51 protein-coding genes, 1 other RNA gene and 1 pseudogene (2 of these 53 running past the window's edge) are annotated in these 57,671 nt (G+C 38.0%); 34 read left to right on the top strand and 19 right to left on the bottom strand.

Annotation, left to right across the window (positions count from 1 at the left end; translation table 11 throughout):
• A pseudogene (locus ACFIKB_RS01765) lies at positions 1-233 on the top strand (integrase) (its annotated part extends 213 nt beyond the left edge of the window); the annotation flags it as partial.
• 249 nt (positions 234-482) lie between these two features.
• On the opposite strand, the gene ACFIKB_RS01760 reads toward ACFIKB_RS01765, so the two are convergent.
• The 12 genes from ACFIKB_RS01760 to gshB form a co-directional block, all read right to left on the bottom strand.
• Positions 483-1,103: a ribonuclease D gene (locus tag ACFIKB_RS01760; RefSeq protein WP_375644623.1), complete on the bottom strand. Its 621-nt coding sequence runs from the start codon at positions 1,101-1,103 to the stop codon at positions 483-485.
• On the bottom strand, positions 1,096-2,490 hold the full coding sequence (locus ACFIKB_RS01755) for a M20/M25/M40 family metallo-hydrolase (protein WP_375652649.1): 1,395 nt from the start codon (positions 2,488-2,490) through the stop codon (positions 1,096-1,098). Before ACFIKB_RS01755 ends, ACFIKB_RS01760 begins: the two co-directional genes overlap by 8 nt.
• An 83-nt stretch (positions 2,491-2,573) precedes the next feature.
• Positions 2,574-3,449, bottom strand: coding sequence for a bifunctional DNA-formamidopyrimidine glycosylase/DNA-(apurinic or apyrimidinic site) lyase (gene mutM / locus ACFIKB_RS01750; protein ID WP_375652647.1), 876 nt, complete (start codon positions 3,447-3,449; stop codon positions 2,574-2,576).
• A 271-nt stretch (positions 3,450-3,720) separates the two neighbouring features.
• Positions 3,721-4,968 (bottom strand): aminopeptidase, encoded by a 1,248-nt coding sequence (locus ACFIKB_RS01745; RefSeq protein WP_375652645.1) that lies wholly within the window; start codon positions 4,966-4,968, stop codon positions 3,721-3,723.
• Between the two features lie 174 nt (positions 4,969-5,142).
• The gene (locus ACFIKB_RS01740; protein ID WP_375652643.1) at positions 5,143-5,979 is read right to left on the bottom strand and encodes a cell wall hydrolase; all 837 of its coding nucleotides are present in this window, start codon (positions 5,977-5,979) and stop codon (positions 5,143-5,145) included.
• A 229-nt stretch (positions 5,980-6,208) separates the two neighbouring features.
• Positions 6,209-6,475, bottom strand: coding sequence for a hypothetical protein (locus tag ACFIKB_RS01735; RefSeq protein WP_375635968.1), 267 nt, complete (start codon positions 6,473-6,475; stop codon positions 6,209-6,211).
• A gap of 88 nt (positions 6,476-6,563) precedes the next feature.
• Positions 6,564-7,286 carry a phosphate signaling complex protein PhoU gene (phoU, locus tag ACFIKB_RS01730; protein WP_375635969.1) on the bottom strand — a complete coding sequence of 241 codons (723 nt, stop codon included), beginning with the start codon at positions 7,284-7,286 and terminating at the stop codon, positions 6,564-6,566.
• Positions 7,287-7,307: 21 nt separating this feature from the next.
• Positions 7,308-8,066: a phosphate ABC transporter ATP-binding protein PstB gene (gene pstB, locus ACFIKB_RS01725; protein WP_273787813.1), complete on the bottom strand. Its 759-nt coding sequence runs from the start codon at positions 8,064-8,066 to the stop codon at positions 7,308-7,310.
• A gap of 51 nt (positions 8,067-8,117) precedes the next feature.
• Positions 8,118-9,407, bottom strand: coding sequence for a phosphate ABC transporter permease PstA (pstA, locus tag ACFIKB_RS01720; RefSeq protein ID WP_375635970.1), 1,290 nt, complete (start codon positions 9,405-9,407; stop codon positions 8,118-8,120).
• Positions 9,404-10,864: a phosphate ABC transporter permease subunit PstC gene (gene pstC / locus ACFIKB_RS01715; protein ID WP_375635971.1), complete on the bottom strand. Its 1,461-nt coding sequence runs from the start codon at positions 10,862-10,864 to the stop codon at positions 9,404-9,406. The genes pstA and pstC overlap by 4 nt, the downstream gene beginning before the upstream one ends.
• A 75-nt stretch (positions 10,865-10,939) precedes the next feature.
• Positions 10,940-11,986, bottom strand: a complete 1,047-nt coding sequence (locus tag ACFIKB_RS01710) for a PstS family phosphate ABC transporter substrate-binding protein (protein WP_375635972.1) — start codon at positions 11,984-11,986, stop codon at positions 10,940-10,942.
• Positions 11,987-12,128: 142 nt separating this feature from the next.
• The gene (gene gshB / locus ACFIKB_RS01705) at positions 12,129-13,067 is read right to left on the bottom strand and encodes a glutathione synthase (protein ID WP_375644628.1); all 939 of its coding nucleotides are present in this window, start codon (positions 13,065-13,067) and stop codon (positions 12,129-12,131) included.
• Between the two features lie 87 nt (positions 13,068-13,154).
• On the opposite strand from gshB, the gene ACFIKB_RS01700 reads away from it, so the two are divergent.
• Entirely contained in the window at positions 13,155-13,949 is a 795-nt protein-coding gene (locus tag ACFIKB_RS01700; RefSeq protein ID WP_012754649.1) for a molybdopterin-synthase adenylyltransferase MoeB, read from the top strand.
• Positions 13,950-14,841: 892 nt separating this feature from the next.
• On the opposite strand, the gene ACFIKB_RS01695 is transcribed toward ACFIKB_RS01700, so the two are convergent.
• Complete coding sequence (locus tag ACFIKB_RS01695; RefSeq protein ID WP_375652642.1) at positions 14,842-15,405, bottom strand: c-type cytochrome; 564 nt, start codon at positions 15,403-15,405, stop codon at positions 14,842-14,844.
• 104 nt (positions 15,406-15,509) lie between these two features.
• Between ACFIKB_RS01695 and ACFIKB_RS01690 the strand changes: the two genes are divergently transcribed.
• The 24 genes from ACFIKB_RS01690 to truB all read left to right on the top strand — a co-directional run bounded on the left by ACFIKB_RS01690 (position 15,510) and on the right by truB (position 41,299).
• Positions 15,510-16,241, top strand: coding sequence for a 3-deoxy-manno-octulosonate cytidylyltransferase (locus tag ACFIKB_RS01690; protein ID WP_375635976.1), 732 nt, complete (start codon positions 15,510-15,512; stop codon positions 16,239-16,241).
• Positions 16,238-17,101, top strand: coding sequence for a prephenate dehydratase (locus ACFIKB_RS01685; RefSeq protein ID WP_375652640.1), 864 nt, complete (start codon positions 16,238-16,240; stop codon positions 17,099-17,101). Before ACFIKB_RS01690 ends, ACFIKB_RS01685 begins: the two co-directional genes overlap by 4 nt.
• 315 nt (positions 17,102-17,416) lie before the next feature.
• Positions 17,417-17,824, top strand: coding sequence for a hypothetical protein (locus tag ACFIKB_RS01680; RefSeq protein WP_375652639.1), 408 nt, complete (start codon positions 17,417-17,419; stop codon positions 17,822-17,824).
• Between the two features lie 1,594 nt (positions 17,825-19,418).
• Positions 19,419-19,516: signal recognition particle sRNA small type (gene ffs / locus ACFIKB_RS01675), an RNA gene on the top strand.
• Between the two features lie 223 nt (positions 19,517-19,739).
• The gene (locus tag ACFIKB_RS01670) at positions 19,740-21,680 is read left to right on the top strand and encodes a DNA polymerase III subunit gamma/tau (protein WP_375647131.1); all 1,941 of its coding nucleotides are present in this window, start codon (positions 19,740-19,742) and stop codon (positions 21,678-21,680) included.
• 14 nt (positions 21,681-21,694) lie between these two features.
• Entirely contained in the window at positions 21,695-22,018 is a 324-nt protein-coding gene (locus tag ACFIKB_RS01665; protein WP_012754643.1) for a YbaB/EbfC family nucleoid-associated protein, read from the top strand.
• 29 nt (positions 22,019-22,047) lie between these two features.
• Positions 22,048-22,653, top strand: coding sequence for a recombination mediator RecR (gene recR / locus ACFIKB_RS01660; RefSeq protein ID WP_012754642.1), 606 nt, complete (start codon positions 22,048-22,050; stop codon positions 22,651-22,653).
• Positions 22,654-22,702: 49 nt separating this feature from the next.
• Entirely contained in the window at positions 22,703-23,731 is a 1,029-nt protein-coding gene (locus tag ACFIKB_RS01655) for a YeiH family protein (RefSeq protein ID WP_375644631.1), read from the top strand.
• A 738-nt stretch (positions 23,732-24,469) separates the two neighbouring features.
• Positions 24,470-25,156, top strand: coding sequence for a tRNA (adenosine(37)-N6)-threonylcarbamoyltransferase complex dimerization subunit type 1 TsaB (gene tsaB / locus ACFIKB_RS01650; RefSeq protein ID WP_375652637.1), 687 nt, complete (start codon positions 24,470-24,472; stop codon positions 25,154-25,156).
• Positions 25,156-25,638, top strand: a complete 483-nt coding sequence (gene rimI / locus ACFIKB_RS01645) for a ribosomal protein S18-alanine N-acetyltransferase (protein ID WP_375652636.1) — start codon at positions 25,156-25,158, stop codon at positions 25,636-25,638. The genes tsaB and rimI overlap by 1 nt, the downstream gene beginning before the upstream one ends.
• A 40-nt stretch (positions 25,639-25,678) precedes the next feature.
• The gene (gene miaB / locus ACFIKB_RS01640; RefSeq protein WP_375652634.1) at positions 25,679-27,055 is read left to right on the top strand and encodes a tRNA (N6-isopentenyl adenosine(37)-C2)-methylthiotransferase MiaB; all 1,377 of its coding nucleotides are present in this window, start codon (positions 25,679-25,681) and stop codon (positions 27,053-27,055) included.
• A 158-nt stretch (positions 27,056-27,213) separates the two neighbouring features.
• Positions 27,214-28,338: a PhoH family protein gene (locus ACFIKB_RS01635; protein WP_015857122.1), complete on the top strand. Its 1,125-nt coding sequence runs from the start codon at positions 27,214-27,216 to the stop codon at positions 28,336-28,338.
• A complete protein-coding gene (gene ybeY, locus ACFIKB_RS01630; RefSeq protein ID WP_375635984.1) occupies positions 28,335-28,826 on the top strand; it encodes an rRNA maturation RNase YbeY in 492 nt (163 codons plus the stop codon). Before ACFIKB_RS01635 ends, ybeY begins: the two co-directional genes overlap by 4 nt.
• Before the next feature lie 85 nt (positions 28,827-28,911).
• Entirely contained in the window at positions 28,912-29,937 is a 1,026-nt protein-coding gene (locus tag ACFIKB_RS01625) for a hemolysin family protein (protein ID WP_375628544.1), read from the top strand.
• Entirely contained in the window at positions 29,900-31,534 is a 1,635-nt protein-coding gene (gene lnt, locus ACFIKB_RS01620) for an apolipoprotein N-acyltransferase (protein ID WP_375652633.1), read from the top strand. Before ACFIKB_RS01625 ends, lnt begins: the two co-directional genes overlap by 38 nt.
• 148 nt (positions 31,535-31,682) lie before the next feature.
• On the top strand, positions 31,683-32,096 hold the full coding sequence (locus tag ACFIKB_RS01615) for a helix-turn-helix domain-containing protein (RefSeq protein WP_012754634.1): 414 nt from the start codon (positions 31,683-31,685) through the stop codon (positions 32,094-32,096).
• A 130-nt stretch (positions 32,097-32,226) separates the two neighbouring features.
• Positions 32,227-33,495, top strand: coding sequence for a methionine adenosyltransferase (gene metK, locus ACFIKB_RS01610; RefSeq protein WP_273787797.1), 1,269 nt, complete (start codon positions 32,227-32,229; stop codon positions 33,493-33,495).
• Complete coding sequence (locus ACFIKB_RS01605) at positions 33,492-34,193, top strand: tRNA (guanine(46)-N(7))-methyltransferase TrmB (RefSeq protein WP_375652632.1); 702 nt, start codon at positions 33,492-33,494, stop codon at positions 34,191-34,193. The genes metK and ACFIKB_RS01605 overlap by 4 nt, the downstream gene beginning before the upstream one ends.
• Before the next feature lie 127 nt (positions 34,194-34,320).
• Positions 34,321-34,971, top strand: coding sequence for a ribosome maturation factor RimP (gene rimP / locus ACFIKB_RS01600; RefSeq protein WP_375652677.1), 651 nt, complete (start codon positions 34,321-34,323; stop codon positions 34,969-34,971).
• 47 nt (positions 34,972-35,018) lie between these two features.
• Positions 35,019-36,650 (top strand): transcription termination factor NusA, encoded by a 1,632-nt coding sequence (gene nusA / locus ACFIKB_RS01595; protein ID WP_375625637.1) that lies wholly within the window; start codon positions 35,019-35,021, stop codon positions 36,648-36,650.
• Positions 36,651-37,286 carry an RNA-binding protein gene (locus tag ACFIKB_RS01590; RefSeq protein WP_012754629.1) on the top strand — a complete coding sequence of 212 codons (636 nt, stop codon included), beginning with the start codon at positions 36,651-36,653 and terminating at the stop codon, positions 37,284-37,286.
• Positions 37,283-39,802 (top strand): translation initiation factor IF-2, encoded by a 2,520-nt coding sequence (gene infB, locus ACFIKB_RS01585; RefSeq protein ID WP_375635990.1) that lies wholly within the window; start codon positions 37,283-37,285, stop codon positions 39,800-39,802. Before ACFIKB_RS01590 ends, infB begins: the two co-directional genes overlap by 4 nt.
• Before the next feature lie 122 nt (positions 39,803-39,924).
• Positions 39,925-40,332, top strand: coding sequence for a 30S ribosome-binding factor RbfA (gene rbfA / locus ACFIKB_RS01580; RefSeq protein WP_375635991.1), 408 nt, complete (start codon positions 39,925-39,927; stop codon positions 40,330-40,332).
• A gap of 4 nt (positions 40,333-40,336) precedes the next feature.
• Positions 40,337-41,299 (top strand): tRNA pseudouridine(55) synthase TruB, encoded by a 963-nt coding sequence (gene truB / locus ACFIKB_RS01575; protein ID WP_375635992.1) that lies wholly within the window; start codon positions 40,337-40,339, stop codon positions 41,297-41,299.
• Positions 41,300-41,767: 468 nt separating this feature from the next.
• On the opposite strand, the gene ACFIKB_RS01570 is transcribed toward truB, so the two are convergent.
• Positions 41,768-43,396: an MFS transporter gene (locus tag ACFIKB_RS01570; protein ID WP_375652630.1), complete on the bottom strand. Its 1,629-nt coding sequence runs from the start codon at positions 43,394-43,396 to the stop codon at positions 41,768-41,770.
• Positions 43,397-43,710: 314 nt separating this feature from the next.
• On the opposite strand from ACFIKB_RS01570, the gene rpsO reads away from it, so the two are divergent.
• The 3 genes from rpsO (at position 43,711) to ACFIKB_RS01555 (ending at position 47,495) form a co-directional block, all read left to right on the top strand.
• A complete protein-coding gene (gene rpsO / locus ACFIKB_RS01565; RefSeq protein WP_005774142.1) occupies positions 43,711-43,980 on the top strand; it encodes a 30S ribosomal protein S15 in 270 nt (89 codons plus the stop codon).
• A gap of 251 nt (positions 43,981-44,231) precedes the next feature.
• The gene (gene pnp, locus ACFIKB_RS01560; RefSeq protein ID WP_375652629.1) at positions 44,232-46,427 is read left to right on the top strand and encodes a polyribonucleotide nucleotidyltransferase; all 2,196 of its coding nucleotides are present in this window, start codon (positions 44,232-44,234) and stop codon (positions 46,425-46,427) included.
• 72 nt (positions 46,428-46,499) lie between these two features.
• Entirely contained in the window at positions 46,500-47,495 is a 996-nt protein-coding gene (locus ACFIKB_RS01555; RefSeq protein WP_375652627.1) for a class I SAM-dependent methyltransferase, read from the top strand.
• An 18-nt stretch (positions 47,496-47,513) separates the two neighbouring features.
• On the opposite strand, the gene hslU is transcribed toward ACFIKB_RS01555, so the two are convergent.
• Together hslU and hslV are read right to left on the bottom strand one after the other, a co-directional pair.
• Entirely contained in the window at positions 47,514-48,824 is a 1,311-nt protein-coding gene (gene hslU / locus ACFIKB_RS01550) for an ATP-dependent protease ATPase subunit HslU (protein ID WP_012754622.1), read from the bottom strand.
• Complete coding sequence (gene hslV / locus ACFIKB_RS01545) at positions 48,825-49,406, bottom strand: ATP-dependent protease subunit HslV (RefSeq protein WP_012754621.1); 582 nt, start codon at positions 49,404-49,406, stop codon at positions 48,825-48,827. It lies immediately after the preceding gene.
• Positions 49,407-49,626: 220 nt separating this feature from the next.
• Between hslV and ACFIKB_RS01540 the strand changes: the two genes are divergently transcribed.
• The 4 genes from ACFIKB_RS01540 (at position 49,627) to ACFIKB_RS01525 (ending at position 54,144) form a co-directional block, all read left to right on the top strand.
• On the top strand, positions 49,627-50,616 hold the full coding sequence (locus ACFIKB_RS01540; RefSeq protein WP_375652626.1) for an asparaginase: 990 nt from the start codon (positions 49,627-49,629) through the stop codon (positions 50,614-50,616).
• Between the two features lie 121 nt (positions 50,617-50,737).
• Complete coding sequence (coaA, locus tag ACFIKB_RS01535; protein WP_012754619.1) at positions 50,738-51,736, top strand: type I pantothenate kinase; 999 nt, start codon at positions 50,738-50,740, stop codon at positions 51,734-51,736.
• A gap of 13 nt (positions 51,737-51,749) precedes the next feature.
• The gene (locus ACFIKB_RS01530; RefSeq protein ID WP_375652625.1) at positions 51,750-53,123 is read left to right on the top strand and encodes a M17 family metallopeptidase; all 1,374 of its coding nucleotides are present in this window, start codon (positions 51,750-51,752) and stop codon (positions 53,121-53,123) included.
• A gap of 157 nt (positions 53,124-53,280) precedes the next feature.
• Entirely contained in the window at positions 53,281-54,144 is an 864-nt protein-coding gene (locus tag ACFIKB_RS01525) for an NlpC/P60 family protein (protein WP_375639199.1), read from the top strand.
• 212 nt (positions 54,145-54,356) lie between these two features.
• Here ACFIKB_RS01525 and mutT read toward each other — a convergent pair whose 3' ends face one another.
• The 3 genes from mutT to ACFIKB_RS01510 all read right to left on the bottom strand — a co-directional run bounded on the left by mutT (position 54,357) and on the right by ACFIKB_RS01510 (position 57,218).
• Positions 54,357-54,770: an 8-oxo-dGTP diphosphatase MutT gene (gene mutT / locus ACFIKB_RS01520; protein ID WP_375635999.1), complete on the bottom strand. Its 414-nt coding sequence runs from the start codon at positions 54,768-54,770 to the stop codon at positions 54,357-54,359.
• Positions 54,771-54,900: 130 nt separating this feature from the next.
• On the bottom strand, positions 54,901-56,133 hold the full coding sequence (argJ, locus tag ACFIKB_RS01515; RefSeq protein ID WP_375636000.1) for a bifunctional glutamate N-acetyltransferase/amino-acid acetyltransferase ArgJ: 1,233 nt from the start codon (positions 56,131-56,133) through the stop codon (positions 54,901-54,903).
• A 131-nt stretch (positions 56,134-56,264) separates the two neighbouring features.
• Positions 56,265-57,218, bottom strand: coding sequence for a peptidylprolyl isomerase (locus ACFIKB_RS01510; protein WP_273787784.1), 954 nt, complete (start codon positions 57,216-57,218; stop codon positions 56,265-56,267).
• A 434-nt stretch (positions 57,219-57,652) separates the two neighbouring features.
• Between ACFIKB_RS01510 and secA the strand changes: the two genes are divergently transcribed.
• Positions 57,653-57,671, top strand: partial view of a preprotein translocase subunit SecA gene (secA, locus tag ACFIKB_RS01505; RefSeq protein ID WP_375652623.1) — the start only. The gene runs 2,699 nt beyond the window's last position; the window shows 19 of its 2,718 coding nt (coding positions 1-19); its start codon is at positions 57,653-57,655; the stop codon falls past the right edge of the window.

Below are 57,671 nucleotides of genomic sequence, written 5' to 3'. Positions count from 1 at the left end.
AAATATATTCCGTTTAAGGCGTTCTGTTTTACATGAAGAACGTAAATCCATTAAAAACGTGAGAAACAAAAGCGTGAGGCAATGCGTAATCTCTATTATTTAACAGACATTGCTTTAGATACTTTTGAAAGTCGTAAAGCAGAATTAAAAATGATGGTAAAAATGAGATTTGGTTTTTATATTTACGCCTTCATATTCTCCCCCAATTAGGCTGTATACCGGTTTCAGAGATTTAAGTCTTCCAACCTACCATATGTTTCCAGACTCTCCTCAAAATTTCTTTTTTCAAATAAAACCTGTTACAAAAATAAAAAATATGAATTCGCAAAAATACTTTGATTACCTAAACTTCAAATGAAATAGTACTTAAGAATTTATTATAACTCTTATCAGAAAAGAGGAGAGGATAAAATGCCCATAATGTACAAGCATTTTGTCCTCTCACATCAATAATTAACTCCTTTTAAAAACCAATTTTAAAGTTAGCTATGCGCAAAAATATCCACTTCCGCCCATCCTAAAAGGTCAAGCTTAGCTCTCATAGGCAAAAATTGAAAACACGCCTTGGCAACACTTTCTCGCTCTTCACGTCTTAAACGTTCTTCAAATATAACTTTTAAACGATGCAAATATAACACATCCGACGCAGCATATTCAATTTGTGCCTGTGATAACGTTTCTGCCGCCCAATCCGAAGATTGTTGCTGTTTAGAAATATTCACATTTAGCAATTCATTACAAATTTCTTTCAAGCCATGACGATCCGTATAAGTACGCGTGAGTTTAGAAGCGATCTTTGTACAAAAAATAGCTTCTGGCATAACACCAAATGTATGCGCTAAAATCGCAAGATCAAAACGCCCAAAATGGAATATTTTGATAACTGCGTTATCTCCAAGAAGCTTGACCAAATTAGGTGCACTCTTTTGTCCTTTAGCAATCTGTATAACGTCAGCAGTACCATCTCCAGAAGAAAGCTGAACAACACATAAACGATCACGATGTGGTTGTAACCCTAAAGTTTCGGTATCAATCGCAATGGCATCAGTTTTATAATTGTCTAAGTTTGGTAAATCACCTTGATGAACACGAATCTCAGCCATTTACCCTCCTACTTGCTAAAGCTGCAAGAATACGCGCCCAAGACCGCTGCCCCTTATGAAACGATTTTAAATTATACTTTTCATTAGGAGAATGAATACGGTCATCAGCCAGTCCAAAACCAACCAAAAGAGTCTCCATACCAAGAATTGACCGAAAATCTGCTACAATTGGGATCGAGCCCCCCATGGCTGTCAAGACAGCAGGCACTTCCCACTCTTGTGATAAGGCATCCTTCGCCTCCTTGATAAAAGATGAATCATCAGAAATCTGAAGTGCAGGAGAAGAACCGTGATTCTTAAATTCAACCTTACAATCAGCAGGAATTGAGCTACGTACATAATCACGCAACGCTTGGCGTATTTTCTCTGGATCTTGCTTATGCACCAAACGACACGATACTTTTGCACTCGCTTGAGAAGCAATAACCGTTTTCATCCCTTCCCCTTCATAGCCGCCACTAATACCATTAATTTCCATGGTAGGACGTGCCCATACAAGCTCTAAAATGCTCCGCCCTTTTTCACCAACAGGAATAGAAAGCCCTATAGGACCAAGAAAATTTTCAGCAGTACAATTAAGTTCATTCCATAACTGCAAAATCTGTGGAGGTGTTTCTTCTACGCCATCATAAAAACTAGGAAGTGTTACCCTATTATTTTCATCGTGAAGTCCTGCTAAGATTTTCGTTAAAATACGAATGGGATTAGCTGCTACTCCTCCAAAATAACCAGAATGCAAATCACGATTCGCTGCTGTAATAATAATCTCTTCTGCCATAATTCCCCGAAGAGAAAGAGCAATAGATGGTGTATCCGCATCCCACATTGACGTGTCACAAACCAATGCATAATCTGCCTTAAGTTCATCTTTATTTTCTTTTAAAAAAGGAATAAGGGAAGGAGAAGCACATTCTTCCTCACCTTCACATAAAATAGTAACTTTAACAGGAAGCTGCCCTGTTTCTTTCTTAAATGCACGACATGCTTCAATAAAAGTCATCAACTGACCTTTGTCATCTGAAGCTCCACGAGCACAAATAACTTTCTCTCCATCTCTCTCTTTTAAAGAAGGTGTAAATGGATCATCCTCCCATAAACTCAAAGGATCAACAGGTTGAACATCATAATGTCCGTAAAACAACACATGCAAACAATCATCCGAAGGTCCTGGATGATGCCCAACAACCATTGGATGACCCAGTGTATCACGGCGTGAAGCCTCAAAACCGATGCTTTTTAAATCCTCTACTAACCAATCAGCTGCTTTACGACATGCATCCTTGTAAGCCGAGTCTGTAGAAATCGATTGAAAACGTAAAAGAGAAAAAAGGCGTTCAAGGCTCTTTTCTATATTTCCATCAAGATGTGTTAGTACTTTATTCAGCATAAAAAAACCTCTCAAGCCTTGTGTAATTATATTATAGATACGACGACTTTAAGCCTCTTGTAAGATTTTGCAAGACACCTTATTCATTTTTGGCATTGTGAGCAGTAAAAACTTGAACGTCCAGCCTGTAAAATACGCACAATAGGCGTTCCACATTCCAAACATTGCTTACCTTCTCGTCCATAAACTGAAAAAGCATGTTGAAAATAACCAAGTGAACCATCTATATGCATATAATCACGTAAAGAAGAGCCACCAGACAAAATGGCTTCAGAAGTCACATTGCGTATATTTTGTGCTAAAGAATCTGCAAATTCACATGCACGTGCCGTTTTTGATGCCAATGTAAATGCACCACGTTGTGGCGACAAACGACTCCGCCAAAGTGCTTCACAAACATAAATATTCCCAAGACCTGCAACAATAGACTGATCAAGTAAAACGCTCTTGAGAGACATTTTTTTATTAACAAAAGCCTTTTGTAAATAACGACCAGAAAACGAATTACTCATAGGTTCAAGCCCTAGCTTATTTAAAAGTGGATGTTCATAAAGCTTGTCCGTATTGACTAAAAGCATAAATCCAAAGCGACGCACATCATTATAAATAAGATGATAAACTTCACCATCCCTTGTTTGAATATCCATGACAAAATGATCATGCTTAACTAATTTACTTGTCGTTGAAAAAACTGTTCTTAAAAGATCATTCTCTATACGCCATGAACCAGACATTCCTAAATGGCTTAAAATCGTTTCATCCTGAGAAAGATGAAATAATAAATATTTCGCACGCCGACCAAGTTCTATAATTGTTCTGCCAATAAGGCGCTCAGAAAAAGCCTCAGGAAAAGGAAAGCGCAAATCTCTACGATTAAGTCTGACAGATACTATCTTTGCATCAGTTACAACAGGCTCAAGTCCACGACGAACTGTCTCTACTTCAGGAAGTTCAGGCATCTCTCTTCTTTAATAATTATACACTTTCCAATTGTATCACCAATAAATTGACTTCTTTTCCCCCCTCAAAGAACGAAGGTTTCCTCTACATCTGCTCTATAAGAAACAAATTTTTGATGAGTGGATTTCTCTTGGCGTCCTACTCATATGAGTCACTTAACTAAAGGCTTTATAGCCAAGCCCTGCCTTGAATATTCACCAAACACTCTAAAATACTTAACGTATCAATGAGGCTTACATCCCACTCCACATCGAATGCGGCATAACAGGATTAAGCCCATTCACCCTTACGAAATACAGGAACTCTTATACCATCTTGGGTAATGCCATCTATATCAATTTCGCCAGAACCAATCATCCAGTCAATATGAATGACACTTTTATTACCACCACGTGCTGCAATCTCTTCTGACGTCAATGATGCCCCATCTAAAAAGCATTTGGAATAACATTGCCCTAAAGCAATATGACATGCAGCATTTTCATCAAATAAGGTATTATAAAAAAGGAGGTCACTCTTAGAAATTGGTGAAGAATGGGGCACAAGAGCAACTTCGCCCAATCGGCTTGCACCCTCATCACTTTGCAAAACCTGTTGCAAAACTTCCTGACCCGTTGATGCACGAGACTCAACAATACGCCCTGCTTCAAAACGTACTTCAATATTATCAACCAGTGTTCCTTGATAGGAAAGTGGTTTCGTCGAACGAACAAAACCTTCAACCTTATGAGCATGAGGAGTCGTGAAAACTTCTTCTGTCGGAATATTCGGATTGCAAATAACACCATTTTGAGCAACGGATGCACCACCATGCCATTCATGATCATCTGCCAAACCAACAGTTAAATCAGTCCCTGGCCCTGTAAAGTGTAAGGCAGAGAAACGCTGCTCATTAAGCCAAGATGATCGTTTCTTTAAATTCTCGTTATGGACACCCCACGCATGTACTGGATCTTCTTCTGTAACACGTGAAGCAGAAAAAATTGCATCGGCTAATTTTTTAATCGCCTCATTCAGTGGTAAAGAAGGAAACATTGCCTCAGCCCATCCTGCTGTTGGATAAGCAACAATTGACCAATTTATAGAAAAATTCGATATTTTTTTGAGAGCAGGCTGGTAAGCTAGTGAAGTCGCCTTATTCAAACGCGCAACCTTATCAAAATCTTGATTGGAAAGGAGCAAAGGATTATCACCAACAATTGCTAAACGCGCTGCCCCATTTTCAAAAGCCTTTGCCATTCCCTCATAAAGCCAAGAAGGGGCACAATCAAAACTAGCTGTATGGGCATTTTCAAAACGTGTAATCGATAACATATCATCACTAAAAATTGGTGTAATGACACCAGCACCAACCTTATAAGCATGATATGCAATACGCCGAACAAAAGGTAATGCTGAAACTGGAGCAGTCAAAACAAGATCTTGCCCCTCTTGTAAATTCAACCCCACTTTTACTGTAATTTCTGCAAGACGATTAAGCATTTCAGGCGAAATTGTCTCATGAATATCAAAGTACATTACCAATACCCTTCTTTAAATAAAATGCGTTCTTTACGTCGTCATATTATAAATTGTTTTTTAGATCCTTTGAGTTTACTTTCTCTACGTATATTGATGCGTGTCATTATCGCTAAAGGATCACTTAATTCATAAACCGCAATGGGCGTATAACCCTTCTTTTGTCGTGAAAACTTACCAGTTTCTGTGTCGTTTTTCTAACATTGCAACAATTGCATTTAACTGATCTGATGAAGGCAAAGTCATAATCGTTTTATTTTCCTCTTTCCTAGCTAGATGTTGAGGTGCATAGGCAGGAATAGGAACTTTATCAAGCTGTACCATAGCAAAATGCGCAGGATGTGCCGTTTTGGACTGTGCTACTTCTATCGAAGGAGATGCACTTTCCTCTACCTTTACTCCCCTACTTTCTGTGCCTTCATCTATAAAGCTTGGCGCATGACCAGAACGTTCTTGAGCAAAAGCATAAGCAACATCATAAGGGCGATTATTTGTAGGAACTTGAAGTTCCCCATCACGTGATCGTTTTTCATAAAAAGCATTTCCCCCTGCAACCTGAACATAATGCATGTTTTTATACGGAAAAGACAAACCAGCGGTATGAAAAAACTTAGCGTGTTTAACTTTCTTATCTCGTTCACCCCGTAAAATAGCATCAGCCGCCTCTCTTACACGAGCAACAGATGCTTTCTCCGTCATAGGACGCGTTAAAACACCAGGAGCAAACTGCTTATATTGACCAACAACACCACAAATCGTCTTAGGATAGGCGGTTGAATTAACACGATTCATAACAACCGTCCCAACGGCAATCATTCCTTCACGGCTTGTGCGATTTGATTCAAAATACATCGCTCGCATAAGACATTGACGCTCTGTCAATGGATACGTAACTGTTTTTGTCTTATTATTATTTACTTTTCCAGTATCTAAACGATTTGAAGCACACCCCACAACAACTAACGGCGCTACACAACAGGTAACAAAAACATTCCAACGATTTTTTTTCATCTTATGCAACACATTCCTATAATCTCTGAGCTATTCAAATTTTGAAATGAGCTTTAAATGTATCTCTTAATAAAGTACATAGCCGATTGTTACCACTCAGTAAAATTTTAATACAAGAGGTAATAAAAAAATATCTATGCAAAATAAAAAATAAAAAACTCTTAATTTACAGATCAATATTGTTATTCTTCATGGTCCAATATAGGCCATAATAACCCACACGTTTCAATTACAATAAAGCAACACTATCCACTTCTTCTACATCCAAAAAAATTTGGATACCAAAACTCTTTGCATCGATATTGAAAAAAATAATACAGATATCCCCTTTAATATAAAAACATAAAATTTTAACAAAATGATCTAGAAGAAAACTCCCCTCCGGCCATAATACGAGTGATGATATCATCCAATATACAAATATGTCAAACCAAGAGTTAGCAATCTGCCATGCTTCTCTGAAAAAACTCTTTGTTGCTTCTTTGTACTTTTCCATAATATGGCTATCTTATTCTTTCTATAGCCGCACTGTAAGAAAATACTCATAGTATCTACAAACTTATCTTATACATATAAGAAAAATTTTAATCTATTTTCTTCTCACCTACCCCAACTTTATAAGTAAGGTCATCGCGAGGACGATCAGAAGACATATGGTAACCCGTTATGATATAATGCAGCATTTCAGCAATATTAGTAACATGATCACCAATTCGTTCAATATTCTTTAAACAAAACAGCAAGTGTGTACAAACCGTAATATTACGCATATCTTCCATCATATATGTCAAAAATTCACGAAAAAGAGAAGTATACAAAGCATCAATCTTCTCATCACGCTCACGCACAGCGTCAACACGCTCTAATAGGCGACTCGTATAAGCATTTAAGACTTCTTTTAATTGATTGAGTGCTAAAGCTGTAATTGTTTCAAGCCCATGATAAACAGAAGCAGATTGACGTATTTCTGAAAGTGCAACTGTCCTTTTAGCAATGTTTTTAGCCATATCCCCAATCCGCTCAAGATCAGAAGAAATACGAATGGCTCCAATAATTTCACGCAAATCAACAGCCATCGGTTGGCGTTTGCAAATAATAGCAACCGCTTTTTCATCAATGTCACGTTCTGCTTCATCTAAAAACACATCATCGGCAATCACTGTCGTTGCAAGTTGAAGATCACTACACACAACCGATGCGACAGAACGTTCAATCATCCTTTCTGCATGGCTCCCCATTTCTGTAATCCTTGCTTTTAAATATTTTAGTTCTGCATCATAAGAACGGACAGTATGGTTCATAGACATATCTTACACTCCTCAATTCACCTATCCAAAACGCCCCGTAATATAATCTTGCGTCCGTTGCTCTTTTGGTGAGGTAAAGATCATTTCAGTTGCACCAACTTCTACCAAGTGCCCTAAATGAAACATAGCCGTATATTGAGAAACACGTGCAGCCTGTTGCATGGAATGCGTTACGATAACAATTGTATAATTTTGCCGTAATGCATCGATAAGCTCTTCAATCCGTGCCGTCGCAATGGGATCAAGAGCTGAACAGGGCTCATCCATCAAAATAACTTCAGGACTAACCGCAATAGCACGTGCAATACACAAACGCTGTTGTTGTCCCCCTGATAAACTTGTTCCAAGATCATGAAGACGGTCTTTTACTTCTTCAAATAAACCTGCCTGCCTCAAACTCTTTTCAACTATATCATGCAATTCAGAGCGCGTTTTAACTAAACCATGAATGCGTGGACCATACGCAACATTTTCAAATATAGATTTTGGAAAAGGACTAGGCTTTTGAAAAACCATTCCAACACGAGCGCGCAATTCTACAACATCAATCCTCTGGTCATAAATATTTTCCCCATCTAAAGTAATAAGACCGGTTGTTTTAGCGCCTTCAATCGTATCATTCATACGGTTAAAACAACGCAAAAAAGTCGACTTTCCGCATCCTGATGGACCAATCAAAGCTGTTACTTGATGTTCAGGAATATCAAGTGTAATACCGTGGAGTGCTTCTTTGTCTCCATAAGAAACCTTCACATCCTGACCTCGCATTTTAATCTTCATTGCAAAAATTCACCTTACAAAAATCTTATCAAAACTGTTATTTTATTAAAATTACTGGCGGCGTTCAAATCGTCGACGTAAACAAACCGCAGAAATATTCATGATTGCAAGAAAAATCATTAATACAATAATAGCACCTGACGTCTTTTCAACAAAAGCGCGCTCTGCTTCACCCGCCCACATAAAAATTTGAACAGGCAAAGCCGTTGCTGGATCCATGGGGGTTGTAGGAATATTAACAACAAAAGCAACCATTCCAATCAGAAGCAAAGGCGCTGTTTCACCCAAAGCCTGTGCGACTCCAATAATTGTGCCTGTCAAAATACCAGGCGCAGCTAAAGGAACAACATGATGAAAAATCATTTGTGTTTTTGATGCTCCCAGTCCTAAAGCTGCTGCACGAATAGAGAGAGGAACTGCACGCAGAGCAGAACGTGTTGCAATAATAATCGTGGGAAGAGTCATGAGCGCTAAAACAAGACCACCAACAAAAGAGGCTGAACGTGGTAATCCTAAAAAATTAACAAAAAACGAGAGTCCTAAAAGACCAAACACAATTGAAGGAACAGCTGCAAGATTATTGATATTAACCTCTATAAAATCTGTAAATTTATTTTTGCGTGCATATTCTTCCAAATAAAGAGCCGTTGCTATGCCTATCGGAAGTGAAACTAATAAAACAATGCCTATCATATAAAGAGAACCAATAATCGCAACACCTAATCCCGCAGTCTCAGGACGACTTGAAGCGCCAAATGTAAAAAAACCAATATTAAATGTTTTATAAAGCGTACCATCATGCGCTAAACGCTTTATCCATTCTACTTGTCGATTAGAAACTTTACGGTTTTTTTCTGCTACACGCAGATCAATCTGTCCCTTATAAGCAGAATCAATATCCGCAGATGCCAAAACCTTAACTTTTTGCATTGTGCCAATCAGTTTTGGATTCTTTGTTACCATTTCACGCAGCTGAACGCGGACACCATTTGAAAACATACGGTTAACTTCTCGAAGAGAGGCGCGGTCATTTTGATCTATATTAAGTTTCTTTGCTAAAGCATTGCGTACAAGAAGTGGATAATTCGCCGTCATGAGCACTCGCGGTTTTGTTTTATGTTGACCACTTGGATCAATGATCTTTTCATCCAAATAAATCAATAATGTCATTTCACTTTGAAAAAAAGCTGTATAACCCTGACTAATGATAGACCATAAAAGCGTAAATAAAAAAAACAAACCAATAAAAATAGCAATCAAACCATAGGCACGAAAACGACGTTCAGCCCAATACCGACGCTTGAGGCTAATATTGCGACGAGGGAAAAAATCTTCATTCATTCATATTGTTCCCGATATTTACGCACAATATAAAGAGCTAGAATATTCATCAAAAGTGTCATAACAAAGAGCGTCATCCCTAAGGCAAAAGCCACCAGAGTTTGTGGAGAATTAAACTCAAAATCACCGGTCAATTGATTAACAATCTTAACAGTCATCGTAGTCATTGCTTCGAAAGGATTGAGTGTTAAGTTTGCTGCAACACCTGCCGCCAAAACCACAATCATTGTTTCTCCAATTGCACGCGATGCCGTTAACAAAATGGCCCCCATAATCCCTGGAAGCGCTGCTGGTATAACAACTTTTTTAATTGTTTCAGATTGCGTTGCGCCTAAACCATAAGAACCTTCACGTAAAATGCGTGGAACAGCCGTAATAACATCATCCGATAAAGAGGAAACAAAAGGTATCAACATAATTCCCATCACAACTCCAGCGGTCAAAACACTTTGTGCCATAATAAACCCAACCCCATCTGAGAGAGAAACAGAGAGATCACGTAAAAATGGTCCTACAACCTTCAAAGCAAAAAAACCATAAACAATGGTTGGAATGCCAGCAAGAACTTCTAATAATGGTTTTACAATTGCTCGCAATCGCGCAGAAGCATACTCAGCCATATAAAGAGCTGAAAATAGCCCTATAGGTACAGCAAAAAGCATGGCGACAAATGCAATATAAAGCGTACCAGCAAGAAGCGGTATTAAACCAAATTGTCCTACTTCATCGCTTGAGCCGCTCGCGGAAAAACGCGGATCCCAAACTGTTCCTAAAAAGAAATTTGAAAATGATACAGACTGAAAAAAGCTTACTGTCTGAAAAAGCATAGAAAGCGCAATGGCTATTGTTGTCAAGACTGCAACAATAGATGCACAAATTAATCCAATAATAATAAAAGATTCAACCTTATTGCGCGCACGCTGATGAGGCGCAATTTGCACCATTCCACAGATAAAACCCAAAGACGCAATAATAAAAAGGAAACCATAGCCTATAAACTTAAGCTTTTCAGAAAAGAATACCCACGACTGTGCTATTTTGAACACATCATCCGATGCTTCACTAGGTAAAATCAATCCCTTCGCGAATAACTGTGCCTGCACTTCCTTATAGGAAGCGGTAGAAAGATTCCCCTCAAAGCGATGAATCATTTTGACGAGACTTCGAAGTGTCTCCCAAAGTAGATCATGATTTACAGACTTTGTTACATGCGCACTATACGCCCCAAGCTCTCGAGAGGCATTATATTCTAAATAAATTGTACTCCCAGCATCCCAAACAATTAAAAAAATAAAAGCTGGAATAACAGTAATCAAAAATGTCCACCAGCCATAATAATACGCACGAGAATGCATCTTATGTTGTTTGTATTCAAGAATGCGTGCTCGCATATAAGAAATACAAAAGCCACAAAATCCAAAAATCAATAATAGAAAAATAATGAAGGAAATGCGCATTTTATCTTTCAGTTTTTATAAAAAATAGCACCTAAATTTCCTATCCCAGAAATCCAACCAATTATTCCCTGCAAATTATTTCAATGTCATTACTCGACCAGTAGAAAAATCAGAACGCTGTGCTTGACGCTCCTTTTCAGGAGAAACAATCAAACCATATTCAGCCAAAGGACCATCTGGACCAATCATTTGATCAGAAAGAAAAAAGTCAACATACTCTCGCAAACCTGAAACAATATCTAAATGTGCTTTCTTAATATAGAAAAAAAGCGGTCGAGAAACTGGATATTGTCCACTAGAAATCGTCTCAACTGTTGGCGCAAAACCGTTAATATCGGCAACCTTTAGCCTATCAGCATTATTTTGATAAAAAGACAAACCAAAAATACCAACCCCTGTTTTATTAGAAGTTAGACGCGCAAATGTTTCAGAATAATCACCATCAATATCAACCGCTTTTCCATCCTTACGTACCGCAATACAAGCAGTGTGTATCTCCTTATCATCCATTCCTAAAGACTTCATCACCTCAACTGCCCCACTCTCTTTACACCCCTCAGTAAGTAATTTTTCCTCAAAAACTTCACGCGTCCCATGCTTCTCTCCAGGAATATACGCTGCTATCGTCCAATCAGGAAGAGCACTATTAACTGCACTCCATTTCAAAACATTATTCGGTTGCAACTTTCCATCTATAATAATTCGAGCAGCAAGAGCTTTATAAACATCTACTGGCTTTAATTTCCAATCAGGACCTTTAATATCTGTTGCAAAAACAATACCATCATACCCAATACGTATTTCCTCAACATCTTTTACACCAGCATCAACACAAGACTGTAATTCACTCGGTTTCATGGCTCGCGAAGCATTAACAATATCAACGGTGTTCTCCCCAATACCACGGCAGAATTCCTTAATACCAGCTCCTGTTCCACCCGATTCGATAACAGGAACCTTAAAATGGGGATAAATTTCTCCAAATGTCTCAGCAACAATCTTTTGATAAGGTAAAACTGTAGATGAACCAGTAATCTGTATTTGATCGCGCGCATTGCCTCCATTTGCTGACAGCAGTAGCGCAAAAATCAATCCCACTCCAATTGATAATACCCTGCTCATCTATAAACTCCCTAAAAATTGAGGACAAAGCCTCTTAATTTATATCATACGGTCATTCTAGTTCACATTTGCAACATAACAAATATAAAAAACAACATGGATCATTTTTTTAAAACCATGTTTTTGTCCTCTGTCAAATAAATTAATTTGAACGCTTGAACTCAATAACATCCCAAAACAAATGAGCAACATCTGTACCGCAGAAGCGTTTAATTTCACGAATTCCTGTAGGAGACGTCACATTAATTTCTGTTATATAATCTCCGATCACATCAATCCCCACAAAAAGAAGACCACGTTCCTTTAAGGCTGGAGCAATGCGTTCACAAATCTCATAATCACGTTTTGTTAACTCAACATTTTCCGCGCGACCTCCAACATGCATATTAGAGCGCACATCTGTTTTTGTCGGAATTCGATTAATAGCTCCAACGGGTGTACCATCAAGCAAAATAATCCTTTTATCTCCTTTTCGTACTGCCTCTAAATAGCGCTGAACAATAAAAGGTTCATGATAAATTTCTGCAAACATTTCCAACAATGATGCTAAATTGCGATCATCTTGTTTTAAATAAAAAACACCAGCGCCCCCATTTCCATAAAGTGGTTTAACAATAATATCGCCAAATGTCTCTCTAAAAGCTGTTATTTCTTCAATATCTTTGGTAATTAATGTTTCTGGCATCAGATCAGAAAATTCAGTAACAAAAATTTTTTCTGGACTGTTGCGTACCCATGCTGGATCATTCACAACGAGTGTTTTAGGATGAATACGTTCTAACAAATGAGTCGTCGTGATATAATTGAGATCAAAAGGTGGATCTTGGCGTAAAAGAACCACATCCATATCTGTTAATTCCGTGCGAACAGGCTTTTCTAATTGATAGTAGTTTTCCTCTTTATCATGCACAATCAATGGCTCTAGTCGTGCAATCACACAACCATCGCACAGAGATAAACGATCTGGTGTATAATGGAAGAGAGAATGTCCACGTTCTTGTGCTGCTAAAGCGAGTGCAAATGTCGTATCTCCTTGAATCCGAACTGTTGAAATATGATCCATCTGAATAGCAATTTTCATAAATAAATCCTCCCTATCCTAAAAGCAGACTGGTCTATGCACCATAAACTTAGTAAACAATAAAAGAACTATGACAAGAGAAAATTTATGACACAAGAAACAGATACAAAATTAAACAACAAAGAAATCGAACGCTATGCACGCCACATCATTTTGCCTGAGATTGGTGGTGCAGGGCAACAAAAGCTAAAAAAAGCACGTGTTCTTGTTGTGGGCGCTGGTGGTCTTGGTGCTCCTGTCTTAACCTATTTGGCTGCCGCAGGTGTTGGAACCCTTGGAATTGTCGATAACGACATCGTTTCACTTTCCAATTTACAACGCCAAGTTATTCATAAAACAAATGCAATAAACAAAAGAAAAACAGACAGTGCTGAAACCACTATAAAAGCAATAAATCCCCATGTTGTAGTTGAAAAACACACCCTACGCCTAGATAAAAGTAATGTGGATAAACTGCTCAATGCTTACCACATCATTGTTGATGGAAGTGATAATTTTACGACACGCTATCTTCTTGCTGATCACGCTGCCCAATGCAAAAAACCTTTAATAAGTGGTGCTGTAGAACGTTTTAATGGTTCCTTAACCGTCCTTATGCCGTATAAAGACAATAATCCTCACTATCGCGATTTATTTCCCACGCCTCCGGCTCACGGAACTATCCCAACATGCGCTGAAACTGGAATCATCGGTGTTTTACCTGGCGTTATTGGGACCCTACAAGCAATGGAAGTTATTAAAATGATCACAAATATTGGTGAACCCTTAGTGGGAAAAATTCTTCTCTACAATGGATTATTAGCGCAATTTAATATTATTACTTATAAACGCTCAAATTATAAGGAAAATGCCATAGTTATTAAGAAGCTTGGGGAATCATGATTATGTCTCCTCGCGCATTAATTTTTAGCACTCTCGCAATATGTATTGAAATACTGATGTTTTATCGTAAGTCATCGAAACACTGTAACCAATGGAAACTATTAAATTTATCACAAATATGGAAGACCTTTTGTGAAAAAATAATTCTCTATAATAGCTTATCAGCATAATTTCATGTCATCGTCTATAAATGAACAAAGACTCGTGCAAACTTAGCTGCCATCAGTATTCTTGTGTAAAAAATTTTCGAAGTAGATAAAAATATAATCAGCAGAACTCTATTTTACTATTTACACATAAAAATTGCTTCACATGAAAGTGCTTACTTCAAACCATAACCTGTAAATAAATAATCTAAATCATAGTTTAGTTATCGATACTATAAAAGATCAATGATCTGTCCCTACACCTCTAACCTCAAGAGAAAACGTCTATTCATCAAGCATCATAAAACGCAGCTTAGGATTATTGCACGTATAAGAATAATAAATTGTCTCTGTCCATAAGAAAAATACATGGGTATTGATGTGTACAGAAAGATTCTGTTAAACCTCATGGAGAGCTTTAATTACATAATTATTGCATTCAGAAGAAGAAAGCTGCGGCTCATGAATTTATAATCCTTCAGCAATAATTTCACAGACAAGCATATGTAGAAAAAGTGAAGCAAACGAATCTTGAAAATCAATCTGCAGATGACAGCGTAAAGAGTGCATTTTTATAAAAGATCTCTTTAAAACAAGCGAGTAAATATGTAACATTAAATGTATTCTGTTTTGAATGAGGGACGTTCCCCCTAACAAAACATCGATAAGAGCTCTTTTGATAAAACCGTGAAACTAAAATTACAAAAAATCAGACTTCTTTCTAAAATTAACATCTATGGTATAAGTTAATTTGGCTCGTTCGCTTTATTATTATCCATTGGTAAAGGAACAGGATGATCGGATAAACTGCGTAAATAAAGCAAAAGATCGGCACGATCTTGATCATTTTTAATTCCACGAAAAGACATAATAGTCCCAGGAAAAGCTTCACGTGGAGAATGTAAATAACGATCCAAAGTGATAAAATCCCATTTTTGATCAGAATGAGAACGCAATGCCCGTGAATAAGCAAAACCTGCTGCTGATGCCAAAGGGCGATTAACAATCTCCCAGAGAACTGGACCAACACGCCCTGCTTCATTGCGTCCAGAAGTATGGCATATGGCACATTGGCGAAAAAGTTTACGGCCATTTTCAAAATTGCCTTGTCGAAGACGGCTATTTAGTGATAGAGAAACATCAGGTGCTTTTTGTTTTTCTTGAAATGTATCATTCTTGGCAACTGTATGATAATATTGGACTGATGTAGGATGATCGTAAACTATATTGCTGAGTGTAGAAATCCCCACAATAATGACCAGCACACATAAACAAGCACAAATAAAATAAATAAATCTCGAGCGATTCATAAAAACTCAAATGTTCACGGTTTCATTACCATTTTTAGTTTAAGCTTTTTCTTTATAACACACAACATCATAAATGCATCACAGATGACATTTGGAATCTTACAATGGCTCTTGAACCAATTATTCTTATTCCTGCTCGTATAGGCTCAACCCGTCTTCCTCAAAAAGCTCTCGCTGAAATTGGCGGAAAGCCGATGATTGTACATGTCGCAGAACAAGCCAAAAAAGCTGCAATAGGGCGTACGATCGTTGCAACAGATCATAATGATATTGCTAAAGCTGTTGCAGATTATGGGCATGAATGTATCATAACACAAGGTGATCATAAGTCTGGATCTGATCGTATTTATGAAGCTTTAATGCGTATTGATCCTGAACAACGTTACAATACCATTTTAAATATACAAGGTGACTTACCAACAATAATGCCTCGTGAAATCATTCATGCGCTACGCCCTTTAGAAAATAGCTTTACTGATATTGCAACTTTGGGTGCTCGAATCATTGAAGAAAATGAAAAAAGAGATCCCAATGTCGTCAAAATCATTGGTACACCTCTTTCTCAAAATCGCCTTCGTGCTCTTTATTTTACGCGCACCACAGCACCTTATGGAGATGGTCCTCTTTATCATCATATTGGAATATACGCTTATCGGCGCGAAGCACTTGAGAAATTTATATCATTCAAACCCTCTACACTCGAGCAACGCGAAAAACTTGAACAATTACGTGCATTAGAACATAATATGCGCATCGATGTGGAGATAGTTGATACAATTCCCTTAGGCGTAGACACACAACGTGATCTCGATAAAGTGCGCGAGATTTTAGCATGAAAATACTTAAAAAAAACAATAAAATTTCTTTCCAAGGAGAATACGGCGCTAATTCCCATATTGCTTGCTCCAATATGTTCCCCAATATGGATGCTGTTCCCTCTGCTACTTTTGAAGATGCCCTTAATTTAGTGGAAAGTGGGAAAGCTGATCTTGCTATGATCCCTATTGAAAATACTCTTGCGGGACGCGTTGCAGACATTCATCATCTTTTACCGCAATCATCTCTTTATATTATTGATGAATATTTTTTACCTATCCATTTTCAATTAATGGTTTTGCCCGGCGTTACATATGACGAAATTAAAACCGTCCACAGCCATACGCATGCCCTTGCACAATGCCGAAAAATCATACGAAACAACGGTTGGAAACCTGTTGTTTCTGCTGACACCGCTGGAGCTGCAAAATTTATTAAAAAAAATGCTAAACGTTCACAGGCTGCCTTAGCTCCTCTGATCGCAGCAGAACTCTATGGACTTGATATTCTTGAAAGGGATGTTGAAGATACCCCTCATAATATTACCCGTTTTGTCATCCTTTCACGCTCCAAACGACATGTTCCCAAGCCTAAAAATGGCGAAAAAATCATCACCAGTCTTCTTTTTCGAGTGCGCAATGTCCCGGCTGCTCTCTATAAAGCTATGGGAGGATTTGCAACGAATGGTATCAATATGACAAAATTAGAAAGCTATCAAATTGGTGGAAATTTCAATGCAACACAATTCTTTGTTGATATTGAAGGACATCCTGAAGATCCGATGATGAAACTTGCCTTAGAAGAATTATCTTTCTTTTCGGCAGAACTGCGTATTATCGGTACTTATCCGGCACAAAACGATCGAACATCGTATATATAAAAGCAATTAAGCTGCCATCATTTTTTGCTGATACCAAAGAGCATCATAAAAGTTTCATGATGCAATGCATCTTGGAAGAGCTTGTTTTTTCTACTCAACACCCTTCATAAACACTGAAGAAGAAAATTTAACTCTCAAAGCAATTCAAATTATTATACATAATAGAGCATTCAAATCTCTTAGACTGATATCATTCTGAACATGGTTTAAAGCTAGAAAATGCAACTTAGCCCTGCTTTTAGCATTAAGTTTGAACTTTCATTTTTATAAAAACTGATTTATGATTCATCTCACTTTAGAAAAAAGGAAAGGATAATGAAAAAAATCTTCACGCAAGGATTACTAGCCGCAAATATTCTCGCCTACTCTAGTGTTGCATTTGCTGGCTTTGGTGAGAGAAAGTGGAATTTTGCGCTGGATGAAAGTGTTGTGATCACCCCATCCGATATTGTCCATCAAGGAGTTGAATACTCTTGTAGTATCTTTAAACCGAATAAAGTATCCTTCACTTTATCGTACTCTACCCCTTCTGATCTAAACAAATTGAGAATTGTTGTTGATGATGAAAAGAAAATAACCCATGATAAAGAAAAGAAGATCTTTACACTAAAAAATATAAAATCTCTTCATATAAGTTTTCCTTCGTCAGGACATTATATTTTTAAAAATATTACGAAGAAAAAAGTTGTTGGAACAAATTGTGACACAGGAGATTATGATTAATAATATTTCTATAACATCTAAATTTGAGTAAAGTTATTCTTTTTTTCAGGTATTTTTTTCAAAATACGGCATGATAAGCTGTTAAAACTGATCGCTGAAGAGGTATTTTTATACTAATATGGAAAAACCTTAAGCTGCTTAGAATATTAGATATTGAAGGACTTTTGCAAAAGCTAAAAGACTAAACTTAAATTGTTCTGGATTTTCTACTATCAGAGCTATTTTTTTTTAATAAGAGTATAACTTCTATCTTCGTAGCTGCTTCATTTTAAGTGCTATGAAGCACATCGTACCCAAATCACTTAGATAAACAGAAAAGCAAAATTTGCTCTATAGATGCATTCCTCGCTGCATTTTAAATCATACTCATTCAGCTTTTTGTAAAAATTCATCCCGCTTTTCCCTCCTTATTAAAGAATATAATTATTTGAAACTATAAAATGTCGCTTATATCGAATAAGAATCATTTTTATGCTTATAAAACCAGTACCCCCCTATTTCTATAGCGTTGAATGTTGCATCTTCTCTTGTATGAGCACAGTCACTTAAAAAATATATGAAATTTTTTCTCAAATGATGAAAATTCATATATTGATCCATCTTGTGATGAACATCAATGTTTTTTAATTAAAAGAACAAGCACGCAAAAAAGAGCGATAACATCTACTCAGTATTTATATTCGTATATGTTAAAAGAAAAAATATTACGTATTTGATATTTTCATTCACTATAGAAATGAGGTGGTGGTCTTATAAGATATTTAAGATATTGACTTATCATTATAAGACTTTGATTTTTTATACTGAATTACAACCACGAATAAAGTAAGATCCTCCCATCTTAAATCTTCATATTGAATCAATTAAAATCGTTTCCTTAAAAGTTACAAATGGGACTGGTGTGTGAGTAAAAACGATTAAAAAAGGAATAAAAATGCTTCTTATAAAGCCTCTCAAGTGCAAGGGATCGCAACATTGGGAATTGTTAATAGTATGAGGGCTCAAATTTATACTTTTATTAAGCATAAAGAGGGTAGTGTACAATGGATTTATACCTCAAGGGAAGTATGTATACTATTTACGAGCGGGGTTTGAAATATAGTTAACAGTACTGAGCAATAGCTCTTTAAAAAGCATGTGAATGTAGAACATTAAGTTATTCTGTTTGGGATGTTCTGTTTTGTGTGAGAGGAGCAACACCATTAAAGCAATATTTGCTAATTATTTAAATAGCACTCTTCCCCCTAACTTTCGAATGTTAGCCAATTACATGATCTATCTACTTTATTTGCTTCTTTGACTGTTGTAAATTTTTGATGATTCAATTTCGTAGTTTTAGAACAGACGTATCTATCCTAAAACTCTTACATGTTTCAGCGAATGAGAATAATTATACATTCAGATTATCTTAAGCGAAAAATATTTTCATACCAAATAAATATGAAGAGCTACTGCTATGAAAACCGATAAATCCATAATCTCTTTGTTGTTTATATGTCAATAAATTAAACGCAAAGGAAAATTCTTCGTCGTTCTTAGGATATTTTTCGTTTCTGAGCTTGATTTTTCATTCCAAATCGACAATATGAACTTGGGAGGTTGGTGGTGGACGAACTGCTCGCCAACTGGGTCAGGTCTGGAAAGAAGCAGCCCCAACGAGTTTTGGTACGGGTCATCGTGCCAACCTCCTATTTTGCTGAAGAAATTATTTTTTATGCTGTCTTTTAGCGAGGTGCCTTTAATCTTCAGAGCGGCATTTTTATGCAGCAAATAAAGGGGTTTGGTTATTTTTTAACAAATTGTCCCATAAATAATTTGATTAAGAAAAAATCCTTTTATATGAGACTACAGTATTGATCTATGCTTTTGTATTATCAAAATGTACGCATAAAGAACTTCGAAGTTGGAAATATTCATGGAAAATGTACCGGTAGAAACAGCCTATCGTGTTCTTGCTCGTAAATATCGACCCCAAAACTTCTCTGACCTTATTGGTCAGGAAGCTATGGTGCGTACTCTCACCAACGCCTTTGAAAAAGGTCGTATTGCACAAGCGTGGATGTTAACAGGGATTCGTGGCGTAGGTAAAACCACAACAGCACGTATTTTGGCACGTGCGCTTAATTATAAAACAAAAGATATTGACCAACCGACAACCGTATTAGACTCTCTTGGTGAACATTGCACACAAATTATCGAAGGACGCCATATTGATGTTATAGAAATGGATGCCGCTTCTCATACGGGCATTGATGATATTCGTGAAATTATTGAACAAATACGCTATCGTCCTGTTTCTGCACGTTATAAGGTTTATATTATCGATGAAGTACATATGCTCTCAACACAAGCCTTTAATGGTTTATTGAAAACTCTTGAAGAACCACCGTCCCATGTGAAATTTATTTTTGCCACAACAGAAATTCGCAAAGTCCCTATTACAATCCTTTCGCGTTGCCAACGTTTTGATTTGCGGCGTATTGAATCAAAAGCTTTGAGTGCACATTTGCGCCAAATTGCGAAATATGAAAAGGTAGAAGTAGAAGATCAAGCACTCTCTATGATTGCCCGTGCTGCAGAAGGATCTGCACGTGATGCATTATCCATTTTTGATCAAGCGATTGCCCATAGCAATGGCAATGTTAATGCCATTGCGGTGCGTACAATGTTAGGATTAGCGGATCAAGCACGTATTATTGATCTTTTTGAATTTATCATGAAAGGCGATGTTGTTAATGCATTACATGAATTACGCAGTCAATATGAGGCAGGTGCTGATCCTCTTACTATATTGACAGAACTAGCCGACTTTAATCATTTGGTCACACGTTTACGTTTTACACCAGAAATAGTGGAAGATTTCTCACTGACTGAAGAACAACGTTTAAGAAGTTTAGACTTTTCAAAAAAACTTTCCGTTCCTATTTTATCCCGAAACTGGCAAATGTTACTCAAAGGTTTACAGGAAGTTAATCAAACTGCACGTCCGCTTCAAGCCGCTGAAATGCTTTTAATTCGTCTTGCTCACACGGCTGACTTACCAACTCTTGATGAAGCTTTAAAAAAGCTTACGCAAGAAAAAACACCTCTCACACTGGTTAAAAACTCTTCTCATCAAGAATCTACAAATGCAGATAATATAACAAAAGAAACAATGGTCGAAGCCCATGCTTCCTCGAGCGTTTCAAATACATTACCAGATCAATCAGATTTAAAAACATCCTTGAAAAACCAATTAGATCATTCCTTACAACCGGAAAATTTAGTTAGAAATCAAAAACCTGACAAAATCAACGTCCAAGAAGTAACAGAAACTCTTGAAAATTCTCAATCTATTGATCTTTCTGAAAAGAGTGCAAATTTATCGCATTCTGTCACGCAAACAACAGAAAAGATTACTCAACCTAAAACTCTAGTGATTAATTCTTTGCACGATATTGTTCAATTAGCCGAACAGCATAATGATGCTCCTTTCAAACTCCTTATTAAAGAATTTGTTCATCCTGTTTCTTTTGAAGCTGGGCATATTACCTTAAGACTTTCTGAAAATACCCCACAATTTCTTGCTCATGATATAGAAAAAAAAATCTCTCAATGGACTGAAAAACGCTGGACAATAACTTTTGTTAATGAAGGAGGTGGACCAACCTTACAGGAGGAAAGTATAGCGATTCAAAAGACTCTTTTTTCCAATGCAGAAACAGATCCTGATATCGCGAAAATCCTCAACCATTTCCCAGAAGCAAAAATTGTCGATATTCGACTCAATAAAGAAGAAAATGATCTTGATTTACTTCCCAATACCTTTAAAAATGCTGATATTTTTAAAAATAAAAATGATATCAATGATGAATAAGGATACCTATTCCTATGCGTGAAATGATGAGCATGATGAAAAAAGCCAAAGAAATGCAAGAAAAAATGCAGAAGATTCAGGAAGAAATAGCTAATCTGCAAGCTACCGGCACTGCAGGGGGGGGGCTCGTCAATATCACTTTAAATGGCAAAAATATTATAACAGCAATTCAAATTGATCCTTCATTACTCAAACCTGAGGAAGCTGAAATTCTCGAAGATCTCATTATGGCAGCTTATAATGAAGCAAGAACAAAAATCGAAATCGCAATAGAAGAAAAAACCAAAAGTATAACGGCAGGAATACCGCTCCCTTCAGGTTTCAAGCTTCCATTTTAATGAAACGGATTTTTCCGTGGGACAAAAATATGTCTAAATACATTGCAGGACCTGAGATTGAACGTCTCATTCAGATTTTATCACGTATACCAGGTCTTGGTCCACGTTCAGCGCGTCGTGCTGCGCTTCATCTTATCAAAAAAAAGGAAACATTGCTGGAGCCTTTAGGAGCAGCTATACAAGCAGCTATAGAAAAAGTCGGCATTTGTTCTGTTTGTGGAAATGTCGATACCATTGATCCTTGTTCAATTTGTACAGATTTGCGCCGCGATGATACAACAATCATCGTTGTTGAGGATATTGCTGATCTGTGGGCTCTTGAACGCGCAAAAACTTTAGCCGCACGTTACCATGTATTGGGTGGACGACTCTCCCCCTTAGATGGAATAGGTCCTGACGAACTCAACATTGCCACCTTAATACAACGTGTTGTACAAAATCCTATTACGGAAATTATTCTTGCTGTCAATGCGACTGTCGAAGGTCAAACAACTGCTCACTATATCACCGATCAGCTCTCTAACTTCTCCGTTAAAATTACGCGACTTGCTCATGGTGTTCCTGTAGGAGGCGAGCTTGATTATCTTGATGATGGAACTTTAGCAGCAGCTGTACAAGCACGAACAAATCTCTAAAACTTTTTCCTCTTCACCTTTAGCTCTTTAATGACGGGGGAATATTAAAATGTCAAAGAAAAAACTCTCATTTTTGAACGACCTTGGTCCAGGTATTCTATTATGCCTGCTCATATCTGCCTTAGCTTATGGTTTAGAAGTAATAGAAAAACAGTTTTTCGCAGAAGCGTGGCTTGAAAGCCTTGTTTTGGCAATTCTTTTAGGATCAATTACTCGTAGCTGTTTTAATCTGCCCAAATATTTCCAAAAAGGTATAGTCTTTTGTGCAAAAACGCTTCTTGAAATTGCTATTGTTCTTTTAGGGGCAAGCATTAGCATCCGTGCTGTTCTTTCAGCCGGTTGGAATTTGCTTGCAAGCATCGTATTCGTTATATTTATAACGATCCTCATTAGTTTTGTTATAGGCAGACTTTTTGGACTTTCTGCAAATTTAGCAATGCTGGTCGCTTGTGGTAATGCCATTTGTGGCAATTCAGCTATCGTTGCAACTGCCCCTGTCATTCATGCTAAACATGAAGATGTAGCGGCAGCAATTGCTTTTACCGCTCTTTTAGGGGTTCTTATTATTTTATTTCTCCCTTTTTTACACCCACTTTTGAATTTATCATTTAACCAATACGGTGTGCTTGCTGGCATGGTTGTTTATGCTGTACCACAGGTCTTAGCAGCAACAGCGCCAATATCTTTCGTGAGCGTTCAAATTGCAACAATTGTCAAATTGGTGCGGGTTTTAATGTTGGGCCCTGTTATTTTTATCCTATCCATCATCTATCGTCGATCAGCACAAACACATTTTCGTCTACATACTCTCGTCCCATGGTTTATCATCGGTTTTATTATCATGATGCTTATTCGTTCAAGCGGACTTATTCCTGAAACGGCTATAAACCCGATCAGACTTATTGCTCAACTGTTCACGGTCATTTCAATGGCAGCTTTAGGATTAGGTGTTGATATCCGCTCATTAAAAAAAGCAGGATGGCGCGTTATTTTAGCTTCAACTTTCTCCATACTCCTTCTTGGCGCTTGTAGCCTTATCATGATAGGATTGATTGATCTGAACCATATAACATTTTGAAATATGCATTTATTATTATTTTTCAATGGAGCATGCAATCAATCCAAAGGTTCACTAATATTAAAATCAGTTCTTTCATACAACCAGAAAAAGTTCTAAAATACTGCTCATTATTCTATACAAAAAATTGAAAGAGCTGATATTTAAGTGAAAACTGTCAAATTTGCTTTTCAGTCCATAATGATTTGCAACGGCGTAGTATTAAAATACGTAACTCATGCAAAACAATGCCATTTCTTTCATCTGCTCTCATTACGCTGAAGTTTTTATATAAAGACTGATAGAATATGCTCTTATTGGGAAAAAATGTGGGGTCATGGCTTTCCCCCTTTTAACTTACTTTTACTTACTATGGAATACAAATGGCATCATCATACTATTTGATAGCTCAAAATGTTTGTGACAATCCTTACATTTAAACGATTCGTGAAAGGATTTTTTATTCTTTTCTTCAACAGTTTTTATTCACACCCTAATTCCGCTTGTAATATACAAGCTAATAACTTTAATTGTCTCACCATAAGTAGATTTGAAATAAGAGAATCTTACAATATTCAAGGTACTCATTCAAAAAGTGAAAACAAATAGGGATTAAATCAACATCTCGTTCTATCCCATAAAAAGATATTGTTGCTTATTGGCACTAGTAACTTTCTTACAAATGAAATATACGATAATAAAAAGATTAAAAATACAGCAGAACTTTTGTTTATCGTTTTATTCAACTAAAATATTTTTATGCTTATCCTTGCTATAGATACTGCTTCAATTTATTGTGCTGTTGCGCTCATTCGTCATAAATCTGTTATTGCGCGTATCAATGAGCGCATGAACAAAGGGCATGCTGAAAAACTTATTGGGCAGATTACACAAACAATGACACAAGCCAATATGACGCTTGATCAAGTTGAGCGTATTGCTGTCAATATTGGACCTGGATCATTTACTGGTGTACGTGTCGGTGTTGCAACAGCGCGCGCTTTGGCATTAGCACTTGAAATACCTGCTGTTGGAGTAAGTGCTCTTGAAGCGTTAGCAGCACAAGTAATAAACAGTAAAAGTACAGCATCAGCAATTACTGTTGTCATTGAAGCAGGGAGAGAGATGTTCTACCATCAAAATTTTCATAATGATCTCACACCTTTGGGAGCGCCTGGATTAAAAACAATTGAAAATATCCTCGAAGATTTACCAAAAAAAACCCGACTGACCGGCCCAGCTACTGATGTCATTGTGGAGCATATTAAAAGCCATAAAATAAACGAAAAAATTGTCCTAGAAAAAATCCCCTGCGAAGCGGCTGATATTGTAAACTATGCTTATCTTGCCGCAAACAAACAATCAAAAAATTCTCCTCGCCCACTCTATCTACGCAGCGCTGATGCAAAACAACAAACCAATTTTGCTTTACCACAAAAAAAATAATGCCCAAATTTTCATTGACAAAAAAGAATTTTGGAATTGCTCCGCTACAAGTTAATGATGGTGCTCCTCTTCATCAAATTCATCAACATTGTTTTACTCCGTCTTGGGGAAAACAAGCTTTTGATAATTTCTTAACAGATCACTCTATCTTCGGATACAAAGTGTTTCTCATTGATCGCTCTGATCAAATTTTAGGCTTTTGCCTATGCCGCCTCATCCTTGATGAAGCAGAAATCATCACAATTGCTGTTCACCCTCATTATCGTCAACAAGGAATTGGTACCTTTCTTATCGAAAGCACAGTGCACCATCTTCACGACAAAGGCGCTATAAAATTATTCTTGGAAGTAGAAGCCACAAACCTTTCTGCTTTGAACCTTTATCAACGCTTTGAATTTCAAAAAATTTCTGAACGTCTTGCCTACTACCCGTCAAAAGATGGTCGTGGTGATGCAATTATCATGCAAAAAACTTTTAAGTAAATAGATTGAGATTTGTGTAAAAAACATTTACACATGCACCATGAATAAAGAAAATCCTAAAAATACGCCTCCTGTTGCTCCGAAAAAGGTTTTTATCAAAACCTATGGATGTCAAATGAATGTTTATGATAGCCAACGGATGACTGATAGTCTCAGTTCGCAAGGCTATGTGACAACACAAATTCCCAATGAGGCCGATCTTATTCTTGTTAATACCTGTCATATTCGTGAAAAAGCAGCAGAAAAACTTTATTCTGATCTCGGTCGTTTGCGCGTTATGCGTCAAGAGCGCACACCTGATAAACCCCTGATGGTTGGTGTAACGGGTTGTGTTGCACAAGCTGAGGGAAGTGAAATCTTGCGCCGTGCTCCAACAGTGGATCTTGTTATTGGTCCGCAAATGTATCATCGCTTGCCAGAATTGTTAGAGAAAGCCAAACAAGGAAAAAAAATTATCGAAACAGACTATGCTGTTGAAGATAAATTTGCTCATTTACCGCCCCATAATAAACATGCAGTAAGAAAACGAGGTGTTAGCGCATTTTTAACAGTACAAGAAGGTTGCGATAAATTTTGCACTTTTTGTGTTGTGCCCTATACACGCGGTGCCGAAATATCACGATCCGTTGAGCAAATTACTGAAGAAGCCCTTCAACTCATCGAAGCGGGTGTCAAAGAAATTACGCTGCTTGGACAAAATGTCAATGGTTGGCATGGGCAAAGTGCTGATGGCAAAACTTGGCGTCTTGGCGATCTTCTTTATCATCTTGCAAAACTCGATGGTTTAAAGCGTTTGCGTTACACAACCAGTCACCCACGTGATATGGATGACAGCCTTATTGCCGCGCATCGAGATCTTGATATGTTAATGCCTTACCTCCATCTTCCTGTTCAATCAGGTTCAGATCGCATCTTAAAAGCTATGAACCGCCAACACAAAAGCTCTCATTATCTTCATCTTATTGAAAAAATTCGGACCGCACGGCCAGATATTGCCTTTTCAGGCGATTTCATTGTAGGGTTTCCAGGAGAAACAGATGAAGACTTTGAAGAAACCATTAAACTTATTCAACAAGTACAGTACAGTTCAGCTTATTCTTTTAAATATTCCCCCCGTCCTGGAACAGTGGGAGCCACAATGAAAAATCATGTTGATGAATCTGTAAAAGATGCCCGCCTTCAACATTTACAAGTCCTTCTCCTTGAGCAACAAAATGCGTTTTTGCGTTCTAAAATTGGTCAAAAAACTAACGTTCTCATCGAAAAACCTGGACGTCACTCAGGGCAAATGGTAGGACGTTCCCCTTGGCTTTTACCTGTTGTCTTAGATACAGAAGTCTCTACAGGTAGCGTAATAGAAATTCATATTAAAAATGCAAGCTCAAACAGTTTTGTTGGTGAAGTGACAAATAGATAAACATACTTCTAAAACCTTGTTCACAATAAATATTTTGGAAAACTCTTTTATTTTAAAAGAAAATGATTACATCTAAAACGTGCACTTTTTTTAAAAAATGTCTTTTATAGAATTTACTTAACAAAACGTGCAACATTTATGTAGATATGGAGAATAGGCTGAAAGCTTCAACCGAAAAAATAAAGCGTATTAAAGAAAAAGTAAATATGTCCCTTGAAAAGGCTGATACCTTGAAACAAACAAGCGCTTCAGATCCGAGCCAAGTTGTTTTGATTTTCGAAAATAATAAATATGCAAAAGCAGTTTTTGGTAAATTTGACGAAAATCTCGCTTATATCGAAAAAAAACTTGAACTTAGTATTCATCCGCGTGGTAATGAAGTCTTAATCCGTGGAAATATTTCTGTTATAAAACGTGCGCAATATGTATTGCAGCAACTTTATGAACGTGCCAAAACACACCAAGAGCTCACTTTATCAGATATAAAAGGAGCGCTTGCTATGGCAAATATACCAAAGAAGCAGAAAGAAGACACAATAACACACAAATCTGCAACGAAACGTATACCAGCACGGTTGAGTACCCATAAAAAAATAATTCATGCAAGAACTCCAATACAAGATGCTTACATACGCGCTATGGAGCATACTGAACTTGTGTTTGGTGTAGGACCAGCAGGAACAGGCAAAACATATCTTGCTGTTGCTCATGCTGCAATGCTTCTAGAACGTGGTATCATTGAGCGAATTATTCTCTCACGTCCGGCTGTTGAAGCTGGAGAACATCTTGGTTTTCTTCCCGGTGATCTCAAAGAAAAAGTCGACCCATATTTACGACCACTTTATGATGCTCTTTATGATATGATGCCCGCTGAAAAAATAGAACGCATTTTAGCTTCTGGTGTCATAGAAATTGCTCCTCTTGCCTTTATGCGCGGACGAACACTTGCCCATGCTGCTGTTATTCTTGATGAGGCACAAAATACTACGCCCATGCAAATGAAAATGTTCCTCACACGTCTTGGAGAAGGAACACGTATGATTGTTACCGGTGACGTAAGCCAAATTGATTTGCCTACAGGGCAAAAATCAGGTCTCATTGAAGCAATTCGCATTCTTTCAAATGTAGAAAATATTGCGATTGTACATTTTGATGAAAAAGATGTTATACGCCATCCACTTGTTGCTGCTATCGTTCGTGCTTATGATCGCGATTCCGAAATACAAAATAAAAAAAAATCATTCGCATGCGGTGCATTAAAAAATGAATTTGATTCATCATGATTATTATTGATATAATGGTTAAAAGCGCAGGGTGGAATGATGAGAAAATGCTTTATAATATCACTGAAAAAGCATTAATGACGACTATGCATCATGTTTCATTGGCAAATGTTGTAAGCGAGATTAGCCTGCTTTTTACGGATGATAAACATATGGCACAAATCAATGCACAATGGCGCAACAAAAACAAATCTACTAATGTATTATCCTTTCCTGCTTTTCCACTTAAAGCTGGAAATCGACCTGGTCCCATGCTCGGTGATATTATTATTGCGCGAGAGACTGTTGTTCTCGAAGCAGAAAAACAAGGAAAAACATTTCAAGACCATTTAACGCATATGATTGTTCATGGTATCTTGCATCTGCTTGGCTATGACCATGAAACTGATAATGAAGCATATCAAATGGAAAAGCTCGAAAGAGAAATTCTGCAAAAGCTTTCCATAAAAGATCCTTACGCTGAATTGTCTATAAATGATAAAATTTAACTTTTAAAATCAATATTACGAGCATACCATTTAAAGCCTCTCATTCACCTAATTATAAAAAGAAAGTTTAGAAGATTTCAAAACCATGACAAACAAAACAAATGCACAAAATAATAGTCAAACATCTTCTAATAATGAAAAAAAAACCTCTCAACAGACGAATCATACAGAAAAATATTCTCTGATGAATCATTTGTTTTCATTCTTACGGGGTCGTAATTGTGTGTCTACATCACTGCGCGATGATCTTACCGTTGCACTCACGACTGACAATGAAAAAGACACTGCCCTCTTCTCACCTGAAGAACGTACTATGTTGCATAATATTTTACGCTTACGTGAAGCACGCGTGGATGATGTTATGATACCACGTTCTGAAATCGAAGCACTGGAAATAAACACTTCACTTGGAGAAACCCTTAAATGTTTCGCAAAAATTGGTCATTCTCGCTTACCTGTTTATGCTGAAACTTTAGATGATCCGCGCGGCATGATTCACATCCGCGATATTCTTAACTATATGACACGCTTTATTGTCAGCCCAACAAAAACCGAACAGAAATCCGATTTGCTTCAATTAAACCATACAGACTTACATACCCCAATCGGTGAATTGGATCTGATCCGAACTGTTCTCTTTGTTCCAAGTTCCATGCTTGCAAGTAAATTATTAACACGAATGCAAACTACACGAACTCAAATGGCTTTAGTTATTGATGAACATGGGGGAACAGATGGTCTCGTTTCAATGGAGGATATTGTTGAATTGGTCGTTGGTGATATCGAAGATGAACATGATAATGTCGACAATGCTATCGTACGTGAACCAAACAATAAATGGCTCGTTGATGCAAGAACTGAACTAGAAGATGTGGAGAAAGCTCTTGGTCCTGATTTTATCGTAGGGGAATATGGTGATGATGTTGATACGATTGGTGGTTTGATCGTCTCCATTCTTGATCGCATTCCTGCCAAAGGTGAAATTGTCGAAGCTGTACCTGGTTATAGATTTCGTATTTTAGAAGCTGATAAACGCCGGATTAAGCGATTGCGTATTTTTCGCATTCCAAAAAATGAGAATCTTGAGAACAATGTCATCCCTAAAGAATAGTCCAGCGTTTTTAAACAATTTCATCGTTTTTTTGTCCTCTGTTACCGGTTGGAAGCGCCAAGCATGGATATTTCTGTGTGGTGCTCTTACTTCTTTTGCACTTCCACCCTTTTATTTGGCACCTCTTTGCTTTTTAACTTTCCCTCTCTTTATTGTTTTACTTGACTCAATACGGGCCGCAAAAAACAATAAAAAACATTTTTTTATTTACGCTTTAAGCTGTGGAACCTTTGGTTTTAGTTATTTTATTTGCGGACTTTGGTGGCTATGCAATGCTTTGTTAACAGATCCAGATTCTTTTGGTTGGGCAGTCCCATTAGCCATTTTAGTTCCTCCACTCTACCTTTCTCTTTATTGGTTTTTTTCTGGTTTCATTGTTGGTTTATTATGGACAAAAGGAATAGCACGCTTTTTTGTTTTAGCCTTTGCATTAGGATTGGCCGAGTGGTTGCGTGCGTTTTTATTCACAGGATTTCCATGGAATGCTCTTGGCTATACAGCCATGCCAACCCCAATGTTCATGCAATCTGATGCAATCGTGGGACTTTACGGAATGAATATTCTTGCTGTCTTAGCCTACAGTTTGCCAACTGTTTTATTAACAGATGAAAAAAAGAAAGTAGCACTTTCTCTCTGCTTATCACTTATATTTATTCACAGTGGTTTTGGGTTTTATCGTCTTCATACTATAGAAAACACAGCTGAAAATCAAAAAAGTTCTTATTGGGTGCGCATTGTTCAACCTTCCATCCAACAAAATATAAAATTGCGTGATAATACACGAGAAGCTATGTTGGAAGCGCATATGAATCTAAGTGCAATGCCAACAACTGACCAAAATTCAGAACCCGATTTTATCGTATGGCCCGAAGCTTCCGTTCCTTACCTTCTCTATGATAACTCATCTATCACAATGCGCATTGCCTCTCTTTTAAAACCTAAACAATGGGCTATTATCGGAGCAATACGAGCCAGCAATGATCTACCTCATTCCCAAACACAATATTTTAATACAATTGCAGTCATTAATGCTCAAGGTAATATTTTAAATACTTCCGATAAACTTCATTTGGTTCCTTTTGGTGAGTATCTTCCTTATCAGAATTTATTGAAAAAAATTGGATTGCGTACCCTTGCCGATAATATTGGTGGATATAGTGCTGCAAGTGTGCGCAAAATTGTTACAATGCCAAACGGATTTTCTTATCTACCCTTGATTTGTTATGAAGCAATATTTCCCCATGAAATGACTTTTAAAGGCTCCTCGCCTCAAGCAATTATTAATATTACAAATGATGCATGGTTTGGTGTAACACCTGGACCCTATCAACATCTTCAACAAGCACAACTTCGTGCCGTTGAACTGGGAATCCCCCTCATACGAGCAGCCAATAATGGAATATCAGCTGTTATTGATTCTTATGGACGAATCGTTGTAGCTCTTCAACAAAATGCTGTGGGCATTATTGATTCACAAGTTCCATCATCCATTACCCCTATAGGAAGCAATGAATACAGAACTTTCTCTACTTTTATCTTATTCATCCTTATGCTATTGTGTCGTGTTGGTTTTGGTTCTACAGAACAGCTTAAATGATTCAAGTGTCCTTTGTACGGTATTATGTTGCGTTTACCAGTAATATTGGGAAAAAATATTACATATTATTTTAATTATATGATAAATCAGCTGCGCATAAATATGATGTTGGTTTAGAAGAAAAGTGCTGGAAATAAAGAGTTGCATTATGACCGAAACTAGAAAAAAACCTGACCCTATAGATATCTATGTTGGAACTCGTATCCGTTTACGTCGTAATATTTTAGGACTCACTCAAGAGAAACTAGGTGAAAAATTAGGGATTACTTTTCAGCAAATCCAAAAATATGAAAAAGGAACAAACCGTATTGGTGCCAGTCGTCTTCAAGCGATAGCGGAAATTATGGATGTTCCTGTTTCTTACTTTTTTGATAAAGGTATTACCTCCCAACAAGTAGAGGGTTTTGCTGAAAGTGATCACAATTTTATAGACTTTTGTTCTAGCAGCGAAGGGATTCAGCTCATGCGCGCTTTTACAAATATATCTGATGCTAAAGTGCGTCGAAAAATTATTGATTTGGCAAAAGCACTTTCTGAGGAAGATTTGACAAATAAGCTATAAATTAAAATTATATCTTTTCTCTTTTATTCATATAAATTTTCATTGACGATTTGCTGTAGAATTAGCAAATCGTGACAACTTTAGTAAGAAATTAATTAAATCGTTGATTTTCTTTTTTGAAGGAGTTCCTATGCCGCATCAAGATTATCTTTTTACGAGCGAATCGGTATCGGAAGGACATCCTGATAAAATTTGTGATCGTATTTCCGATGAAATTGTTGATATGATCTATAAAGAAGCTGAAAAAACTGGTACTGATCCATGGTTAATACGCGTTGCCTGTGAAACTCTCGTCAGTGTCAACCGTGTTGTTATCGCTGGTGAAGTGCGTGTTCCCGATACGCTATTAAAAAAAGATAAAAATAAAGAATTTATCTATGATGAAACTGGCTTTCCACTCATTAATCCTACGCGTTTTCGTACAGCAGCGCGCCGTGCTATTCGTACCATTGGCTATGAACAAGCAGGTTTCCATTGGAAAACTGTTAAAATTGATGTTCTTTTGCGCCCTCAATCAGCTGACATAGCAAGAGGAGTTGATAATGCTACGGATCGGCATGGTGAAGAAGGAGCAGGTGATCAAGGCATCATGTTTGGATATGCTTGCCGTGAAACACCTGATTTCATGCCTGCGCCGATTTATTATGCGCATAAAATTCTCAAACTTCTTGCCACAGCCCGTCATAAAGGAGAGGGAGAAGCTGGAAAATTAGGACCAGATGCTAAAAGCCAAATAACCATACGCTATAAAAATGGAAAACCGATAGAGGTCACATCCATTGTTCTTTCAACGCAGCACCTCGATGAAAGCTGGGATTCCAACAAGGTACGTACAGTGGTTGAACCTTACATTCGTCAAGCTTTACATGACATTCCCATTGCAGATCAATGCAGTTGGTATATTAACCCAACAGGAAAATTTGTCATTGGTGGTCCTCAAAGCGATGCCGGATTAACAGGACGCAAAATTATTGTGGATACTTATGGAGGTGCAGCACCCCATGGAGGCGGTGCTTTTTCAGGAAAAGATACAACAAAAGTTGATCGTTCTGCAGCCTATGCGGCACGCTATCTGGCTAAAAATATTGTTGCTGCTCATTTAGCAGAGCGATGCACCATTCAACTCTCTTATGCAATTGGTATTGCACAACCTTTATCTATTTATCTCAATCTTCACGGAACAGGAAAAGTCGATGAAAAAGTTATTGAAGCAGCCATTCGCAAAATAATGGACCTTTCACCTACCGGCATTCGAAAACATCTTGACCTCAATAAACCTATTTATGCGAAAACAGCTGCCTATGGTCATTTTGGGCGAAAACCAAAACACGATGGTTCGTTTTCATGGGAAAAAACTGATCTCGTGAAAACGCTTCAAACAATGATCCAAATCCCATGATTAAATATAATACACGCAAGAGTGAAGCATTTTTTGGACGCCGACAAGGAAAACAACTTCGAAACAGTCATCTTACACGTATAAAAATGCTTCTCCCCAATTTAAATATTGATTTAAATGTCCCACCTCCCTCAAACCTTACATCCTTATTTTCAAGCAAAGTAAGAGAAATTCGACTTGAAATCGGCTTTGGTGGAGGTGAACATTTACTTCATGAAATGGAATATTTTCCAAAAACCGGTTTTATCGGCGTCGAGCCCTTTATCAATGGCATGGCAAAAATATTGTTGTCTCTTGAACAGCATCAAAACTATCAAAATCATCTTCGCCTCTATAATGATGATGCTACACGCCTCCTTGATTGGCTCCCTGATAACTCGCTTGATGGAATAGACCTCTTCTATCCTGATCCTTGGCCGAAAAAGAAACACTGGAAACGACGTTTCATCAACACAAAAAATCTTAACCGTTTTGCTCGTGTTCTTAAAATAGGGAAAATTTTTCGCTTTGCTAGTGATATCGACAGTTATGTAAACTGGACTTTGTACCATTGTGCACAACATGATCACTTTGAATGGAAAGCAGAAAAACCTCAAGACTGGAAACTCCCTTATCCACTATGGAAAGGAACCCGCTATGAAGCAAAAGCTTTACGCGAAGGACGGACGCCTGCTTATCTTACCTTTATCAAGAAATAAATGATCAAGCGCTTTTCTCATAAACAACTTGAAAAATTTTGAATTTAAGAGTATCAATAGCTAAATTCTTGGTCTTATGATGAAGGGTGGGCCGTTGGACCCGCTCTTTTTTAATATCATAAAACTGATGAAAACAACTTGGATAAAATGTATGAACGAAGCTGAAAAAATAAGCAATCTTGACGAACCACGCCTGTTTGAAGAAGATGGTATCGAAGCACAGGTTGCTGCTCTTGTCATACCACTACTTAAACCTTTAGGTTTTCGTTTGGTTCGTGTGAAACTTCTTGGTCAAAATGGTTTAACACTTCAAATTATGGTTGAACGTGCCGATGGTTCTATGACCGTAGAAGACTGTGAAACTGTTAGTCGAACTGTTTCCCCCCTCCTTGATGTACAAAATGTTATTGAACGCAAATATCATTTAGAAATCTCATCACCTGGAATTGATCGTCCATTGGTAAGAAAATCTGACTTTTTTCATTGGCAAGGGCATCTTGCAAAAATTGAAACCAAAATAACAATTGATGGACGCCGAAAATTTCGCGGGACATTTACAAATATCACGCAAGATGGATTTATTTTAAACACTGATAAAGCTGCTTATGGAGAAGCCATGTATACCCCTATTTCCTTTTGTGATATCATAAATGCGCATTTAGTGCTTACCGATGAGCTTATTCGCGATGCATTGAAAAAAAATAAAGAGTTAAGTCAACAATTCATTGCTGAAGAGAAAGCTAACGACTCTATACAGACGCTCAATTTCAAAAAATAATATCACTGGGAAATACCCATCGTGTGGCACAAAGAAGGAGAAAATTGATGGCTACAAGCGCTAACAGGCTTGAGATTCTGCAAATTGCAGATGCTGTTGCACGTGAAAAGTCAATCGACCGTGAAATTGTCATTTCTGCGATGGCTGATGCTATTCAAAAAGCAGCACGTTCTCGTTATGGTCAAGAAACAAATATCCGTGCTGAAATCAATTCTAAAACAGGTGAAATTAAATTACAGCGCCTGCTTAAAATCGTTGATGTCGTTGAAGACTACACAACGGAAATTACTTTGTCTGATGCTCTTAAACATCAAGCAGAAGCAAAAATTGGTGATTTTTTTGCTGATCTTTTACCTCCTATGGATTTTGGACGTATCGCAGCACAATCTGCTAAACAGGTTATTGTACAAAAAGTACGCGACGCAGAACGTGATCAGCAATATGAGGAATTCAAAAATAAAGTTGGTGAAATTATTTCTGGTACAGTTAAGCGTGTGGAATATGGTAATGTTATCGTTGATCTCGGGCGTGGTGAAGCTATTGTGCGCCGTGATGAATTAATTCCTCGTGAATCATTCCGCTATGGAGATCGTATTCGTGCTTTTGTCAATGATGTACACCGTGAAACGCGTGGTCCGCAAATTTTCCTTTCACGCACACATCCCCAATTTATGGTAAAACTTTTCACTATGGAAGTGCCAGAAATTTATGATGGTATTATAGAAATCAAATCTGTTGCTCGTGATCCAGGTTCACGGGCTAAAATCGCCGTTGTTTCACGCGATGGTTCCATTGATCCTGTTGGAGCATGCGTTGGAATGCGAGGAAGTCGCGTACAAGCTGTTGTTGCTGAATTACAAGGCGAAAAAATTGATATTATTCCTTGGTCGCCTGATGCGGCAACATTTGTCGTTAATGCACTGCAACCTGCTGAAGTTTCTAAAATCATCCTTGATGAAGATGCTGAACGGATTGAAGTTATTGTGCCAGATGATCAACTTAGCCTTGCTATTGGACGACGTGGACAAAATGTTCGCTTGGCTTCGCAACTAACAGGATGGAACATTGATATTTTAACGGAAAAGGAAGAATCTGAAAATCGTCAAAAAGAATTTACTGAACGGAGTAAATTGTTTATGGAAGCCTTAGAGGTTGACGAAATGATCGGGCAGGTTATGGCATCAGAGGGTTTTTCTTCTATTGAAGAAATCGCCTATATTGATCTTGAAGAAATCGCTTCTATTGATGGTTTTGACCATGATACCGCCGCTGAAATCCAAAGTCGTGCCCGCGAATATCTTGATCATCAAGAAAAAGAACTTGATGAAAAACGCAAAAAACTCGGAGTTTCTGACGAATTGCGAACACTTCCTGGAATGACAAGTGCTATGTTGGTTGCTGTAGGTGAGGATGGTGTAAAAACAATAGAAGACTTTGCTGGCTATGCCGTTGATGATTTAGCTGGTTGGAGAGAACGCAAAGAAGGTCAAACACAGAATTTTTCTGGTATTTTAACCCCTTTTGACATTACACGCGCGGATGCAGAAGCTATGGTTTTAGCCGCACGTGTACAAGCAGGCTGGATAGACCAAGCTGATCTTGTTACAGAAAATCCTGTAGAAGATGAAAATTCTGCAGAAAATGAAAAAACAGATGATTTGGATGTGGATACACTTTAAATGAATGAACGGACTTGCATTGTGACCAGAAAAAATGCTTCAGCACAAACGCTGATCCGTTTTGTTATTGGTCCCAATAATCAAATTGTTCCTGATCTTAAAGCGAATTTACCAGGGCGTGGCGTTTGGATTTCTGCCCATCATGCTGTTATTGAGAAAGCAATCAAACAGAAAGCTTTTCATAGAAATTTTAAAACAGATGTTGAGGTTGCACCAAATCTTGTGCATGTTGTTGATACGCTTTTACTAAAAGCCGCTCTTTCAAGCCTTTCCATGGCACGAAAAGCGGGAGCAATTGTTATGGGAGCAACAAAGGTTGATGCTGCTATCCGCTCTGGTAAAGTTATTCTTGTACTTCATGCTAAAGAAACAACAGAAGATGGGAAACGAAAAATTGCACAGGCCATCCATTCAATACAACAACAAACAAATCGGACTATAAAAACCATATCTTTATTTACAAGTGATGAAATGCGAGTGGCTTTTGGCTCTAATCCTGTAATGCATGCGGCCTTACTGGACACAAAAGCTGCTGAGGGATTTCTCAAAACGACATATAAATTGATCAGCTATCGTGACGACAAGCATAGTAAGCCTAGTGAGATGACGGCACAAGCCGTGAAGGAAATACAATGAGTGAAAATAACAACGACAAAACAACAGTCAAGAAGACACTAACTCTCAAGCGGTCTGTCTTGGAAACGAGCACGGTCAAACAAAATTTTAGCCATGGCCGTACGAAGGCTGTCGTTGTCGAAACCAAACGGCGTAAAATTACGCGACCTGATGAAAAAGCTGAAACCCCACAGCCCATTACAAAGCCGCATGTGGCCGCCCAGCGCTCTAAGCCGCGTTTTGAGGGAAAAAAGCCTCAAGAATCTATGACCAAAAGCAATCTTTCATCAACTGAAATGGAAGCGAGACTTCGCGCATTAGAAGAAGCACATATCCAAGAAAGAATAACGCGAGAACAAGCCGAAGAAGAAGCAAGACGCGCTAAAGAGCGTGAAGAAATTTTACAGCAAGAAATTAAAGAAAAAGAAATACATCTCCAACAAGAAGAAGAAATATCGCCAGTACAGGCTCCACCTGTTCCTCCTCTCATTGAACAGACAGATATTCCTATTGCGCCTAAAAACACAACTGTGGTTGAAAAACGCAAAATAGATGAAAATAAAGAGGAAGAACGGCATAGTCGGCGTGCTAATCCTGCTAAATCAGAAATACGTGTACCAAAAGTTGTCAAAGGAGCTGATGAGCGGCGACGCGGAAAGCTAACTCTGAATAGTGCACTGGACGAAGAAGGAAGCGCACGTGGACGCTCAATGGCTGCAATGCGGCGTAGACAGGAAAAGTTTAAGCGTGCACAAAATCAAGAACCAAGAGAAAAAATTTCTCGCGAAGTTGTTCTTCCTGAAACGATTACCATTCAAGAGCTCGCACAACGTATGACTGAGCGTTCTGTTGATGTGATTAAATTCTTGATGAAACAAGGACAAATGATGAAACCTGGCGATGTTATTGATGCAGATGTTGCCGAACTCATCGCTGTTGAATTTGGCCATACTGTTAAACGTGTTTTAGAATCTGACGTAGAGGAAGGTATCTTTAATATAACAGATAATCCTCAAAACATGCAGCAGCGCCCTCCTGTTGTAACCATTATGGGCCATGTTGACCACGGGAAAACTTCTCTTTTGGATGCTATTCGTAAAGCAAATGTTGTTTCTGGCGAAGCGGGAGGTATTACGCAGCATATTGGTGCCTATCAAGTAGAACAAAACGGTCAAAAAATTACCTTTATTGATACACCAGGACATGCTGCATTTACGGCTATGCGCGCACGTGGAGCTCGTGTTACCGATATTGCTGTTCTCGTTGTAGCCGCTGATGATAGTGTTATGCCCCAAACGATTGAATCAATCAATCATGCGAAAGCCGCTGGTGTACCTATCATTGTTGCTATCAACAAAATTGATAAACCAGCTGCGAATGCACAAAAAGTGCGTACAGAACTTTTACAACATGAAGTGTTTGTTGAAACTATGGGCGGAGAAACTTTGGACGTTGAAGTTTCTGCTAAAACTGGTCAAAATCTTGATAAACTTCTCGAAGCTATCCTTCTTCAAGCTGAAATGCTTGATCTGAAAGCAGATTCTCAACGAACTGCAGAGGGCGTTATCATTGAAGCCAAATTGGATCGCGGACGTGGATCTGTTGCAACAGTTCTTGTTCAAAAAGGTACATTACACCCTTCTGATATTATAGTTGCCGGAAATGAATGGGGTCGTGTGCGTGCTTTGATTGATGACCATGGCCGCCATGTCAAAGAAGCCGTTCCCTCTACACCGATTGAAATTTTAGGCATGCAAGGAACGCCACAAGCCGGAGACCGTTTTGCTGTTGTCACACATGAAGCAAAAGCGCGTGAAATTTCTGAATACCGTCAACGATTAGCACGTGATAAAGCTGTTGCGCGGCAAACTGGTTCGCGTGGTTCTCTTGAGCAGATGATGACAAAATTGCAAACGACTGGTGTTAAGGAATTTTCTCTTATTATAAAAGGGGATGTGCAAGGATCAATTGAAGCAATCGCTTCAGCATTGGAAAAACTCGGAAATGATGAGGTTCGTGCGCGTATTGTACATTCTGGTGCTGGAGGAATTACCGAAAGTGATATTTCTCTTGCGGAAGCTTCTAACTCTGCTGTAATTGGTTTTAATGTTCGAGCCAATAAGCAAGCACGTGATTTTGCTAAAACACAAGGAATTGAAATTCGTTATTACAACATCATTTATGATCTTGTTGACGATATCAAGGCTGCCATGTCTGGATTACTCTCACCAGAACAGCGTGAAACTTTCCTTGGTAATGCTGAAATTCTAGAAGTCTTTAACATTACAAAAATTGGAAAAGTTGCAGGATGTCGTGTTACAGAAGGTAAAATAGAACGAGGAGCCGGTGTTCGCCTTATCCGCGATAATATCGTTATTCACGAAGGAAAGCTGAAAACACTCAAGCGCTTTAAGGATGAAGTCAATGAAGTGCAAAGTGGTCAAGAATGTGGAATAGCCTTTGAAAATTATGAAGACATGCGCGCAGGAGACATCATTGAGATCTTCCGTATCGAACATATTAATCGCACATTATAAAATAATCCAATAACTTTACTCTGTTGTAAAATGAAGAAAGTTATTAGGTTTTATACACAATATCTCTTTTCCCTTATCTAAATGGTCAAAAAAAGAGATCTTGTAGCAAGGATAAAACTTTGATGAAAAATGCAAGGCCATCACAACGGCAACTTAGAGTAGCAGAGCAAGTACGTCATGCAATAGCGCATATATTACAGCGTGATATTTTGCTTGATGATATCTTGAAAGATATTGTTATTTCTGTCTCTGAAGTACGTATGTCACCAGATTTAAAAATTGCTACTTGCTTTGTATCACCTCTCAGCACTCTTAAAAATGCTTCTCATACCGATGTTGTTGATACCCTCAATAAACATAGTCGTTTTCTCCGTGGAGAAATCAGTCATGCGTTGCGACAAATGAAATATATGCCTGAACTGCGTTTCCGACTTGATAATAGTTTTGATAATTTTTCAAAAATTGATGCTCTCCTTCGCTCGCCTGAGGTTGCACGCGATCTTCACCATAGTGATAAAGATGAGGATTAAAGATATGGCACGGCAACACAAAAAAAAAGGGCGTCCTGTTTCTGGCTGGGTCATATTTGATAAACCAAAAGGAATGAAATCAACAGAAGCTGTCTCACAAATCAAATGGCTCTTTCATGCACAAAAGGCAGGACATGCAGGAACACTTGATCCTCTTGCTTCTGGTCTCCTTCCCATTGCATTGGGCGAAGCAACCAAAACCGTCCCTTACGTGATGCAAGGCAAAAAAACTTACCGTTTTCATATCGCTTGGGGAGAAGAGCGTTCAACAGATGATCTAGAGGGCGAAATAACGAAAACTTCTCTCAAACGTCCAACACAAGAAGAAATACTTGCTCTTCTTCCTCAATATACAGGTATTATTTTGCAAACGCCTCCGCAATTTTCAGCAATAAAAATTGCCGGAAATCGTGCCTATGATTTAGCGCGTGAAGGGGAAGTTGTTGAAATTCCGCCCCGTGAAGTGGAAATAGAAACTTTCAAATTATTAGAAATGCCTACTAAAAAGCACTCTGTCTTTGAAATAACCTGCGGAAAAGGAACTTATGTGCGCTCTTTAGCACGCGATATGGGACGTGATCTAGGTTGCTATGGGCATATTGCTGATTTAAGGCGTATTTCCGTCGCACCTTTTGATGAAGAAGATCTCATTACATGGGACGAACTAAAAGCGGCCGTTCCGCCAAATAAAAACACTACAGATGAAAATAATCGTTCTTTTGAAAAAAACTTCACAACACTCGATGAGCTCTTAATTGAAACAAGCGCTGCATTGGATTGCCTCCCTCACTATATCCTTAATGAAACTCAAGCACAGAGAATTATAAAGGGGCATTCTATCCTCTTAAGTCATCACAAAGTACCTCTTGACGAAGATGAGATTTTTGTCCTCTACAAAGAACAACTTCTTGCCATTGGCACCCTCGACAAAAGTTTATTTAAACCGAAGCGGATTTTCACAATTTAATCGATTCTTTTCCTCACCTACCTTTTGCGGAAAGATATTTTTCTCTATCAATTAAGAAAAATATGGTACTTTCCATTGTCTATATTTACCGTATTCATATCAAAATTTAAGTCAGTGCTATAAACTAACACCACCACACACTTTTTCCTCTTAATGTCGCAACAATCCTTGCGTTTGAAAGGATTCATAAGAGGCTTTTTATTTCTTATTCAATCGTTTTTTACTCACACTTTAACCCTCATTTGTAATGTGCAAGCGAAGATTTGGACTGATTTACTCTAAATAGATTTGAAACGAGAAAAGCTTAAGATTTTTAGGACTATCACTCAACATGAAAAACGACAAATAATCATTATAAATCAATTTATTAACCATTTAAACAGCAATTTTTTGTTATGATTATGCTAACAAATCGATCGAAATAATATTAACTAACGTATTTAATATTTTACAAAAACTGTTTTAACCCTAAGGGAGATGATCAGAGGAGGCTTTTAAAAGCATCTCATTGGCTTGGGGTATTGTTTGGCGTTCAATCATACGATGCACTCTTATGCCGTTAGGAGCACAATTTAAATGACGCAAACGCTTATTGACTTCTGCATCCGCTTTTGTACGACGATGATTATGGCGTAAATAATCCACCCATGTTGGCATATGATAAGCCTCTGTCCAATATTCAGGTCTTTCAAGATCTCGTAAAAGGACCCACTGACGTGCACCATCACGTAACCGGATATGGCGTCGACGCGTCATCACTTTGAGAAACTCTTCGAGATCATTTTCATGAATTTGATAATCAATCATTATCATGATCGGACCACTTCTTGCTTTGAGGTCGAGTAATAGTTCCGGCTCTCTAAAATGATCAAGAGGATTTAAATCTATCTGAGGAATTTCTTGAATTCTAAATTTTACCCCCGCAAGAGCACCAAAAATCAAGAATAGAGAACAAATACTCAAAGCAATTGTTGGAGAATAACCATCAGCTAAGCCTCCCCAGATTGCACTTCCAATAGCCATCCCCCCATAAGACGCCGTTTGATAAAGTGCTAAAGAACGTGCAACAACCCAGCGTGGTGTAGAGAGTTGTACAGATGTATTAAACAATGATAATGCCAAAACCCAACATAAACCTGCAGGAAATAAAGCGATATGGCTTATAATTAGTGAACGGCTGATTCCCAATAAAAAGCAAGAAAAGGCGAAACCAATAAATGCACTTGCAATAATTGTTTCTGAACGAAAATGATGCCGTACAACTGCATTAATAATACCTGCTATCATGGCTCCTAACCCAAAACAACCGAGCAATGTACCATAAAGAAGGGCACTTCCTCCAAGAACTTTATGCGCAACAATTGGCAAAAGTGCTAAAATAGAAATAGCTCCTATACCAAAAAGGAACGCTCGAACCATAATACTCAGGAGATTAGGTGACATCGCAACATAACGCAAACCATCTGAGACAGCTCCTAACAGCCTTTCTCGTGGCAATGAGTTTTTTTTATAATTCGACTTCCAGAAAAATAACGCACCGATAAGAGGAATATAGCTTATAGCATTAAACAAAAAAGCAGCAGATGCCCCCAAAGTTGCAATGATGGCACCGCCAATAGCAGGACCAACACTCCGCATCAAATTAAAGCCTACACTATTCAAACTAACAGCAGCAGGAATATTTTCCCTGCTCACAATATCTCCTATCGTTGCTTGCCAAGAAGGATTATAAAAAGCTGTACCACATCCAATCAAAAACGTAAAACATAACAAAAGCCAAGGTGTTAGAAATCCCATATAGGCTAAAACAGATAAACTCATGGATATGACCATCATCATAATCTGCGCACACAACATAATTTGACGCCGATTAAAATTATCCGCTAATGCCCCTGCCATCAAAGAAAACATAACAAGTGGTAATGTTGTGGCACTTTGAACAAGCCCCACCATGGAATGCGAAGAACTGATCAACGCCATTAACCACCCTGCTCCAACAGCCTGTATCAGCCCCCCTAAATTAGAAATAAGAGTAGATGACCATAAATTTCGAAATACCGAATTACGAAAAAGTTTTAATGCTGAAATGCTCTGCATCTTTTTCCTCCAAATCGGTATTTATCATCTTTGTTAGCACACACACGCTCATAATCTTTGTATCAAAAGGATGCATAATTCTTAAAAAAACTTCTCATAAAACTCTATTTAAATCAATATTTCAAAACAAAAGCTTTTATTTAAAGAAAGACTTCAAAATGCTGTCAAGGACTAGTATTTTAACCTTCTTTCCTATATAAGGACGAAAATAGGTAAGAGTCTTCGACTCTTCTTGTTTCCTCACAGACCCTTGCTGAACGACATCTCGGCTATGGGTGACTTTATGTTTCTTCGTTTTTGGAAAGGATAATACGATGTCGATTACAGCTGAACGTAAACAAGCTCTTGTCGCAGAATACGCAAATAAAGTTGGTGATACAGGATCACCGGAAGTACAGATTGCTGTACTTTCTGAACGTATTTCTAATTTAACAAACCACTTTAAATCTCACAAAAAGGATAATCATTCTCGTCGTGGTCTTTTGAAGATGGTGTCTCAACGCCGGCGCCTTCTTGATTATCTTAAAGGAGTTGACCAAAATCGTTATCAGACACTTATCAAGAAGTTAGGTTTGCGTCGCTAAAAGAAAAATGGTGGTGGTGTTAAAAAAAACCGCCCATTTTTTCAACGTGTTGCTTTTAATTAAAAAATTTAAAAACTGACAAGTTATTATGGGATAGGACTGCTCATCATTTTGCATTTAAGGCAGTTTACTTCTCTCTTCTCGTAACAAAGATAAAAAGTATGTTGTCCACCCCAGAGCTTGGAAATATGCTACGCAAAACCAGAATGTGAGCAATCAAAGATTTAAACACTGGTCATTAAGGATAAAAAATGTTCAAAACGCACAAGATAGAAATTGAATGGGCTGGGCGTCCTCTCACCCTTGAAACAGGGAAAATAGCACGTCAAGCTGATGGTGCAGTGATTGCTACCTATGGAGAAACTATTGTCTTAGCAACCGTTGTATCAGCCAAAAGTCCAAAACCAGACCAGGATTTTTTTCCACTCACTGTTAATTATCAAGAAAAATCCTATGCTGTTGGTAGAATACCTGGGGGCTATTTAAAACGTGAAAGTCGACCAAGTGAAAATGAAACTTTGGTTTCACGTTTGATTGATCGCCCAATTCGTCCCCTTTTCGTTGAGGGATATAAAAATGATACGCAAGTGATTGTTTCCGTTATACAGCATGATCTCGAAAATAATCCCGATATCCTTGCGATGATTGCATCTTCTGCTGCATTGACCCTGTCAGGTGTTCCTTTCATAGGGCCTATAGCTGGTGCCCGCGTTGGCTATTGTAATGGACAATATGTTCTCAATCCTCATATCGATGAAATGCCTGAATCAAAACTTGATCTTGTTGTTGCTGGAACAGAAAGTGCTGTTTTGATGGTTGAATCAGAAGCACAAGAATTACCGGAAGATATCATGTTGGGTGCTGTGATGTTTGGTCACAAAGGCCTTCAACCTGTCCTTGATGCCATTATAAAGCTTGCTGAAGTTGCTGCAAAAGATCCTCGTGATTTTGTTCCTGAAGATCTTTCTGAACTTGAAAAAGCAATGCAGAAAATGGCAGAACAGGATATACGAAAGGCTTACACAATTACTGATAAGCAAGAACGTTATGCTGCAATTGATGCACTAAAGACAGAAATCCTCAATAAATTTATGCCCGAAACAGAAGAAGACTGTAAGTTTAGTGCAGATCAAATTGCAACCGTATTTAAACAGTTGCAAGCAAAGATTGTTCGCGGGAATATTCTTGATACCCAAAAGCGGATTGATGGACGCAATCTTTCTACCGTGCGCCCTATCCAATCAGAAGTAAGTATTTTACCCCGCACACATGGATCAGCACTCTTTACCCGCGGAGAAACACAAGCTATTGTCGTTGCAACACTAGGAACTGGTGAAGATGAACAATATGTTGATTCCTTAACGGGAATGTATAAGGAAACATTCCTTCTCCATTACAATTTCCCACCATTTTCAGTGGGTGAAACGGGACGCCTTGGTTCTCCTGGTCGTCGTGAAATTGGACATGGCAAATTGGCATGGCGAGCAATTCACCCCATGTTGCCAACGAAAGAATCTTTTCCTTATACTATTCGTGCTGTCTCAGAAATCACTGAATCCAATGGATCTTCTTCTATGGCAACGGTTTGTGGGACCTCACTTGCTCTCATGGATGCCGGCGTTCCTTTAGCATGCCCTGTTGCTGGTATTGCTATGGGCTTGATTAAAGAAGGAGAACGCTTTGCTGTTCTATCTGATATTTTAGGGGATGAAGATCATCTTGGAGATATGGACTTTAAAGTCGCAGGAACAGAAAATGGTATTACTGCCTTGCAAATGGATATCAAAATTGATGGTATTACCGAAGAGATTATGAAAATCGCGCTTGAACAAGCCAAAGGTGGACGAATCCATATCCTCAATGAGATGGCAAAAGCTTTAACCAGTGCACGTGCTGAGCTGAGTGAATTTTCTCCACGAATCGAAGTTATGAATATTTCTGTCGATAAAATCCGTGATGTTATCGGCTCTGGTGGTAAAGTTATTCGGGAAATCGTGGAACAAACTGGAGCAAAAATTAATATTGAAGATGATGGTACCATTAAAATTGCTTCTGCTGATGCTAAAACCATTGAAGCAGCAAAACGCTGGATCCATTCTATTGTCGATGAGCCTGAAGTTGGTGCTATCTACCAAGGAACAGTTGTAAAAACTGCAGAATTTGGTGCATTTATAAACTTCTTTGGTTCTCGTGATGGACTCGTTCATATCTCTCAGCTTGCATCAGAACGCGTCACCAAAACAACCGATATTGTGAAGGAAGGTGACAAAGTTTGGGTTAAATTAATGGGCTTTGATGAGCGTGGAAAAGTTCGGTTATCAATGAAGGTTGTTGATCAAAAAACCGGAAAGGAAATCACCGGTGATAAAGTGATGAATGAAGAAAAGTGCGTGGATGAAAAAAAACAACCTGAAAATAAGCACCGCCGCAAGAAAAAAGAAGAGTAAGTTTTTCCTCTTATCGTATCATGAAATGCCATCCCAACATTGGAGTGGCATTTTTCTTTGAAAGAGTCATATGTGTTATTATTTTTGCCTTTTGAAAATCATGAACTCCCGTATCCTAATCCAAACCAATGTTGGTTAAGTTTCGGTTTAACAGAAATCCCAGCTCCAGAATGGGCACAGAATTTAAAAGTTATTACGCCTTGGCGACCAGATTTTTTAAAATTTGTCGATACTCAATTTCACTGCTCTCCTCAAATAGATAAAACCTTCAGCTATGATGGTGCATTTTTACATTTGAGCAAATATCGTGGTTTTAACCAAAATTGTTTTCTTGATTTATTAGAATGCGTTAAACCCAATGGATGGATTGTAATCAGTGGGAATAAAACTGCTGGTGCTGCTTCAATGATGAAGTGGGTCAAAACAATTGTTCCCATCACCAACAAATTGTCTAAAAATCACGGTCTTGTATTTTGGTTGCAAGTTCCTCAACAAATTGAGAGACATAACATTGCACAATTGCGCTCACCACCGCTCACTTTTGGTAAATTTCAAACCACTTCTGGTATGTTCTCACACGGACGTATTGATCCAGGATCCGCTGCACTTGCTTCTTATATGCCCAAAGTTATTTCTGGAAAAACGGCTGATTTTGGTGCTGGATGGGGCTATCTTTCTCACGTTGCGCTTGAAAGAAGTGAAAAACTCACCGCTCTCGACCTTTATGAAGCAGACTACAACGCTTTGAGAGCGGCAAAACAGCACCTTAAATCCATAACAGCTCCTTTTTCAATTCATTTTTATTGGCACGACCTTGTGCATGAACCTATCACAAATCTGTATGACACAATCATTTCAAACCCACCGTTTCACACGCAACAAACGACAGATATTTCATTAGGAAAAAATTTTATTATAAATGCTGCAAAGTGCCTAAAACCAAGCGGCAACCTGCTTTTTGTTGCAAACCGCCACCTGCCTTATGAAACATTATTAAAAAATATTTTCCGCACAGTGTTGATACATGAACAAGCCCATGGTTTCAAAATTATCGAAGCGCGCAGATAAAGAAAAAAAGCGATAACTCTAAAGAATAAAACGTGAAAGATCGATATCAGCAGCAAGCTCGCCAATAGATTTTCTCACATAAGCGGCATCAATTGTAAAGGATGTTCCAGCTTTATCAGGTGCCGTGAAAGAAATTTCATCCAAAACGCGCTCCATCACTGTTTGCAAACGACGTGCCCCTATATTTTCAATCCTTGCATTTAAATCTACAGCAATATCTGCTAAAGCATCAATTGCATCATCGGTAATTTCCAAATGAACCTCTTCTGTTGCCATAAGAGCAATATATTGTTTAATCAAACTAGCTTCTGGTTCCGTTAGAATACGCCGTAAATCTTCTCTTGTTAAAGGGTTTAGCTCCACACGAATGGGCAAACGTCCTTGAAGTTCCGGTAATAAATCAGATGGCTTAGAAACATGAAATGCACCTGAGGCAATAAAAAGAATATGATCTGTTTTGATTTGCCCATATTTTGTACTAACCGTTGTTCCTTCAACCAAAGGCAAAAGATCACGTTGAACGCCCTCACGCGAAACGGCAGCACTGGCTCCACCATCCCTAGTTGCAATTTTATCAATCTCGTCAATAAAAACAATCCCGTCATTTTCAGCAACACGAAGCGCTTCTTGAATAATTTGATCCTGATCAAGGAGTTTTTCAGATTCATCATCAATAAGCGGCTTAAAAGCATCCCTTACTGTCGTCTTACGAACTTTTGTACGACTACCCATTTTGCCCAAAATATCTGATAAATTCATAATACCCATTTGTGCCCCAGGCATACCAGGAATATCAAAGGTTGAAGCACTATTGCTATTATTATCGGCGACTTCAATTTCAATCTCTTTCTCATCCAATTCACCTTCACGCAATTTTTTGCGAAAACTATCACGGGTAGCGGGACTGGCTGTTTTACCAACAAGGGCGTCTAAAACGCGCTCTTCAGCATTCACGTGAGCCTTTTCTTTTATTTCATCCCGTTTCTTTTCACGCACAAGAGAAATGGCAATTTCAACAAGATCTCGAATAATTTGCTCAACATCACGTCCCACATAACCAACTTCAGTAAATTTAGTCGCTTCTACTTTAACAAAGGGTGCTCCAGAAAGTTTTGCTAATCGACGTGCAATACCAGTTTTACCAACACCTGTTGGCCCTATCATTAAAATATTTTTTGGCATAACTTCTTCACGCATCGGCTCATCAAGCTGTTGTCTACGCCACCGATTGCGCAGTGCGATAGCTACAGAGCGTTTGGCATCATTTTGGCCAATAATAAAACGATCAAGTTCAGAAACAGTCTCACGAGGGGAAAATACAACACACATTTAAATAGCTTTCTCTAAAGAAGATAATTCTGCATCCAATGTTTCAATCGTAAAATGATCATTGGTGTAAACACAAATTTTAGCGGCAATAGCCATAGCTTTACGAGCAATAGTTTCTGCATCCAAATCCAAGTCCATGAGTGCACGCGCTGCTGAAAGAGCAAAATTTCCTCCAGAGCCAATTGCCATAACCCCATCTTCTGGTTCTAAAACATCACCAAGCCCTGTTAGAGCCAAAGTTACTTTCTTATCAGCCACGAGCATCATTGCTTCGAGACGACGCAAATAGCGGTCTGTTCGCCAATCTTTTGCAAGTTCTACACATGCACGCATAAGCTGATCAGGATATTGCTCAAGCTTTGTTTCCAATCTTTCCAGTAATGTGAAAGCATCTGCCGTAGCACCTGCAAAACCAGCAATAACCACTCCGTTCTTTCCAAGACGACGCACTTTACGTGCATTACCTTTCATAATTGTCTGCCCAAGAGAGACCTGACCATCACCGGCCATCACGACTTTTCCACCTTTTCGTACCGTAATAATTGTTGTACCATACATTATGTCTGGCTTATGTTCTGTCATAAGGAGACTCCTTAATATTAACTTTACTTTTTAATATTGATTTCTTTTCATACAATGTAAAACTCAACTACTATTGTCCTATTTAAGAACATATACAGCAAAACACAATGATTCAGCATAACTCAATTTGTTGAAAATGGAAAAATGATATCATTGTTGTCAATGTAAATTACTGCTAAATAGCTTTATATAAACAGTTTGTGCCTTTTAGAGGAAAATTATGAAAAAAATAGCCATAGGGACCTTAGGTGGAACAATTGCAATGACTGCTGATCGTTTTGGTCACATGCAACCGACTTTAACTTCAGATAACCTCATAAAAAGTGTTCCTGATTTAAATAACGTTGCTGATATTCATGCACAAACATTAATGCAAATACCAAGTGGATCTTTATCGTTTCAAATTCTTTTTGAAATAATCGAGTGGGCAAAACAACAAATAAATGCTGGTGCAGAAGGTATTGTTTTAACACAAGGGACTGATACTCTGGAAGAAACAGCTTTTTTTCTTTCTCTTTATTGGAAGGAAGCTGAACCACTCATCATAACCGGCGCTATGCGCATGCCTCATGAAGCAGGCGCAGACGGCCCCGCCAATATTTTAGCAGCCACTCGTGTCGCAGCAGCCCCACAAAGTCGTAACAGGGGCGTTCTTGTTGTCATAAATGATACAATTCATTCACCTTATTGGCTCTATAAAAGCCATACCGTCAAAGTCGAAACATTTCAATCAGGTCTTGCAGGTATTTTAGGAACTATTTTAGAGGGAAAACTTATTTATTTCAATGATCAAAAGCTTTTTCCGACAACGTTTGATCTTCCCCAAAACCACGATCATCAAATTGCACTCCTCTATTCCTCTTTATCATCTGATGCACAATTAATGAAACTATGCCTTGAAAGTGGGTATTATGCTGGAGTTGTTATTGCTGGTTTTGGTGCAGGACACTGTAGTTTTCAAGAAGCAGACCTTGTACAACAATATGCACAAAAAATACCAATCATTATTGCTAGTCGTTGTTGTAATGGCTCAACAACTCGTATAACTTATGGCTATAAAGGCTCAGAAATCGATATGATTGCTTCTGGTGCTCTCATGTCTGGTTATTTATCAGCCGTAAAAGCGCGTCTACTTTTATGGGCTTTTTTAGCGCAAGAGCACTCATTAGCACAAATCCGTGCAAACTGGAATGACTGGACTATAAGTTAATGAAAAATGATCTATTATCTTAAAGAAGAGAGCATGCAAAACAAAATTTATTTGAAAATCAAGCCGCTCATCTGTCCAATTTTAATCGATTGCTGCGGCAAAAAATTCTCGACCAATACAAATGATTGATACGATTATACAAAAAATTAATCAGGAAGATAATCTGGTCAAATGCGTTTCTGACCGATATTCACCCTATCGTGTTTTTACTGCACAAGAATGGTCAGAGTTTCGTGCAGACACACCTCTTACTTTGACTTTTGATGAAATTAAGCGTTTGCGCTCTATTGATGATCCTATCGATCTTAAAGAAGTCCAACGCATTTATCTTTCTTTATCGCGTTTGTTATCATGCCATGTTGAAGCAGTACAGGAACTTTTTCACAAACGTCAGCAGTTTCTCCATCAAGAAGAGAGTAGAAAAACGCCCTTTATTATTGGAATTGCTGGTTCTGTAGCAGTAGGAAAATCAACCACGGCTCGCATTCTTCAAGAACTGTTGAAACGATGGACATCTAGTCTTAAAGTTGATCTGATCACAACGGATGGTTTTCTCTATCCTAATGCAATCTTACAGCAAAAAAATCGTATGAATCGTAAAGGATTTCCTGATTCCTATGACATTAAAAAATTGCTGTGCTTTCTTTCGGCTATAAAAGCAGGTATCGGAAATGTCCGTGCCCCGCTTTACTCACATATGACTTATGATGTTCTAGAAAATCAGACAATTACCATTGACCGTCCTGATATTTTAATTGTTGAAGGTATTAATGTATTACAGGTCAGTGATCTTCCTAAAGATGGAAAAGCTATTCCTTTCGTATCAGATTTTTTTGATTTTTCAATCTATGTCGATGCCGAAACAGAAGTCATTCGTCACTGGTATTTAGAGCGCTTTAAACGTTTGCGTAAAACAGCTTTTCAAAATCCTGAATCCTATTTTCATCGTTATGCCCTGCTCAGTGAAAAAGAAGCCTCAAAAATCGCTGAGGATCTTTGGCAAACAATTAATTTAAAAAATTTACAAGAAAATATATTGCCAACACGACCACGATCCAATCTCATTCTACGAAAAGGAAAAAATCATTTGGTCGAGTATGTCGCACTTAGACGACTATAAGGATCTCATAACTATGCAGCATTATCACATTCATTTTACCTCAACGCGTATCGATAACAGTTGCCCTATCATCTTGGTAAACCAAAGAACTCTTGCCAACTTATCACTTGATGCGTCAACAACAGCATGGATAAAAGTTAATGACTTTACTGGTAAAGCAGGACAAATACTCTTTGTTCCTCACGAAACGGGGCATTTAAAAAAAGTTTTATTTGGAATTGGAAATGGGAAAGATCCCTTTATCACAGGACTGCTTGCTCAAAAACTTCCTGCTGGTCAATGGCATTTAGAAGGTACAACCTCTGATGAAATAAATGCCTATCTTGGATTAGCATTCGGTAGCTATCAATTTAATCGCTATCGTCAAAATTCTTCTTTCAAATCATTGTCTATCCATGTCAATGAGGCCGTTGATCTTAATGAACTCCAACGAATTTATGAGGCTGTCTTTTTTGTCCGTGATCTCATCAATATTCCAGCCAATGATATGACCCCTGATGCTCTCGAAAAAGAAGCACGAAAACTAGGAAAAACCTACGGTGCTCATGTCCAAAGTATTTGTGGAGATGATCTCTTAACCCATAACTTTCCGATGATTCATGCCGTAGGACGAGCAGGCAGTACTGCACCGCGACTGATTGAGTTACACTGGGGGCAAGAACATCATCCTAAAATAACGTTGGTGGGCAAAGGGGTAACTTTTGATACGGGAGGACTCGATATTAAATCAGCCAATAACATGTTGCTTATGAAAAAAGACATGGGGGGTGGAGCAAACGTTTTGGGATTGGCTAAACTTATCATGGATGCCAAATTGCCTTTCCGCCTACGTGTTTTGATTCCAGCTGTAGAAAATGCAATTTCTGCGAATGCTTACCGACCAAGTGATATTCTCAAAAGTCGTAAAGGCTTAAGTGTTGAAGTAGGTAATACAGATGCTGAAGGGCGACTTGTCCTTGCCGATGCGCTCGCCTATGGTGATGAAGAAAGTCCACAATTCATGCTTTGTATGGCTACTTTAACAGGGGCAGCGCGTATAGCATTAGGACCAGATCTCCCCGCATTTTATTGCAATGATTCAATATGGGCACAACAAATCTCTGAATCTGCTCACGCTGTTTTTGATCCTCTTTGGCAAATGCCCCTTTGGAAACCTTACCAAGAGATGTTATCATCACCAATTGCTGATCTTAACAATGTAACTGGAAATAGCTTTGCTGGCTCTATAACGGCTGCTTTATTTCTTAATTCTTTTGTTGAAAAAGCTGAACATTTTGCGCATTTTGATCTTTATGGATGGGTTCCAAAAGAAAAACCAGGATACCCTATTGGTGGATCAGCACAAACTATTCGTGCCCTTTATAATATTTTTAAAAATGAAGTTTGACACACAATATCCACAAAGATAGACAATTTTACATCTTAAAGAATAATTGCAATCGTCTTAAACTGTGTTCTTAGTTTTGTTTGAGGATAAAAAACTTACCAATAGAGTTTTCATGAGTTTGTTTAAAAGTAAGAAGTAACAAAATGGAAGCAAAAAGATGACCTCTAAAGACCCAAGGCTTTATGCATTCAGAGATGATCTAGCAGATCAACGTCTTGAAACAGAAATTACAGCCCAGCGCTTTGTTCAAGGTGAAAAAAAACGTGTTAATACAGCGGTCGCTGGACTTTTTAAAGAAAATAGTAAAAAAAGTGAAAGACAAACAGAATGCTTATTGGGAGAAGAACTTCTCATTTTTGAACAAGGGGAAACGATGTCGTGGGGGCAATCCCTTAAAGATGGTTATGTTGGTTATATTGATACAACAGCCCTTTGTACATCAACTATAAAACAAACGCATATAGTTTCAGTCCCACGTACATTTAAATATTCACACGCTGACTTACGTGGACCAATAGTGTCTCCGTTATCTATGGGAAGCAAAGTCAGTGTTGTTGATGAAATTGAAGTCCGTGACACAATGTATTCTATTCTTGAAAATGGAACAGCAATCATTACGAGCCATCTCAGCCCCATTGGACGTGTATACGAAGATTATGTCACAGTTGCAGAAACCTTTATCCGTACACCTTATCTTTGGGGTGGTGTCAGCGGTTTTGGAATTGATTGTTCGGGACTCATTCAACTCTCTATGATGATGACTGATCAAATAGTTTTACGTGACACCGATATGCAGCAAGAAACTATAGGCAGTCCTCTTACAGATACTGATAAACTTCAACGAGGCGATTTAATTTTTTGGAAAGATCATGTTGCTATTATGGTTGATCATGAAAATATTATTCATGCAAATGGTTTTTCCATGGACGTTATGATCGAGCCATTAGAAGAGGCAATTACGCGTATAGCTAAAAAAAATCAATATCCCATCGCAAAACGTCGTCCAATGCAAGAAACTTAATACATGCCTCCTATAAAAAATAATATCTTTCTCATGTTATTTATATTTCTCATTTATATACTTATTTAGGGAGATTTTTTCTTTATCTCTCATATTTGAAATGAAAAAAAATTACAACTCTGGACTTTTACATTCAACATAAAAATTATAAATTATCATTTTAAATCAATATATTGAATTATATTTAAACAATGTTTTCTTCTTATAACACATTAAAGAAGATGATTTTTCAATACCTGAACCAATGGTTTATCAGCATCAGGCATAGGGTATTTATTAAGGTCATTAACAAAAACCCATTCTAAATTTTGCCCCTCTCGTCCTTGCGCAACTCCCTCATAATGATAACAAAGATACAACGGCATCAAGAGGTGAAATGTTGCATAGCTATGGCTTGCAAACGTTAAAGGGAATAAATTATTTGCCTGAACATACACACCAAGCTCTTCTTCTAGTTCACGAATCAATGAAATTTCTGGAGTTTCACCTTGCTCAACCTTTCCACCAGGAAACTCCCATAAACCAGCCAGTGATTTTCCTTCAGGACGCTTGGTAAGCAAAACACGATTATTTTGATCTAACAGTGCACATGCAACAACAAGAAGAAGGGAACTTTTTATACACATATCACTCTCCAATGAGAATATAAAGATAACTGTCTCTTTCTAGTATATTCCCTTACCTCAAAAAGAACTCACATATCTCATTCTCTTAAAAAAATAATAGGCAGTTAAATATAGAGAGTACATCCATTCATTAACTTCTGTAATCACTATTGATCATAACGTACTCTTTTGTTAAATCGCAAGACCAAACCGTCGCCGTGCTCTTACCTAAACCGATATCAACACGAATTGTGATGTGCTTACCTTGCATATAAGTACCTATTGTCTCTTCACAATACTCAGGATCTCGTACGCCATTCACGGCCACACGATGCTCACCAAACCAAATCGTCAATAGATCACGATCGACTTCAACACCGGCCTTCCCAACTGCCATAACGACCCGCCCCCAATTCGCATCTTCACCAGCAATAGCCGTTTTTACGAGCGGTGAATTTGCAATTGATAAAGCAATAGTTTTAGCTGCATTGTTTGTTGTAGCCCCCATCACATTAACCTCAATTAAATGACGAGCACCTTCGCCATCACAAACAACTTGTAGTGCAAGTTCATGCAAAAGTGCACTCAATTGTTTCACAAAAACTCCATAACGCGGATCAGATTTACTTGTAAGACATGGGAAATGTTCTTTTCCTGTCGCAAACAACATAAGCGTATCTGAAGTTGAGGTATCGCTATCAACAGTAATTGAATTGAAAGAACCCTCAACTGCCTCTGATAACATGGATTGGAGTACATCCGAAGAAATAGTAGCGTCACTAACCACAAACGACAGCATTGTCGCCATATCGGGTGCAATCATACCAGCACCTTTTGCAATCCCGTTAATGGTGACAGTCTCGCCTCCACAATCAAATCTGCGTGTAGAAAGTTTTGGAAATGTGTCCGTTGTCATTATGGCTTTTGCAGCTTCCAACCAATTTCCCTCTTCTGCTGTCTCTGCCATAGTTGGTAAAAGATTCACAACGCAAGAAGCATCCATTGGCTCACCAATAACCCCCGTAGAAGCTATAAAAATTTCATCTCCTCTAACCTTTAAAGCGTTCGCTGCTGCACAGATGATTTCATTGGTTGTGTGCTTTCCTTTGCTTCCTGTAAAAGCATTTGCATTTCCAGAATTCACAACAACACCCCTCGCAACCCCATGAGGAAGCGATGCACGACAATGCTCTACAGGAGCAGACGGACATTTTGAACGGGTAAAAACACCGGCCACACTCACTGGCTTATCGAATATGATGAAAAGAAGATCTGTACGATCTTTATATTTAATCCCAGCTTCAGCTGTTGCTATCCGTACCCCAGATAAGGGAGAAAGCTCCTGGATCTTTTGAGGCGACAAAGGAGAAATTTTCAAAACCACAATATGCTCTCTGTAAAAATAAATGAAATGATTGCAGATCAATAACCCCTCATAGAAAACTGCTAGGCTTTTTGAACAAAACTAACCTAGCAAATTATCTATTAGAGAGGCTATCCACTTATTTTTCCTAGCTATTCTGTATCTTCTTCATCTGATGTCTCATCGGGAAGTAGCGTCCCATTTTGATGAAGCGATTCCATGATTTTTGTAACATTAGGATCAGGGTATTTCACATCCATCTTGCTACGCAAATCAACAATCAGTTCTTGATAGCGCTTTTTTATCAGCTGTGTCCGCAACATCTCTTTAACATCATCAAATGCAGGAGGTTGTTTCAAACGACGATCTTCTAATTTAATAATATGCCAACCAAAAGGACTTTCAACGGGTTGTTTAGTGTATTCGCCAATTTTCAAACCAAATGCAGCATCTTCAAAAGGCTTGACCATTTGACCATGACTAAAATAACCAAGATCACCCCCAACGGCAGCAGAACCATCTGTTGAACTTTTCTTTGCAATCTCTTCAAAATTTTCGCCTTTATTTAAATGCTTAATGATAGCTTCTGCTTCTTTTCTCGTTTTGACCAAAATATGACGCGCTTTAACCTCATCTTCTTTAGGTAAAGCAGCGACTTCTTGCTTATAAAGAGCTTCCAAATCAGTATCCGAGATTTTGTCAACAATCGCCTGTTTAAAATAAAGCTGTTGAAGAACATTGTCACGCATGACTGCCATACGTTTATCGTAAGCTTCTGTCTTATCAAGACCTTTGCTTCTTGCTGCTTTTGCAAGTGCCTGCATATCTAAATAAGCTTTTAGAACCATCATACGGCGTTGTTCATCAGGAAAACGTGCTAAATTAGGATTTATTTCAAGCGCTAAATCATCCAATTGGCCTGCTGTAATATTTTTCCCATCAATAACCGCCATAACATGAGAAGGAGAAACGGCTTTTTCAGAAGCTTTCTCCAAAGTCTTTAAATCATTCGACGATGAATTCAAACCTTCTTGGGCTCTCACCCCTAAACTTGTACTTGCCAATAAAGTTGATGCTAAAAAAAGCGTGATAAAGTTAAATTTCATAAATATACTCCTTAAAAATGAAGGCAGGTTCAAGATTCCAATTTTCTTTACCATAACACTTTAACCTTTAAACATAGAGAAATAAATTAGTAATTTTATTTTAAAAAAGTATAAAATTGTCCTTTTATCTGAGTTGCTCCAATCCTATCTAATGCAGATGAAAACATGATAATAGAGAAAAATGACATATTGTATCTTAAATTACTTTGTATTGTATCAGTTAAATAGCGTACCTAAAGTTGACATAGAGCGCTTAGCCTCTTATCTCTACTTTACAATTAAAGTGAAAAATTGCACACCAACAAGTATAATGGTACCATCTGCATTCCATGATGTCTCTAATCATATCAGATAACTTGAAGAAAATGTAGAGTATGGGGAAAGCGTATGAATTACCCAACAAGAGTGACAACAATTAAAAGAAAGGGCCAGAGATGGTCAGTTTAGGTGTTT

Origin of the sequence: Bartonella sp. MR110HLJHH (assembly GCF_042194225.1) — a bacterium.
Lineage (GTDB): Bacteria > Pseudomonadota > Alphaproteobacteria > Rhizobiales > Rhizobiaceae > Bartonella > Bartonella grahamii.
The sequence above is the reverse complement of the archived record's forward strand: the minus strand, read 5'-3'. Positions and strand labels throughout refer to the sequence as shown.

Coding starts and splice junctions, on each gene's coding strand:
- ACFIKB_RS01665 (WP_012754643.1), top strand. CDS start 21,695: ATGCGTGAAATGATGAGCATGATGAAAAAAGCCAAAGAAATGCAAGAA.
- nusA (WP_375625637.1), top strand. CDS start 35,019: ATGGCTACAAGCGCTAACAGGCTTGAGATTCTGCAAATTGCAGATGCT.
- ACFIKB_RS01605 (WP_375652632.1), top strand. CDS start 33,492: ATGATTAAATATAATACACGCAAGAGTGAAGCATTTTTTGGACGCCGA.
- ACFIKB_RS01685 (WP_375652640.1), top strand. CDS start 16,238: ATGAAAATACTTAAAAAAAACAATAAAATTTCTTTCCAAGGAGAATAC.
- pstB (WP_273787813.1), bottom strand. CDS start 8,066: ATGAAGATTAAAATGCGAGGTCAGGATGTGAAGGTTTCTTATGGAGAC.
- ACFIKB_RS01570 (WP_375652630.1), bottom strand. CDS start 43,396: ATGCAGAGCATTTCAGCATTAAAACTTTTTCGTAATTCGGTATTTCGA.
- ACFIKB_RS01735 (WP_375635968.1), bottom strand. CDS start 6,475: ATGGAAAAGTACAAAGAAGCAACAAAGAGTTTTTTCAGAGAAGCATGG.
- pstC (WP_375635971.1), bottom strand. CDS start 10,864: ATGCGCATTTCCTTCATTATTTTTCTATTATTGATTTTTGGATTTTGT.
- infB (WP_375635990.1), top strand. CDS start 37,283: ATGAGTGAAAATAACAACGACAAAACAACAGTCAAGAAGACACTAACT.
- rpsO (WP_005774142.1), top strand. CDS start 43,711: ATGTCGATTACAGCTGAACGTAAACAAGCTCTTGTCGCAGAATACGCA.
- ACFIKB_RS01690 (WP_375635976.1), top strand. CDS start 15,510: ATGGCTCTTGAACCAATTATTCTTATTCCTGCTCGTATAGGCTCAACC.
- ACFIKB_RS01740 (WP_375652643.1), bottom strand. CDS start 5,979: ATGAAAAAAAATCGTTGGAATGTTTTTGTTACCTGTTGTGTAGCGCCG.
- hslU (WP_012754622.1), bottom strand. CDS start 48,824: ATGTGTGTTGTATTTTCCCCTCGTGAGACTGTTTCTGAACTTGATCGT.
- hslV (WP_012754621.1), bottom strand. CDS start 49,406: ATGACAGAACATAAGCCAGACATAATGTATGGTACAACAATTATTACG.
- metK (WP_273787797.1), top strand. CDS start 32,227: ATGCCGCATCAAGATTATCTTTTTACGAGCGAATCGGTATCGGAAGGA.
- ACFIKB_RS01755 (WP_375652649.1), bottom strand. CDS start 2,490: ATGCTGAATAAAGTACTAACACATCTTGATGGAAATATAGAAAAGAGC.
- ACFIKB_RS01525 (WP_375639199.1), top strand. CDS start 53,281: ATGACCTCTAAAGACCCAAGGCTTTATGCATTCAGAGATGATCTAGCA.
- rimP (WP_375652677.1), top strand. CDS start 34,321: ATGAAAACAACTTGGATAAAATGTATGAACGAAGCTGAAAAAATAAGC.
- ACFIKB_RS01615 (WP_012754634.1), top strand. CDS start 31,683: ATGACCGAAACTAGAAAAAAACCTGACCCTATAGATATCTATGTTGGA.
- mutM (WP_375652647.1), bottom strand. CDS start 3,449: ATGCCTGAACTTCCTGAAGTAGAGACAGTTCGTCGTGGACTTGAGCCT.
- ACFIKB_RS01700 (WP_012754649.1), top strand. CDS start 13,155: ATGACACAAGAAACAGATACAAAATTAAACAACAAAGAAATCGAACGC.
- ACFIKB_RS01655 (WP_375644631.1), top strand. CDS start 22,703: ATGTCAAAGAAAAAACTCTCATTTTTGAACGACCTTGGTCCAGGTATT.
- ACFIKB_RS01745 (WP_375652645.1), bottom strand. CDS start 4,968: ATGTACTTTGATATTCATGAGACAATTTCGCCTGAAATGCTTAATCGT.
- ACFIKB_RS01540 (WP_375652626.1), top strand. CDS start 49,627: ATGAAAAAAATAGCCATAGGGACCTTAGGTGGAACAATTGCAATGACT.
- ybeY (WP_375635984.1), top strand. CDS start 28,335: ATGATTATTATTGATATAATGGTTAAAAGCGCAGGGTGGAATGATGAG.
- tsaB (WP_375652637.1), top strand. CDS start 24,470: ATGCTTATCCTTGCTATAGATACTGCTTCAATTTATTGTGCTGTTGCG.
- phoU (WP_375635969.1), bottom strand. CDS start 7,286: ATGTCTATGAACCATACTGTCCGTTCTTATGATGCAGAACTAAAATAT.
- rbfA (WP_375635991.1), top strand. CDS start 39,925: ATGAAAAATGCAAGGCCATCACAACGGCAACTTAGAGTAGCAGAGCAA.
- gshB (WP_375644628.1), bottom strand. CDS start 13,067: ATGAAAATTGCTATTCAGATGGATCATATTTCAACAGTTCGGATTCAA.
- ACFIKB_RS01510 (WP_273787784.1), bottom strand. CDS start 57,218: ATGAAATTTAACTTTATCACGCTTTTTTTAGCATCAACTTTATTGGCA.
- ACFIKB_RS01695 (WP_375652642.1), bottom strand. CDS start 15,405: ATGAATCGCTCGAGATTTATTTATTTTATTTGTGCTTGTTTATGTGTG.
- ACFIKB_RS01590 (WP_012754629.1), top strand. CDS start 36,651: ATGAATGAACGGACTTGCATTGTGACCAGAAAAAATGCTTCAGCACAA.
- ACFIKB_RS01680 (WP_375652639.1), top strand. CDS start 17,417: ATGAAAAAAATCTTCACGCAAGGATTACTAGCCGCAAATATTCTCGCC.
- recR (WP_012754642.1), top strand. CDS start 22,048: ATGTCTAAATACATTGCAGGACCTGAGATTGAACGTCTCATTCAGATT.
- ACFIKB_RS01530 (WP_375652625.1), top strand. CDS start 51,750: ATGCAGCATTATCACATTCATTTTACCTCAACGCGTATCGATAACAGT.
- pstA (WP_375635970.1), bottom strand. CDS start 9,407: ATGAATGAAGATTTTTTCCCTCGTCGCAATATTAGCCTCAAGCGTCGG.
- ACFIKB_RS01670 (WP_375647131.1), top strand. CDS start 19,740: ATGGAAAATGTACCGGTAGAAACAGCCTATCGTGTTCTTGCTCGTAAA.
- mutT (WP_375635999.1), bottom strand. CDS start 54,770: ATGTGTATAAAAAGTTCCCTTCTTCTTGTTGTTGCATGTGCACTGTTA.
- ACFIKB_RS01625 (WP_375628544.1), top strand. CDS start 28,912: ATGACAAACAAAACAAATGCACAAAATAATAGTCAAACATCTTCTAAT.
- lnt (WP_375652633.1), top strand. CDS start 29,900: ATGAGAATCTTGAGAACAATGTCATCCCTAAAGAATAGTCCAGCGTTT.
- coaA (WP_012754619.1), top strand. CDS start 50,738: ATGATTGATACGATTATACAAAAAATTAATCAGGAAGATAATCTGGTC.
- ACFIKB_RS01710 (WP_375635972.1), bottom strand. CDS start 11,986: ATGAGCAGGGTATTATCAATTGGAGTGGGATTGATTTTTGCGCTACTG.
- pnp (WP_375652629.1), top strand. CDS start 44,232: ATGTTCAAAACGCACAAGATAGAAATTGAATGGGCTGGGCGTCCTCTC.
- rimI (WP_375652636.1), top strand. CDS start 25,156: ATGCCCAAATTTTCATTGACAAAAAAGAATTTTGGAATTGCTCCGCTA.
- miaB (WP_375652634.1), top strand. CDS start 25,679: ATGAATAAAGAAAATCCTAAAAATACGCCTCCTGTTGCTCCGAAAAAG.
- truB (WP_375635992.1), top strand. CDS start 40,337: ATGGCACGGCAACACAAAAAAAAAGGGCGTCCTGTTTCTGGCTGGGTC.
- ACFIKB_RS01760 (WP_375644623.1), bottom strand. CDS start 1,103: ATGGCTGAGATTCGTGTTCATCAAGGTGATTTACCAAACTTAGACAAT.